Source organism: Pseudomonas sp. GOM7, from assembly GCF_026723825.1.
GTDB lineage: Bacteria > Pseudomonadota > Gammaproteobacteria > Pseudomonadales > Pseudomonadaceae > Aquipseudomonas.
On sequence record NZ_CP113519.1, the window covers coordinates 682,059 to 739,729 of the forward strand.

Genomic DNA, 57,671 nt, shown 5'->3' on the forward strand with positions numbered 1-57,671 from the left:
ATACCAACAGTGTGAGCTGGGATCTGGTGGAGGTGGAGTCGCCGGAACTGGCCCGTGGCTGTGATGAGGGGCTGTTCGAGGAACTCGACCCGGCGCAATTCGGCGATGAGGCCAACTTCATCGAAGGCGCCATCCAGCCCTGTGGCGTCGGCTTCTTCGTCTGGTCAACGGTGCTGGCCTACAATGCCGACAAGCTGAGCACAGCGCCGACCAGCTGGGCCGATTTCTGGAATGTGAAGAAATTCCCGGGCAAGCGCGGCCTGCGCAAGGGGGCCAAGTACACCCTGGAATTCGCCCTGATGGCCGACGGCGTGCCGGTCAAGGATGTGTACAAGGTGCTGGCTACGAAAGAAGGCCAGGATCGCGCGTTCAAGAAACTCGACGAACTGAAACCCAACATCCAGTGGTGGGAAGCCGGCGCCCAGCCGCCGCAGTACCTCGCATCCGGTGACGTGGTGATGAGCTCGGCCTACAACGGCCGTATCGCTGCCGTGCAGGACGAGAGCAACCTGCAGGTGGTGTGGAACGGTGGCATCTACGACTTCGACTCCTGGGCCATCCCCCGTGGCGCCAAGAACGCCGAAGTGGCCAAGGAGTTCATCGCCTTCGCGGTCAAGCCTGAGGCGCAGAAAGCCTACTCCGAGAATATCGCCTACGGCCCGGCCAACAAGCAGGCCATCGACCTGCTGGCGCCGGAGCGTCTGAGCCTGATGCCGACCACGCCGGAAAACATCGCCAACCAGGTGGCCATCGACGTGACCTTCTGGGCTGACTATGGCGAGCAATTGGAGCAACGTTTCAACGCCTGGGCCGCGCGTTAAGAACCTATTCACGACCTGCTGCGCGTCGGCGCTGCTGCGTTAAAAACACGTTCGGAATGCTCATTTACAGCTCGTAAACTCCGCTTCCTCACATGTTTTTGCCTTGCATCGCTCTAGCTCGCCAGCTCGTGAACAGGTTCTGCGACTCGATCCGGCCCCGCCCGCCGGCGGGGCCGTCTGAATTTTCTTCTTGCTTGCGGAGTTGTCCATGGCCGCCGTACTGCCTGCCAACGATCTGCCCGGGCCGAACCTGAAGCAGCGTCTGGCCCGTGCCGAGCGTTTCAATCGTCTGAAATCCAAGGCGCTGATTCTGCCGCTATTGCTGTTCCTTCTGCTGACCTTCCTGCTGCCCATCGGCGCTCTGTTGCTGCGCAGCGTGGACAACCCGGAAGTGGTCGGCAGCCTGCCGCGTACCGTCGAGGCGATTGCTACCTGGGATGGTCGTGGCCTGCCGGAGGAGCCGGTGTACCGGGCGATTGCCCAGGATCTGGCCGAGGCGCGGCGCAATCAGGAGCTGGGCGATCTGTCCAAGCGCCTGAACATGGAGCAGGCCGGCTTTCGCAGCCTGGTCAGCAGCACCGCACGCAAGCTCCCGTTGCGCGAGCAACCGGCGTCCTACCAGGAGGCCTTCCTCGACCTGGACGAGCGCTGGGGCGACCCTGCCTACTGGCAGGTGATCCGCCGCAATGCCTCGTCGGTCACCCCCTATTACCTGCTGGCCGCGCTCGATCACCGCATCGACGATCTTGGCGAGCTGGCCAAAGCCACTCCGGATCAGGCCATCTACCTGGACATCTTCGCCCGCACCTTCTGGATGAGCCTGGTGATCACCGCCATCTGCCTGGTGCTGGCCTATCCGCTGGCCTACCTGTTGGCGAACCTGCCGACCCGTTCCGGCAACCTGCTGATGATCCTGGTGCTGCTGCCGTTCTGGACCTCGATCCTGGTGCGGGTGGCGGCCTGGATCGTGCTGCTGCAGTCGGGCGGGCTGATCAACAGCGCGCTGATCTCGCTGGGCATCATCGAGCAGCCGCTGCAACTGGTGTTCAACCGCAGTGGCGTGTACGTGGCAATGGTGCACATCATGCTGCCGTTCATGATTCTGCCGATCTACAGCGTGATGAAAGGCATCTCGCCCAGCTACATGCGTGCGGCGGTGTCGCTCGGTTGCCACCCGTTCGCCAGCTTCTGGCGGGTTTACTTCCCGCAGACCCTGGCCGGTGTCGGCGCGGGTTGCCTGCTGGTGTTCATCCTGTCCATCGGCTACTACATCACCCCGGCGCTGCTGGGCAGCCCGAACGACCAGATGATCAGCTACTTCGTCGCCTTCTACACCAACACCACCATCAACTGGGGCATGGCCACGGCGCTCGGCGGCCTGCTGCTGGCCGCGACCCTGGTGCTCTACGTGGTGTATAGCTGGCTGGTTGGCGCCAGCAAGCTGAGGCTTGGCTAAAAAACGGCCATAGAACACGCCTGCGTAGCAGGCCATCTAATGACCCTCTCCCGCTTGCGGGAGAGGGTGCCCGAAGGGCGGGAGAGGGTGTTTGTTTCGGCACCACCGCCTCTCGGTAATCGAACCCGGGAGGGTGGCGCAGGAAGAGCGCCCTCTCCCCCAACCCCTCTCCCGCAAGCGGGAGAGGGGAGCTTATGACCCTCCCTCATTTATGGGAGAGGGTGCCCGAAGGGCGGGAGAGGGTGCTTGTTTCGGCACCACTTCTTCTCGGTAACCGAACTCGGGAGGATGGAGCTTAACAGCGCCCTCTCCCCCAGCCCCTCTCCCATGAATGAGAGAGGGGAGCTAAAAGCCATATGGAGTCACAGCCATGCTCAGCCCCTACATGTCACCCGTCGAGCGCCTCTGGTACTACGGCCTGCGCATTCTCTGCGGCCTGGTCCTGCTGTTTCTGATCCTGCCGGTACTGGTGATCGTGCCGCTGTCGTTCAACTCCGGCACCTTTCTGGTCTACCCGCTGCAGGGTTTCTCGCTACGCTGGTACGAAGACTTCTTCATGTCCGCCGACTGGATGCGCTCGCTGAAGAACAGCCTGATCATCGCTCCGGCGGCCACCCTGCTGGCCATGGGCTTCGGCACCCTGGCGGCCATCGGCCTGACCCGTGGCGAGTTTCGTGGCAAGGCGCTGGTGATGAGCCTGCTGATCTCGCCGATGATCGTCCCGGTGGTGATCATCGGTGTCGCCAGCTACCTGTTCTTCGCCCCGCTGGGCCTGGGTAACAGCTACCTGTCGCTGATCCTGGTGCATGCCGTGCTTGGCGTGCCGTTCGTGATCATCACCGTGTCGGCCACGCTGCAGGGCTTCAACCACAACCTGGTGCGCGCCGCCGCCAGCCTCGGCGCCTCGCCCTTGACCGCCTTCCGCCGTGTGACCCTGCCGCTGATTGCGCCGGGGGTGATTTCCGGTGCGCTGTTCGCCTTCGCCACCTCGTTCGATGAAGTGGTGGTGACGCTGTTCCTCGCCGGCCCCGAACAGGCGACCCTGCCGCGGCAGATGTTCAGCGGTATCCGCGAGAACCTCTCGCCGACCATCGCTGCCGCCGCCACACTGCTGATCGGCTTCTCCATCCTGCTGCTGCTGACCCTGGAGTGGCTGCGCGGGCGTAGCGAGAAACTGCGGACTTCAATGCCAGAATAATTCGCGCCCATTGCATGAAAAAGGCCTCGCCGGGCAACCGGCGGGGCCTTTTGCTATGAGGCGAATTGGCGCGCCTGATCCAGTGGCGCTGCCAGATAGCCATTCAACCGTTACAATGCGCGCCACCGTGACCCAAGCCCTTAGAGGTGCGCCATGCAACCCTTCGCCATCGCTCCGTCGATCCTTTCCGCCGACTTCGCCCGCCTGGGTGAGGAAGTGGACAACGTACTCGCCGCCGGGGCGGACATCGTGCATTTCGATGTCATGGACAACCACTACGTGCCCAATCTGACCATCGGCCCGATGGTCTGCTCGGCGCTGCGCAAGTACGGCATCACCGCGCCCATCGACGCGCACCTGATGGTCAAGCCGGTGGATCGCATCATTGGCGACTTTATCGAAGCTGGCGCCTCGTACATCACCTTCCACCCGGAAGCCTCCGAGCACATCGACCGTTCGCTGCAGCTAATCAAGGCCGGTGGCGCCAAGGCGGGGCTGGTGTTCAACCCGGCCACCCCGCTGGACGTGCTCAAGTACGTGATGGACAAGGTCGACATGATCCTCTTGATGAGCGTCAACCCGGGCTTCGGTGGGCAGAAGTTCATCCCCGGTACCCTCGACAAGCTGCGTGAAGCCCGTGCGCTGATCGACGCCAGCGGTCGCGAGATCCGTCTGGAGATCGATGGCGGCGTCAACGTGCAGAACATCCGCGAGATCGCCGAGGCGGGTGCCGACACCTTCGTCGCCGGCTCGGCGATCTTCAACCAGCCGGACTACAAGGCAGTGATCGACGCCATGCGTGCCGAACTGGCCCTGGTGCGTGGATGAAACCGCTGCGCGCGCTGTGCGGCGGTGAGCTGCCGCGCCTGGTGATGTTCGACCTGGACGGCACGCTGATCGACTCGGTGCCTGACCTGGCCGCAGCGGTCGACCGCATGTTGGTCGAGTTGGGCCGCGAGCCGGCCGGCGTAGAACAGGTTCGCGAATGGGTCGGCAATGGCGCCCGCGTGCTGGTGCGCCGCGCCCTGGCCGGTGGTCTGGATCATTCTGTGGTGGGCGAGGCCGAGACGGAGCAGGCCCTGGCGCGCTTTCTCGATATCTATGCCGACTGCCATAACCTGACCGCGCTCTACCCGGGCGTGCACGAGCTGCTCGAAGCGCTGAGTACCGCTGCCGTAGAACTCGCAGTGGTGACCAACAAGCCGGAGCGTTTCGTCGCACCGTTGCTGGAGCAGGTCGGCCTGGGCGGTTACTTCCGCTGGATCATTGGCGGCGACACCCTGCCGCAACAGAAGCCTGACCCGGCCGCGTTGCTGCAGGTGATGCGCCTGGCCGAGGTAAGCCCGGCGCAGTCGTTGTTTGTCGGTGACTCGCGCAATGATGTGCTGGCCGCACGCGCTGCTGGCGTACCCTGCGTAGCGGTGAGCTATGGCTACAACCATGGCCGCCCGGTGGCCGAAGAGGAGCCGCAGTTGGTGGTCGATAGCCTGGCCGAGCTGATTTGAACAACGGCAAGTTGCAAGCCACAAGCTTCAAGACAGAGCAACAACGATACGCAGGGTTTGACTCGCTCAGGGGTTAGGCCCTCACACTGACTTGGCTTGCGGCTTGCGGCTTGCGGCTTGCGGCTTGCGGCTTGCGGCTTGCGGCTTGCGGCTTGCGGCTCATAGCTGCTACCTTGGCCGCTCTTCAACTCCCGCCTGTCGAGATCGCATCGTGGTGGTCACCTGCAAACTCTGGATGAAAGTGATCAAGGCCTTGGCCCGTTGGCGCTGGCGCGCCTGATTTCGTCCTGCCGCTGTGCGCGGCCCGTTTGCATCTGACCGATTTCTCACGCCACGAGGCTGATCATGAACCACGAAGAATTTCTGCGCTTGGCCGCCGAAGGCTACAACCGCATTCCGCTGGCCTGCGAAACCCTGGTGGATTTCGACACGCCGCTGTCCATCTACCTGAAACTGGCCGACGCGCCCAACTCCTATCTGCTCGAATCCGTGCAGGGCGGTGAGAAATGGGGGCGTTACTCGATCATCGGCCTGCCGGCGCGCACCGTGCTGCGCGTGCATGGTCATGATGTCGTGGTCAGCACCGATGGCGTCGAGGTGGAGCGCCACCAATGTACCGATCCGCTGGAGTTCGTCGAGCAGTTCAAGGCGCGCTACAAGGTGCCCAGCATCGCCGGTCTGCCACGCTTCAACGGCGGCCTGGTGGGTTACTTCGGCTACGACAGCGTGCGCTACGTCGAGCAGAAGCTGGCTCGCTGCCCCAACCCCGATCCGCTGGGCACGCCGGATATCCTGCTGATGGTTTCAGACGCCGTGGTGGTGTTCGACAACCTGGCCGGCAAGATGCACGGCATCGTCCTGGCTGACCCGAGCGAGGCGGATGCCTTCGAGCAGGGCCATGCGCGCCTGCGCGAGATCCTGCACAAGCTGCGTCAGCCGATCACCCCGCGCCTGGGCGTGGATCTGGCCGCGCCGCTGGGCGACGAGCCGGCGTTCCGCTCCAGCTACAGCAAGAGTGACTACGAGGCCGCCGTCAGCGCCATCAAGGACTACATCCTGGCTGGCGACTGCATGCAGGTGGTGATTTCCCAGCGCATGACGATCGAGTTCAAGGCAGCGCCCATCGACCTGTACCGCGCGTTGCGCTGCATCAACCCGACTCCGTACATGTACTTCTTCAACTTCGGCGACTTCCATGTAGTCGGCAGCTCGCCCGAAGTGCTGGTGCGCGTCGAGGACGGTCTGGTCACCGTGCGCCCCATTGCCGGCACGCGTCCGCGTGGTGCCACCGAAGAGGCCGATCTGGCCCTGGAAGAGGATCTGCTGGCCGATGCCAAGGAGATCGCCGAGCACCTGATGCTGATCGATCTGGGCCGCAACGACACCGGCCGCGTCTCGGAAATCGGTTCGGTGAAGCTGACCGAGAAAATGGTCATCGAGCGCTATTCCAACGTCATGCACATCGTTTCCAACGTCACTGGCGAGCTGAAGCAGGGCCTGACCTCGATGGATGCCCTGCGCGCCATCCTGCCGGCCGGCACCCTGTCCGGTGCGCCGAAGATCCGCGCCATGGAAATCATCGACGAGCTGGAACCGGTCAAACGCGGCGTCTACGGCGGTGCGGTCGGTTACTACGCCTGGAACGGCAATATGGACACCGCCATTGCGATTCGTACCGCAGTGATCAAGGATGGCGAGCTGCACGTGCAGGCCGGCGCCGGCATCGTCGCCGACTCGGTGCCCGCGCTGGAATGGGAGGAGACCCTCAACAAGCGCCGCGCCATGTTCAAGGCCGTGGCCCTGGCGGAGCAGGGCTCGCGCTGACCGGAGCGCTTAGCGAAAAGGGCAGCTTAGGCTGCCCTTTTCGTTTTCGCTTCCTGGGTATTGCCTCGCTCCACCCAGGCTACAGTCGCGTAGGGTGGACGACGCTTTATCCGTCCACCATGAGGTTGGCAAGGCGGTGGATGAAAAGAGCGTCGGCTACGCGCCCCGATCCGCCTGCTGCCTCAGCTCTCCAGCTTGGCCAATGCCGTCCCGGCATCCAGATAAGCCCCGGCCTGCTCGCGAATGCGCAAAGTACCGTCCGCGGGGGCGGTGACCTGGGTTTCCATCTTCATGGCTTCCATCACCGCGATCACCTCGCCGGCTTTGACCTGCGCGCCATCCTCGACCAGCCAGGCGTGCAGGTTGCCGGAAATCGGCGCCGTTACCTGGCCTTCTTCAGCAGCAGGCGCTGCGGTTTGGGGCGCCACCTGAGCGCTGCCGCCCAGCGGCGCCAGGCCTTGCAGCAGGGCGCTGGGCAGGCCCAGTTCATGGCGCTTGCCGTCGATCTCGATAAAGGTGCGCAGCACCGCGTCTCCGACCACCGGCAAGGTGCGCGGCGCCAGGGTGATCTGCTCGGCGAAGTCGGTCTCGATCCAGCGGGTGTGCACGGCGAAACGCTCCGGGCCGGTGAAGTCGGCGTGGTCCATCACTGCGCGATGGAAGGGCAGCACCGAGGCGATGCCGTCGATCTGGAATTCGGCCAGGGCGCGGCGCGCGCGGGCGATGGCCTGCTCGCGGGTGGCACCGGTGACGATCAGCTTGGCCATCATCGAGTCGAAGGTGCCGGGCACGCTGGAGCCGCTTTCCACGCCGCTGTCCAGGCGCACGCCGGGGCCGCTCGGTGCGCGGAATTCGCTGATCTTGCCGGGGGTGGGCAGAAAGCCCTTTCCGGCATCCTCGGCGTTGATGCGGAACTCGAAGCTGTGGCCGCGCGGCGTCGGCGTTGCGCTGAACGACAGCGGCAGGCCGTCGGCGACACGTAGCTGCTCGATCACCAGATCGACGCCGGCGGTTTCTTCGGTTACCGGGTGCTCCACCTGCAGGCGGGTGTTCACTTCCAGGAACGACAGGGTGCCGTCGGCGCTGAGCAAGTATTCCACGGTGCCGGCGCCGACATAGCCGGCCTTGGCACAGATGGCGTGGGCGGACTGGTGGATGCGCTGGCGCTGCTCATCGCTGATGAAGGGCGCCGGCGCTTCTTCCACCAGCTTCTGGTTGCGGCGCTGCAGCGAGCAGTCGCGGGTGCCGACCACCACCACGTTGCCGTGGCTATCAGCGATTACCTGGGCTTCGATATGGCGCGGGCGGTCGAGGAACTGCTCGACGAAGCACTCGCCGCGGCCGAAGGCAGCTTCGGCTTCACGCACCGCCGAGGCGTACAGCTCGGCCACTTCGTCCATGCGCCAGGCCACTTTCATGCCGCGCCCGCCGCCACCGAAGGCGGCCTTGATGGCGATCGGCAGGCCGTGCTGCTCGGCGAAGGCCAGCACTTCGGCGGCGCTCTGCACCGGGCCGGGGGTGCCGGCCACCAGGGGCGCGCCGACCTGCTGGGCGAGCTTGCGGGCTTCGACCTTGTCGCCGAGCACGTCGATGGTCTCCGGGTTCGGGCCGATCCAGATCAGCCCGGCGCCTTGCACGGCGCGGGCGAAATCGGCGCGTTCGGAGAGAAAGCCGTAACCGGGGTGCACGGCATCGGCGCCGGCGCGCTTGGCGATGGCCAGCAGTTTGTCGATGTTCAGGTAGGTGTCGGCGGGGCGCTCGCCGTCCAGGGCGTAGGCTTCGTCGGCGTGGCGCACGTGCAGGGCGTCGATATCGGCATTGGCGTACACGGCCACGGAGGCCACGCCGTGGTCGCGGCAGGCGCGGGCGATGCGCACGGCGATTTCACCGCGGTTGGCGATCAGGACTTTTTTCATGGTTGGTTCTTCGCATCGGCAGTAGGAAGGGAGGCGTCGGGTTCGAGCTCGACGAACGCCTCGATGGGGTTGAAGCGGATCTGCGCATTGATGGGGATTTGCCCGGCCAGATCCAGGTGGTGGCTGGCCACGGCGGCGATCACCGGGTAGCCGCCGGTCAGCGGGTGGTCGGCGAGGAACAGCACCGGCTGGCCGCTGGCGGGCACCTGAATGGCGCCCAGGGAGGTGCCTTCGCTGGGCAGCTCGTCATGGTTGCAGCGCTCCAGGGGCACCTCGCCCTCCAGGCGAATGCCGACCCGGTTGGACTGCGGGGTGACGCGCCACAGCTGGCTGCTCAGGCGCTCGATGGCCGCCGCGGTGAACCAGTCGCTGCGCGGACCCATCACCACATCCAGGGTGATCACATCCTTGGCAGTGGGCAGCTCGAACGCCGGGGCTTCACTCGTCGACACGCTGGTGCCGACGCTGATTGCCTCGAAACCCAGCCGGTCGCCGGCCTTGAGCGGCGGCGGGCCGACCTGGGCCAGGCTGTCGTAGGACAGGCTGCCCAGCACTGGCACCACCTGAAAGCCGCCGCGAATCGCCAGGTAGCTGCGCAGCCCGGCCAGGGGCGCGCCGAGGCTGACGCGGTCGCCGTCGTCCAGTTCGATGGGCTGATAGGTGCCCGGCTGCCACTGCAGGCCGCTGGCGGTGGTCACGCTGACTGGTGTCTGCGCACCAGTGACGGCGATGAGCGTGCGGCCATGGCAGACGAAGCTCAGTCCGCCGAGTACCACTTCCAGGCAGGCGCTGGCCGAGTCGTTGCCCACCACGCGATTGGCGGCGCGCAGGGCACCGCGATCCAGTGCGCCGGACATCGACACGCCCTGGTCGGTATGGCCGGCGCGACCGAGGTCCTGCAGCACCGTTTGCAGGCCGGGGCTGAGGATTTCCAGGTGGGCACCGGCAGGTGGCTCGCTGGCCGTCGCTCGTTCATGGTCTGGCAGGCCACCGGCCGGCAGCGGGCCGGCATCCTGAAAACGCACCTTGTAGCCGGGGCGCAGCAGGGCTGGTTCGTCACGCCCCAGATCCCACATCTGCAAGGGCGTCACGCCGATGATCTGCCAGCCACCGGGGCTGGCCTTGGGGTAGATGCCGCTGAAGTTGCCGGCCAGGGCCACGGCGCCGGCTGGAATGCGCGTGCGCGGGGTCTGCCGACGTGGCACCTGGAAGTCGGCGCCGCCGGTCAGGTAGCCGAAGCCGGGGGCGAAGCCGCAGAAGGCCACTTCATAATCGGCGCCGGTGTGGCGGCGTACCACCTCCTCACGGCTGATGCCGAGCAGCCCGGCCACCTCGTCGAGGTCCTCGCCGTTGTAGTGCACGGGAATTTCCACGCGGCGGCTGTCGCGGGTGCTGCGCTGGCTCAGGTCGCGGCGGGCCAGATCATCGATCAATGCCTGGCGGTCGATGGCGCTGGGCCGGTACTGGATCAGCAGGGTACGCGCGGCCGGGACGATTTCCTCGACGCCGACGATGGGCTCGGCCTGCAACGCGTCGAACAGTGCCAGGGTTTCATCGAGATCCTGCAGTTCGACGAGCAACGTATCGAGGTTGGCTGGGAGAAAACGCACTGCAAGCTCCTATACGTGGTACGCGTTGTCAGGCACGTCGGTGATAAACATATGGCCGGGCGAATGGGTGATCGCGAAGGGCACGCCGGAGGCCATGACCGCCGCCTGGGGCGTTACCCCGCAGGCCCAGAACACCGGCACTTCGCCGGGCTCGATGCGCACCGCGTCGCCGAAATCCGGCTTTTGCAGGTCTTTGATGCCTAGCCGATCCGGCTCGCCGATATGCACCGGGGCGCCGTGCACCGAGGGGTAGCGCCCGGAAATACCGGCGGCCTCGGCGACACGATCGGCCGGGATCGGCCGCATCGACACCACCATCTCGCCATGCAGGCGACCCGCCGGGCGGCAGGCGCGGTTGGTTCGGTACATCGGCACGTTGCAGCCGTCGGTGATATGTCGCACGTCGATACCGGCCTCCTGCAGACCGGTCTCGAAGGTGAAGCTGCAGCCGATCAGAAAGGTCACCATGTCGGTGTGTTCGGCCCAGGCAGCGGTGGCGTCGCTGACTTCCTCGACCAGCTTGCCGTCACGCCAGATGCGGTACAGGGGCAGATCGGTGCGCAGGTCGGTGCCTTCGGCCAATACCGTGTGCGGGCTGCCGGCGTCGCTCACGTCGAGCACCGGGCAGGCCTTGGGGTTGCGTTGGGCGTAGAGCAGAAAGTCGTAGGCCCAGTCGTGGGGCAGGGCGATCAGGTTGGCCTGGGTCATGCCCGGCGCGATACCGGCCGTGGGCGCGACGCGACCGTTGCGGTACTCGGCGCGGGCCTGGCGGGCGGCGACAATGGCGGCCTGCTGGGCGCGTTGGATTGCATTCATCGGGCAGCTCCGGCGAAGGTTTGCAGGGATACGCCCGATCGCTCCAACAACTGGCGCACCTCGCGGGCCATCTGGATGGCGCCGGGGCTGTCGCCGTGCACGCAGATGGAGTCGGCTTCGACGCGGGTGACGCTGCCGTCGATGGCTTCGACCTCGCCGCTCTGCACCAGGCGCAGCATGCGCTGGGCCACTTGTTCGGCGTCGTGCAGCACGGCGCCTGGCTCGCGGCGCGATACCAGGGTGCCTTGCGGCGTATAGGCACGGTCGGCGAAGGCTTCGGCGATGCAGCTCAGGCCTTCGCTACGGGCCAGCTCGATCAGCGGTGAGCCGGCCAGGGCGACCAGCACCAGGCGCGCATCCACGGCGCGAATCGCCTCGATCACTGCCAGGGCTTGGCGCCTGTCGTGGGCGATGGTGTTGTACAGCGCGCCGTGGGGTTTGACGTAGCGCACCGAAGTGCCGGCGGCGGTGGCCAGGGCCTGCAGGGCGCCGATCTGGTAGATCACGTCGGCGCTCAGCTCGTCGCTGGCGATGTCCATGTTGCGGCGACCGAAACCGACCAGGTCCGGGTAGGCGACGTGGGCGCCGATGGTCACGCCCTTGGCCGCAGCGGCCTTGAGGGTACGCAGGATGCCGGCCGGGTCACCGGCGTGGAAGCCGCAGGCGACGTTGGCGCTGGTGACGATGTCGAGCATCGCGGCATCGTCGCCCATGGACCATTGGCCGAAGCTTTCGCCCAGGTCGCTGTTGAGGTCGATGGAAGGCATGTCGTTCTCTCCTTACAGGTTCACGAAGGCCAGGATCGGGCCGACCGATTTGGCCGCCATGTACCAGGTCAGCGCGCAGGTGATGGCGCCGAGGGCCAGCAACCAGCGCGGGTAGTGGTAGCCGCCCATCAGGTCGCTGCGGCGCCAGCCCACGTACACGAAAATGCTCAGGCCGATGGGCAGGATCAGGCCGTTGAAGCCGCCAGCGAACAACAGCAGGGCCGCCGGCGCGGTGCCCAGGGCCAGGTAGATGCTCAACGAGACGGCGATGAAGGCCACGGTGGCGCGGTTGCGGCCGCGCTCGCTGATGCCCGGCATGAAGGCGGTGATGAACGACATCGAGGTGTAGGCCGCGCCGATCACGCTGGTGATGGCAGCGGCCCAGAGCACCAGGCCGAAGGTGCGCAGGCCGAGCTCGCCGGCAGCGGCCTGGAAGGCCTGGGCGGCCGGGTTGGCGCCTTTGCCGGAGGTGTCGATGACCACGCCGCTGGCGGCCACGCCGAGAATCGCCAGGAACAGGATGTAGCGCATCACGCCGGTTACCGCGATGCCGCTGAGTGCCGCCTTGGTGACTTCCTTCACGTGCTCTTCGCCGACCAGGCCGCGATCCAATAGGCGGTGCGCGCCGGCATAGGTGATGTAGCCGCCTACGGTGCCGCCGACGATGGTGGTGATGGTGGCGAAGTTGATCTCATCCGGCCACACGGTCTGGCGCAGTGCCTCGCCCAGGGGCGGGTTGGAGGCGACGGCGACGAACAGGGTGAGCAGAATCATCAGCAGGCCGAGCACCACGATCAGCCGGTCGACGGCGATACCGGCCCGCTTGGACAGGAAGATGCCGATGGCCACCAGGGCGCTGAGGGCCCCGCCCCATTTCGGATCCAGGCCCATCAGCGCATTGAGGCCCAGGCCGGCGCCAGCGATGTTGCCGACGTTGAACACCAGCCCGCCGAAGATCACCAGCACTGCGAGCAGGTAGCCGCTGCCGGGAATCGCCGCGTTGGCGATGTCCGAGGCGCGCATGCGGGTCAGGGTGACGATGCGCCAGACGTTCAGTTGCACCACGAAGTCGATGAGGATCGAGGCGAGGATGCCGAAGGCGAAGGCCGCACCCATGGTCGCCGTGAAGGTGGCGGTCTGGGTGATGAAGCCGGGGCCGATGGCCGAGGTCGCCATCAGGAAGATGGCCGCGATCAGCGATGAGCGGCGTGAGCGGGCGAAGTCGCGGGTGGTCTGGCTCTGCATGTGAGCGCTCCTGGGCATTGGAGGATCGTGTGCAGAATGCAACGCAAGCAGCATGCCACTTTCCCTTCAGGATGGCTGTATTGTTGATTCTATCTATATAAATTGTTCAACAATAATTAATTTATGGCTCATCAATCTGCACCATTTTGTTACCCTGATACCCATATGTGTTCCATCGAAGTGCATGAGGTGACACCTGCAACGCTTGCCTGCACGAACGGACTCATAGACCATCAGCGGGCCTTGCAGCCCTGCCAGGTGCGACCACCGAGATGCCGCTAACCGCAATGGATGGATCGATGAGCCAAGACCTGCCTGAAAACCCGCGCACCCTCGGCGAAACCGTGACCGCCGAGATTCGTCGCAAGCTGGTCGAGGGGGAACTGGTGCCCGGCCAGCGCCTGTCGGAGGCCGCTCTGAGCGAGAGCCTGGATATCTCGCGCAACACCTTACGTGAGGCCTTTCGCGTATTGACCCAGGAAGGCCTGCTCAAGCACGAGCCCAATCGCGGCGTCTTCGTCGCGGTGCCGGACATGGCCTCGATCATCGACATCTACCGGGTTCGCCGCTTCATCGAGTGCCAGGCGCTGGCCCAGGCCTATCCCAAGCACCCCGCCGTGCGCCGCATGGCCGAGGCGGTGGCCGCCGCCAGGCGCTGCCGTGACGCTCAGGACTGGAGCGGGGCGGGTACGGCGAATATGGCCTTCCATGCCGGTATCGTCGAGCTGGCCGACAGCGAACGCCTCAACACCTTCTATGCTCACCTGTCCGCCGAGTTGCGCCTGGCCTTCGGTCTGCTCAAGGATGCCGAGTTCCTGCATTCGCCCTACATCGACATGAACGCGTCGATTCTCGAACGTCTCGAAGCCGGGCAAACGCAGGAGGCGGCGCAGGCGCTGGACGCCTATCTGGTGCAATCCGAACGTACCGTGCTGGCGGCCTATGCGCGCCGCTTGCGTTGATCCGCTGCTCACGGTTGCGCATGGCCATTAGCTGGGCTACTGTGCGGCAATCGTGATGCGAGATACCCCTGTGACCTTCAGCAGCACCCTCCTGATGCGCCTGATCAAGGCCCTGGCCCGTTGGCGCTGGCGCGCCTGACCTCTCCCTTGCCGGCTCGGCCGGTGCGTTTCGTTCGCCCCCGCGCCTTGCGCCTCATCGAGCTCTGCTCAGGCGTGAAGCGTCCATTGCTCTGGGGCGTGACTACCAAGGCAGTACATCTAGAGGCAACGCATATCATGCTGCTGATGATCGACAACTATGATTCCTTTACCTACAACGTGGTGCAGTATCTGGGCGAGCTGGGTGCCGATGTCCACGTCATTCGCAACGACGAGCTGAGCATCGCCGAGATCGAGGCCTTGCAGCCCGAGCGCATCGTCGTCTCGCCCGGCCCCTGCACGCCGACCGAGGCGGGCGTGTCCATCGAGGCCATCCTGCATTTCGCCGGCAAGCTGCCGATCCTCGGCGTCTGCCTGGGCCATCAGAGCATCGGCCAGGCCTATGGCGGCGACGTGGTGCGCGCGCGGCAGGTGATGCATGGCAAGACCAGCCCGGTATTCCACGCCAATCAGGGCGTGTTCGCCGGCCTGGCGATGCCGGTAACCGTGACCCGCTATCATTCCTTGGTGGTCAAGCGCGAAACCCTGCCGGACTGCCTGGAGGTCACCGCCTGGACTCAGCACGAGGACGGCTCCATCGACGAGATCATGGGCTTGCGTCACAAGACCCTGAATGTCGAGGGCGTGCAGTTTCACCCCGAATCCATCCTCACCGAGCAGGGCCACGAACTGTTCGCCAACTTCCTCAAGCAGACCGGAGGCGTGCGCGCATGAACATCAAGGAAGCTCTCAACCGGATCGTCGCCCAGCTCGATCTGAGCACCGAGGAAATGCAGGCGGTGATGCGCGAGATCATGACCGGTCAGTGCACCGACGCGCAGATCGGCGCCTTCCTCATGGGCATGCGCATGAAGAGCGAGACCATCGACGAGATCGTCGGGGCCGCCAGCGTCATGCGCGAGCTGGCCGCGCCAGTGGTGATCAATGCCGAACGCCTGGTCGACACCTGTGGCACCGGTGGCGACGGCATGAACATCTTCAACGTCTCCACCGCCGCTGCTTTCGTGGTCGCGGCGGCTGGCGGCAAGGTGGCCAAACACGGCAACCGTGCGGTCTCCGGCAAGAGTGGCAGTGCCGATCTGCTGGAAGCGGCCGGCGTCTACCTGGGGCTCAAGCCCGAGCAGGTGGCGCGCTGCGTCGAAAGCGTTGGCGTCGGTTTCATGTTCGCCCCGTCCCATCACGGCGCGATGAAGCATGCCATCGGCCCGCGCCGCGAGCTGGCGCTGCGTACCCTGTTCAACATGCTCGGCCCTATGACCAACCCGGCCGGTGCCAGGCATCAGGTGATCGGCGTGTTCAGCCAGGCGTTGTGCCGGCCCATGGCCGAAGTGCTGCAGCGTCTGGGCAGCGAGCACGTTCTGGTGGTGCACGCCCAGGATGGCCTGGACGAGATCAGCCTGGCCGCGCCTACCTTCGTCGCCGAACTCAAGGATGGCCAGGTCAGCGAATACCGCATCCAGCCCGAGGATTTCGGCATCAAGAGCCAGAGCCTGATCGGTTTGACCGTCGACAACGCCGCGCAATCGCTGGAACTGATTCGTGACGCCCTGGGTCGACGTAAGACCGACAATGGCCAGAAAGCCGCCGACATGATCGTGCTCAATGCCGGTGCCGCGCTCTACGCTGCCGATCATGCCAGCACCTTGCGCGAAGGCATCCAGTTGGCCCACGATGCCCTGCACACCGGGCTGGCGCGGGAGAAGCTGGAAGAGCTGGTGTCCTTTACTGCGGTATTCAAACAGGAGAACGAAGGGTGAGCGTGCCAACCGTACTGGAGAAGATCGTCGCCCGTAAGTTCGAGGAAGTAGCGGCGCGCCGTGCCCAGGTCAGCCTGGCCGAACTCGAGGCCGTGGCCCGTGCCGCCGATGCGCCGCGTGGCTTCGCCCGCGCCTTGCAGGCACAGGCAGCACGCAAGCAGCCGGCGGTGATCGCCGAGGTCAAGAAGGCCTCGCCGAGCAAGGGCGTGCTGCGCGCCGATTTCGTGCCGGCCGATATCGCCCGCAGCTACGAGGCGGGTGGGGCTACCTGCCTGTCGGTACTGACCGATATCGATTTCTTCCAGGGCGCCGACCAGTACCTGCAGCAAGCCCGCGCCGCCTGCGCGCTGCCGGTGATCCGCAAGGACTTCATGGTTGATCCCTACCAGATCGTCGAAGCCCGCGCCCTGGGTGCCGACTGCGTGCTGCTGATCGTTTCCTGCCTGGATGACGTGCGCATGGCCGAGCTGGCCGCGGTGGCCAGGGACAATGGGCTGGACGTGCTGGTGGAGGTGCATGACGGCGATGAACTGGAACGTGCGCTGAAGACACTCGATACCCCCTTGGTGGGCATCAACAACCGTAACCTGCACACCTTCGAGGTCAGCCTGGAAACCACCCTCGACCTGCTGCCGCGTATCCCCCGTGATCGCCTGGTGGTGACCGAGAGTGGCATTCTCAACCGCGCAGATGTCGAGCTGATGGAGATCAACGAGGTCTATGCCTTCCTGGTTGGCGAAGCCTTCATGCGTGCGGCGGATCCCGGAGCGGAGCTGCAACGCCTGTTCTTTCCCGAGCGAGGTCGGCCAGCGGTAATTGGCACCGACCCCGAATAGCACGCATAAAAAAGCCGGTTAGATAACCGGCTTTTTCGTTTTGTGTTGTGATCAGCGGGTGCCGAACACCACCATGGTCTTGCCCTTGACGTGCACCAGGCCCTGCTCTTCCAGGGACTTGAGTACGCGACCGACCATCTCGCGCGAGCAGCCGACGATGCGGCCGATCTCCTGACGGGTGATCTTGATCTGCATACCGTCCGGATGGGTCATGGCGTCCGGCTGCTTGCACAGGTCGAGCAGGGTGTGCGCAACACGGCCGGTGACGTCGAGAAAGGCCAGGTCGCCGACCTTGCGCGTCGTATTGCGCAGGCGCTCGGCCATCTGGCTGCCCAGGGCGAAGAGGATGTCAGGATCCTGCTGGGTCAGCTCGCGGAACTTGGCGTAGCTGATCTCCGCTACTTCGCACTCGGTCTTGGCGCGCACCCAGGCGCTGCGTTCCTTCTCCGAGCCTTCCTTCTCGAACAGCCCCATCTCGCCGAAGAAATCCCCGGCATTGAGGTAGGCGATGATCATTTCCCGGCCGTCATCGTCCTCAATGAGGATGGTGACCGAGCCTTTGACGATGAAGAACAGCGTTTCGCAGCGATCACCTGCATAGATGATGGTGCTTTTTGCCGTGTAACGACGGCGATGACAATGCGCAAGCAGCTTGTCGAGGTGCTTTATCTTAGGTGTGAGTGTGATAGCGACCATGCCCCGAGTCCCGATATGAAAAGTGTAGGCCTTTGTCCAGCAGGCGATTTCTTATTGGTTATCCGACCAGTGTGCCAGCATTCCGGCGCCAGCTTAACAGACATACGATGAGTGAGGTTTTTTTTGTGACCTGGCTAACACAGCGTAGTGGAACTTTGACGCGAGGGTCAGGCACGGCGTGCTGCAGGCTTGTGCTAACCTGCGTGCCTTTGCAAAGCAACGGAGCCTGGAGAGATGAAAGCGCGCGTGCAGTGGGCGGGTGAAGCCCTGTTCCTCGGTGAGTCCGGCAGTGGCCATGCCGTGGTCATGGATGGCCCGCCCGAGGCAGGTGGCCGCAACCTGGGCGTTCGCCCGATGGAAATGGTGCTGATAGGCCTGGGTGGCTGCAGCAACTTCGATGTGGTCAGCATCCTGCGCAAGGGCCGGCAGCCGGTGGAGAGCTGCGAGGTGTTCCTCGATGCCGAGCGCGCGAGCGAAGAGCCCAAGGTGTTCACCAAGATCCACCTGCATTTTGTGGTCAAGGGCCGTGGGCTGAAAGAGGCTCAGGTCAAGCGTGCGGTCGAACTGTCAGCGGAGAAGTACTGCTCTGCCTCGATCATGCTCGGTCGCGGCGGCGTGGCTATCAGCCATGACTATGAAATAGTCGAGCTGGGATAGAAGCAGCCACAAGCTTCAGGCTGCAAGCTGCAAGCTGCAAGCTGCAAGCGAGAGCCCAGTCCGCCCTGAGCATTAAACTCTGTAGGTGGACTTGGTCATCACCTTCGACAGCAGGGTCATACCGAACTTCACCGGGGCCGGGAAGCGCAAGCCGCCGGCGGCCAGGGCGCTGTTGGCATGCTGTTGCTCGTCGACACGCATCTGCTCGAGGATGGCGCGCGACTTGGCATCGTGCTCGGGGAGCTGTTCGAGGTGTTCGTCCAGGTGCTTGCACACCTGATCCTCGGTGGCGGCGACGAAGCCCAGACTGACCCTGTCACTGACCAGGCCAGCCACAGCGCCGACGCCGAAAGACAGGCCGTAGAACAGTGGGTTGAGCACACTGGGCTGGCTGCCCAGTTCCCGAATGCGTTGTTCGCACCAGGCCAGGTGGTCGATTTCCTCGTCGGCGGCATGCTCCATGGCTTTGCGCACCTCTGGCAGCTTGGCCGTCAGGGCCTGGCCCTGATAGAGGGCCTGGGCGCAGACCTCGCCGGTATGGTTGATACGCATCAGGCCAGCGATATGGCGCGCCTCGTCGCTGCTCAGCTCGGCTTCGTGCTGCACGATGGCTGGTGAGGGGCGCCCCGAGGCGCCGCTGAATGGCAGCAGTGTGCGCAGGGCCGCATCGGCTTGCAGCAGCAGGCGGTCGACGGGTGAATACTGGCGTTCGCTGGCCATGGGGGACCTCCGACTGGAACGAGATCCCTAGTCTACTGCAAAGTACCGGGCACGTCGCCGCTGCGGGCCGGGCTGGCGATGTTGGACGGCTCCGAACCCTTGCGTCGGGCCATGACTGCGGCGACGATCCATGACAACGGGCAGGTGCGAAGATCGGCTCGCTCATTTCCACAAGGAGCAGGTGTTGAAGAACGATATTCACGATCTGGGGTTGGTGCTCGACTCCAAGGTCAAGCTGATCGTCATCGAGTCCTGGGACGAGGCGCGGGTGCTGGAGACCCTGACCGGTCTGGCGGTCAAGCGCGGGCTCGGCCTGCACACCTGGTCGGTCACCGAAGGGCTGCAGCGCCTGGGCTTCGGTAGTGATCCAGTGGATCAGTCGCCGACCCTGGAGCCTGAGGCGGCATTGCGCATGATCAAGGCCGACCCGCAGCCGAACCTCTACGTGATGTGCGACCTGCATCCCTTCCTCGACGACAACCCGCGCCTGGTGCGCCTGCTCAAGGAAATCGCCATGAGCGAGGCCGCGTACAAACCGACCCTGGTGCTGGTGTCCCATGCGTTCAAGTTGCCGCCCGAGGTACAGCGTTACGCGGCACGTTTCAGCCTGGCGCTGCCGACCGAGGACGAGCTGCTGGGCATCGTGCGCGACGAGGCGGCACGCTGGAGCGAGGGCAACCGAGGTTCGCGGGTGCGCACCGACAACCGCACCCTGCAACAGGTGGTGAAGAACCTGCGCGGCCTCAGCCATGCCGAGGCGCGGGCGTTGGCACGCAACGTGATCTGTGACGACGGGGCAATCACCCAGGAAGACATTCCCGAGCTGAACAAGACCAAGTTCCAGCTACTGGATCTGGACGGTGTGCTCAGCTTCGAGTACGACACCGCGCGTTTCGCCGATGTCGGCGGCCTGGTCAATCTCAAGCGCTGGCTCGGCGAGCGGCAGGCCGGCTTTCTCGAAGGCAAGGGCATCGATGCGCCGAAAGGCGTGCTGCTGGTCGGTGTGCAGGGCGGTGGCAAGAGCCTGGCGGCCAAGGCGGTGGCCGGGCTCTGGGGGCTGCCGCTGCTGCGTCTGGATTTTGCTTGCCTGTACAACAAGTTCTTCGGCGAGACCGAACGCAACCTGCGCGAAGCCCTGCACCTGGCTGAGCAGATGGCGCCCTGCGTGCTGTGGATGGACGAGGTGGAGAAGGGCCTGGCCAGTGGCGACCATGACGGCGGCGTGAGCCAACGCGTGCTCGGCACTTTGCTGACCTGGATGGCCGAGCGCAAGGCGCCGGTATTCGTCGTCGCCACGGCCAATGCCATCGACCGCCTGCCCCCCGAGCTGGTGCGCAAGGGGCGCTTCGATGAGCTGTTCTTCGTCGACCTGCCGACGGCCGAGGTGCGCGCGGAGATCTTCCGTATCCACCTGCAGCGACGCGAACTGGAACCTGAGCGCTTTGATCTGGCTCGGTTGGCCGAGGCCAGCGACGGTTTTTCCGGGGCAGAGATCGAGCAGGCGGTGGTCAGCGCCCTGTATGCCGGGCAGGCGCAGCAGCGCACTGTCGATCAGGAGTTGCTGCTGCATACCTTGCAGGCCACCTCGCCCTTGTCCGTGGTCATGGCCGAGCGGCTCGCCAGCCTGCGCAACTGGGCAGCCGGGCGCACGGTCAATGCCGGCTGAAGCAGGCCTTAGCGCTGGGTGTAGGGGCGTGTGATGCGCCCGCTCAGTTTGCGTACCAGCCAGCGGGGTGCCAGGCGGGGCAGGGTGGCGAGCAGGCGGTTACGCCAGTTGGGAACGATGATGGCGCGGTTGCGCTCCAGGCCGCGCACGGCTATCAGCGCCACCTCTTCGGCATTCATCATCAGTTTGCCCTTATCCAGGCGGGAAACGTTCATCTGCGCACTACGAAAGAAGGCAGTACGCGTCGGTCCCGGGCACAGCACCGAGACGCGCACGCCATAGTGGCGCAGTTCCTCGCGCAGGCCTTCGCTGAAGTGCAGCACATAGGCCTTGCTGGCGTAATAGCTGCTCATCCAGGGGCCGGGCTGGAAGGCGGCGACGGAGGCGACGTTGAGAATCTGTCCGCCGCCCTGCAGCGCCATGCGTTTGCCCAGGGCATGGCACAGGCGGGTCAGGGCCAGCACGTTGACCTCAAGCTGCTCCAACTCGCGCATCCAGTCCTGTTCCAGGAAGGGGCCGGCACAGCCGAGCCCAGCGCTGTTGACCAGCAGGTCGATGCGCCAGTCGCCTTCTTCCAGCTCCAACAGCAGTCCGGAAATCTGCAGGGGCTCGCTCAGGTCGCAGAGCCGAAAACGCACCTCGACGCCGAAGCGCAGGGCCAGCTCGCTGGCGATGCTCTCCAGGGCATCGCGCCGTCGCGCCACCAGAATGAGGTTGCGCCCGCGACGCGCCAGGGCCTCGGCCAGTGCCAGGCCGAGGCCGCTGGAGGCGCCGGTGATCAGCGCGTAGCTGGGCATGAATAAAAATCGCTGTGTCGCGTCATCGCTGCAGGAGTTGTTGTTCGGTATAGCCCATGTACTGCGGAAGAGCGATGGCAGCGGCGATGCCGATAACAGGTAGCAGAAGTGTCAGCCAGGCCAGGATGACCACTGCGTTGCTGTTGGGCGGCGGCGGCGGGCCGTAACGGTTGGCACCCTGGGAGCCAGGGATGATCAGCATGAGCAGGGAAAAGACACCGCCGACGACTGGAACGAAGTTGACCAGCCACAACCAGCCTGACCAGCCAATATCGTGTAGCCGTTGCACGCCGATGCAGACGCCGATGACCGCCATGCCAAGCACTGCCACAGCTACCAGTAGCATGCTCAGCGTACTCGACAGCGTTCCGATGCCTACGGACAACAGCAGTACTGGGAATGCGCATAGCATCATGGCCATGCTCCAGCCCAGGTAGCGCACTCGACCAATGCGACCTGCCACATTCACTACCTTGAGCTCACCGAATTGTGGCAGGTTTTCGGCTACGTCTGCCCGTGGTGGGGCATAGGGTGAGCTGGCTTCCTGCACGGGAGTGACCGTGGTTGCCGCCAGTTGTGCCTGGCGGGCCATGTATTTCTCGATGATGATGCCGCAGGCCGAGCATTCGGCAGCCTTGGTTTGCTCATGGCCGCATTTGGGGCAGGTCATGCGGGCCTGGCTGGCCGTGTCGGGAGCGGGTTCCTCTGGGTGATCCTCGGTCTGTACCAGGCTCAGGCCGATGGCCTGGTCCAGTTCCTTGCGTACTTTGGCGCCAGCCTTTTGCAGCGCATCGAGGTATTGATCCGCCTGCTGCTCGGGCAAATCCTTCTTCAGGGTCACCACTGCGCCGCTGAACAGGGCATCGATGCGTGCTCGGTCGCTCTTGAACAGGCGAGCGAGGTTGTCCTTGACCGTTTCCAGTGTCGCATTCGGCATCAGTTGGCCGTCGAACAGGATCTTGTAGCGAGGTGGATTCATGCGGGCTTCCTTGTCTGCTCATGAGGTGGCAGGTAATGCAGCGTAGAGCGCCTGCAGGCCACTGTACAAGCGGCCTGCAGCACAATTGGCAGCTTTTCTGCGCCTCGCCTCAACGTATCCAGCGCTGCCCCAGGGCGGCAGCCTGCTGCAAAGCCGTGCGGTACTCATGATCCAGGCGGGTGACGAGCTCGGCGACGCTGGGCAGATCCTCGATACCGCCAGCTCCCTGGCCGGCCGACCATACGGTTTTCCAGGCCTTGGCTTCATCGTTGACCGGCTTGAGCTTCTCGCCGTAGTTGATGGCACCCTTGTCCTGCAGGCGGGCCAGGTCATAGCCGGCCTGTTCCAGGCTCTGGCGCATGAAACTGGCCGGTACGCCGGACACCGCCGGGGTATGCACGATGTCGGCAGCCCGTGCCTGCAACAGCATCTGTTTGTAGGCAGCAGGCGCATCGCTCTGCTCAGTGGCGATGAAGCGTGTGCCCATATAGGCCAGGTCGGCCCCAAGCATCTGCGCTGCAAGGATTTCATGGCCGTGATTCAGGCAACCTGCCAGTAGCAGAGTCTTGTCGAAGAACTGGCGGATTTCCGCGACCAGGGCGAATGGGCTCCAGGTGCCGGCATGGCCGCCAGCCCCGGCGGCCACGGCAATCAAGCCATCGACCCCAGCCTCGGCGGCTTTCTCGGCATGACGCCGGGTGGTCACGTCGTGGAAGACCAGGCCGCCATAGCCGTGCACGGCGTCGACCACTTCCTTCACCGCACCCAGGCTGGTGATGACGATGGGCACCTGGCGCTCCACGCAGATCGTCAGATCCGCCTGCAGGCGTGGGTTGCTGCCGTGCACGATCAGGTTCACCGCATAGGGGGCAGCGTCTGCCGTTAGCTGCGTATCGAGCTCCTCCAGCCAGGCGCGAAAGCCAGAGCTCTCACGCTGATTGAGCGCCGGGAAGCTGCCGACGATGCCGCTGTTGCAGCAGGCTGCGACCAGGGCCGGGTTGGACACCAGGAACATGGGCGCCGCCACCAGGGGCAGGCGCAGGCGTTGTTCGAGCGACGCAGGCAGAGACATGGCGAATTCCTCAGAATGGACGGACGACGACCAGAATGACGATACCTAGCAGCGCCAGCACCGGCGCCTCGTTGAACCAGCGATAGAACACATGGCTGCGACTGTTCTCGCCACGGGCGAAGCGCTTGAGTTGTGCGCCGCACATGTGATGGTAGGCCAGTAGGGCGACCACCAGTGTCAGCTTGGCGTGCATCCAGCCCTGGCTGAAGTAATAGCTCGGGTTGAGGCTGATCAGCCAGATACCCAGCGCCAGGGTGAGAATCATCGAGGGCAGCATGATCCCGCGATAGAGCTTGCGCTCCATGACGCAGAAGCGCTCCTGGCTGACGGCGTCCGTGCTCATCGCATGGTAGACGAACAGGCGCGGCAGGTAGAACAGGCCGGCGAACCAGCAGACCACCGCGATGATGTGAAAGGCCTTGAGCCACAGATAGAGCATGGTCGTTCCTCGGTCAGCAAATCTCCCGGATAGTAGAGCCTGTCACGCTATTGCGTCACCATCGGGTTTGGCGCTTGGCCGATGGCGCTTTATCATCGGCGACTTTCCACTCATGTCAGGCAGGAGGCGGCTGATGATCAGTGCCCAGATCGACGATGAACGGCCGGCATGCCAGGCCGCCCGATTGCGAGGCACCACTGGCTGCATCTGGCCTTCGCTCGGGCCATCAGCCCGAGCGCCGCGGGTGTCATTTGCATGAGCTGGGAGATCAAGTTCAGTGATCCACGACATGAGCGTCGTCGACGTATCCTCCTGACCTTGTTGCTCCTCGCCGTGCCTCTGGCCTTTGCGCTGGGGTGGGGTACGTTGTCCTATCTGCGACCCGTTACCGATGCCCATGAGTTGCAGGTGCTCATCAGCGAGAAGGATCAGGAGCTGGAATTCCTGCGCCAGCGCCTTGCCGTGGTCGGCAGCAGCGAGAAGGTTGCCCAGCAGGCCATCGAGCAGAACCGGCGCACCATCAAGCTGCTCGAGGAGCAAATCTTCAAATTGCAGCAGGACGTGGCCTTCTACAAGGGCGTCCTGGCTCCGGGTAGTCGGCGTGAGGGTTTGCGCATCCGGGCCTTCGAGCTGCAGGCCACCGAAGATCCGCAGCGCTTTCGCTACAAGCTGCTGTTGAGCCGTGTCGGCACGGCCGAGGAGCCGTTGGAGGGGACACTGAGCATCACGCTTCAGGGCAAGCTGGGCGGCAAGGACAAGAACCTGTCATTGGCCTCGGTGAGCGACGAGTTCAGTGGCAACAAGACCCCCTTTTCCTTCAAGCATTTTCAGTCTCTACCTGATGCCGGTCGTTTTGCCGAGTTGCAATTGCCACAGGGCTTCTTGCCCGCTCAGGTCAAGGTCGAGGCTCAGGTTCAGGGGCACAAGCCCCTGGTTCGTACATTCAAATGGTTAGACAAAGAGTGAACCGCCATGTGGAAGAAAGAAAAACCCAAGCCTGATTTGCAGAGCTTCAGCGGCAAGACCAGCCTTATCGCGGTAGGTGCAGAGCTGGTGGGGGATATGCGCTTCCAGGGGGCGGTGCAGGTCGATGGCCGGGTCACCGGCAATCTGCTGGCCTCGGAAGGCCTGGTGCGCATCAGCGTCGGCGGCGTGGTTGAAGGTGAGGTGCGAGCCCCCCATATCGTGGTCGAGGGCGAGGTGTTGGGCGATGTCTACGCTTCGACCCATCTCGAGCTGGGAGCCCGGGCGCGTGTAAGGGGCAATCTGCATTATGCGTTGATGGAAATGGCCATGGGCGCGCAGATCGCCGGACGTCTGTGCCCGATCAAGGGCGAGGACGAGCGTCCTCTGGAGTTGCCGGAAACCCTGGATGACAGGGCGTAATAGTTGACCAAAATTCTAGGGCAAGCGGATAATGCTGCCTTAACGCAGTATGGCGCGTTGCGCCGGGAGTCATAGCATGAGCGTCGAAAGCTTCACCCCCGCCCCCTTGCATTTCACCCAGGGGGCGGCCAGCAAGGTGAAGACCCTGGTCGATGAAGAGGGCAATCCGCGTCTGAAGCTGCGCGTGTTCGTCACGGGTGGCGGTTGCTCGGGCTTCCAGTATGGTTTCACCTTCGATGAGGATGTCGCCGAGGATGACACCATCGTCGAGCGCGAGGGCGTGAGTCTGGTCGTCGATGCCATGAGCTTCCAGTATCTGGTGGGCTCCGAGGTCGATTATCAGGAAGGCCTGGAGGGTTCGCGTTTCGTCATCAAGAACCCCAACGCCACCACCACCTGTGGCTGTGGGTCGTCCTTCTCGATCTGATACGGGTCATTGATTCGTTAGCGCCGTGCCCCGTGCACGGCGTTTTTGTTTTCAGGCTGGATAGATGGCGCCGAGCACCCGTAGCCCTCGTGCGCCGGTGACGCTTGGACGGTTGGCGGCTATGCCCTGCAGGGTGCAATGAGCCAGCCAGGCGAAGGCCATGGCTTCGATCCAGTCCGGGTCGATGCCACGGCTGGCGGTCGAAACCACCTCGGTGCCAGGCAGCAAGGCTGCCAAGCGCTGCATGAGGTGCCGGTTGTGCGCGCCTCCGCCACAGACCAGCAGGCTGTCAGTGCGCATTTGCGCTCTGTGCAATGACTCGCAGATGCTGCGCGCGCTCAATTCCACCAGGGTGGCCTGTACATCCTGTTCAGGCAGGTCGCGATGCTTCGCCAGGTGAGTCTGTAGCCAATTCAGGTTGAACAGCTCGCGCCCGGTACTCTTGGGGCCTTGGGTGGCGAAGAAGGGATCGGCCAGCAGACTGTCGAGCAGCGCTTGCTGCAGCGTGCCGCCCGCGCCCCAGGCGCCGTCGCGGTCGTACTGCTCGCCCAGGCAATGCTGAATCCAGGCATCGAGCAGCACGTTACCTGGCCCGCAGTCGAAACCATGAACCTCCTTGCCGGGTTCGAGCAGGCTCAGGTTGCTGAAGCCGCCGACATTGAGCACCGCAATGTGCTGCTGCGTCGAACCGAAGAGCGCTTCATGGAAGGCCGGCACCAGCGGCGCGCCCTGGCCACCGGCCGCCACATCGCGCCGACGAAAGTCTGCCACCACGCTGATGCCGGTACGTTCGGCGAGCAGGGCGGGGTTGCCGATCTGGATGGTGAAGCCACGCGTAGGTTCATGGCGAACGGTCTGGCCGTGGCTGCCGATGGCGCGAATGCTTGATGCTGACAGCCCCTGACGTGCTAGCAGAGTGTTGATGCAATCTGCGGCCAGCTCGGCCCAGTGTTGTTCGGCGATGGCCGCACGGGCCAGCTCGTCTGCGCCAGGGCTGCACAGTGCCAGCAGTTCGTGACGCAGAGCATCAGGCAGGGGGCGATACAGTGTGGCGAGCAGGCGCGGTGCTTCAGTCTGCTCGATCAGCGCGATGTCCAGGCCATCCAGGCTGGTGCCGGACATCACGCCAATATAGAGATGGACCATGGATTACTGCTTGTTGGCAGCCAGCATGGTGGCCTTTTCCTGATCCATGCGTGCCATCAGCGGCTTGCTTTGCTGCATGAAACGCGCTTTCTCGTTGGCGGCGATGGGGTCGGCCATCGGCAGCTTCTGGCTCAGCGGGTCGACATGCACGCCGTTGACCTGGAACTCGTAATGCAGGTGTGGGCCGGTAGACAGACCGGTGGTGCCGATATAGCCGATGATTTGGCCTTGCTTGACGTTCACCCCATTGCGCACGCCTTTGGCGAAGCCCTGCATGTGCGCATAGAGGGTGCGGTAGCGTTGGCCATGCTGGAGGATCACGGTGTTGCCGTAGCCACCGTTGCGTCCTGCCAGTATCACCTTGCCGTCTCCTGCAGCCTTGATCGGCGTGCCGCGCGGCGCGGCATAGTCGACACCCTTGTGGGCGCGGATCTTGTTCAGGATCGGGTGCTTGCGGCCGGTGGAGAAGCGTGAGCTGATGCGTGCGAAATCCACGGGCGTGCGGATGAAGGCCTTGCGCATGCTCTCGCCATTGGCGCTGTAGTAGCTGGTGTTGCCCTTGCGATCGGTATAGCGCACAGCAGTATAGGTCTTGCCGCGGTTGGTGAAACGAGCGGAAAGGATATTACCGGTGCCGACATGCTTGCCGTTGACCACCTTGTCTTCGTAGATCACCTCGAATTCGTCGCCATCGCGGATGTCCATGGCGAAGTCGATGTCGTAACCGAAGATATTGGCCAGATCCATGGTCAGCCCATGGGATAGGCCAGCACGCTTGGCGGAGAGGAACAGCGAGCTGTTGATCACGCCATGGCTGTAGGCGTTGACGATCTCGGGCTTGGCCAGATCGCGCTTGAAGTCGTATCCCGCCTCGTTGCGGCTCAGGCTTATGGTTTCCAGTTCGCTGAGTTTACTTTGCAGATTCTTCAGCTTGCCTTCTTCGTCCAGCTCGAACTGCAGCACCTGGCCGACCTTGAGGCGGCTGAACTGCTTGGCTTCCTTGTTGCTGTCGAGCGCCTCGTGCAGATCATTGGCGCTCAGGCCCACCTTGGCGAACACAGTCGATAGCGTATCGCCGTTGCTGACGGTGATGCTTTTATGAGTGGGGTCGTCGGGTGGAAGTGCTGCAGTGGCGGGGGCGATTTCATCAGCGTCTTCTTCTGCGCTGAGCTCGGTGTCATCCGAATTGCCTTCGATCTGGGCGAATGGCGAGTCGTTCGGGCTGTCAGCCTGCCCCGCTCGGAGGTCATCCTTTTCCTCGATCACCATCTCGGCATCATTGCCCAGATCCAGATTGAGAAAGGTTTTCTGCGCTTCGACTTCGCGCGAGGGAAACACCAGCAGAGCCAGGCTCAGCAGCGCGGCTACACCACTCGCAGCCAGAATATGGCTCTTTGGGTAGGGCGGGGCTTTGGGAGAATTTTGCGTCATGGCGTGAGGCGTTTTCTTGATATGTGCATTAACTGTCTAAAATATAACCAAAACCCTGGATGGGCAACCCTTGACATTGCAGGTGTGTGATACAGATGTGGGTGTGTGTTGCCGTCGCAGCCGTGCGCGGAGCGGCAACAGGCCCAGGGCGGGGGCAAAACTTGTAATTAGTTTGCGATCTTGTATGGTTGGTTCCCTTTCAATTTCCAGTGGTTGCGGGTTCTGTCATGAAGTCGGTCGAAGAGCAGCTAGCGCTGATCAAGCGCGGTGCGGAAGAGGTTCTGGTTGAGGCTGAGCTGATAGAAAAGCTCAAGCGTGGTCAGCCACTGCGGATCAAGGCGGGGTTCGATCCAACTGCGCCGGATCTGCACCTCGGCCATACCGTTCTTATTAATAAGCTGCGTCAGTTCCAGGAGCTGGGGCATCAGGTGGTTTTCCTCATTGGCGACTTCACCGGGATGATTGGCGACCCCAGCGGCAAGAGTGCGACGCGTCCGCCGCTGACCCGTGAGCAGGTGCTAGAGAATGCCGAGACCTACAAGCAGCAGGTCTTCAAGATTCTCGACCCGGCCAAGACCGAAGTAGCTTTCAACTCCACCTGGATGGATCAACTCAAGCCTGCCGATTTCATTCGTCTTGCTTCGCAATACACTGTGGCGCGCATGCTCGAGCGCGACGATTTCGACAAGCGTTACACCAGCAATCAGCCGATCGCCATTCATGAGTTCCTCTACCCCTTGGTACAAGGCTATGACTCCGTGGCGCTCAAGGCCGATGTCGAGTTGGGTGGCACCGATCAGAAGTTCAACCTGCTGATGGGGCGTGAGCTGCAACGCGCCTATGGCCAGGAGTCGCAGTGCATCGTCACCATGCCGTTGTTGGAGGGGCTGGACGGCGTGAAGAAGATGTCCAAGTCACTGGGCAATTATGTGGGCATTCAGGAAGCGCCGGGGGTGATGTACAACAAGCTGGTGTCCATGCCTGATGCGCTGATGTGGCGCTACTTCGAGCTGCTCAGCTTCCGCTCCATGGAAGAAATCGAGCAGTTCAAGCGTGATGTCGAGCAGGGGGCCAATCCGCGTGACATCAAGATCAAGCTGGCTGAAGAGATCGTCGCGCGGTTCCATGGTGAGGAGGCGGCGGCCAATGCGCACCGCTCCGCTGGCAATCGCATGAAGGATGGCGAGCTGCCGGAAGATCTTCCGGAGGTCGAGCTGGCTGCGGCTGAAGATATGCCGATCTCATCCGTCCTTAATAAAGCAGGCCTGGTTAAGAATGCTGCCGTGGCTCGCGATCTGCTAGGTTCGGGAGGCGTGCGCGTCGATGGTGAGGTGGTTGACCGCGCTTTCCTGTTCAAGGTGGGTTCGACCCATGTCTGTCAGGCCGGCAAGAAGGCCTTTGCGCGCATCACGCTCAAGGCCGAGTAATAAAACTGCAAAATAAGCTTGACGCGCATTCTGCTGGCGGTAGAATGCGCGCCACTTCAGCGCTGAAGTGCTTCAAAAACTGCTTGTTAATCAATAAGTTAAGTTAAATGAAGGGCTTGCAAAGCTGGATCTGGCGTGTAGAATGCGCGCCGGTCGACAGGGCGGTGGTTGAGTCTTGTTGGTGGTTCGGTCGAATGGATCGAAAGCGGTTTGAAAGAGGTGGTTGACAGCGGTTTTGAACGCTGTAGAATGCGCCTCCCGCTGGAGAGAAGAAGTTCTGATCGAAGGCGCAAGTGGTTGAGTAGAAAGGAAAAATTCTTTTGAAAACGACTTGACAGGAAGAAGGGCTGCTGTAGAATGCGCGGCCTGGTTGAGGCGAGAGGCTTAACCAACTGTTCTTTAACAACTGAATCAAGCAATTCGTGTGGGTGCTTGTGAGGTAAGCCTGATAGTCGACAGATTATCAGCATCACAAAGCAACACTCGTGAATTCGAGAGTTACTCTTTTAAGTAAGAGATTTGCGATTGCTGAGCCAAGTTTAGGGTTTTCTCAAAACCCAAGCAGTATTGAACTGAAGAGTTTGATCATGGCTCAGATTGAACGCTGGCGGCAGGCCTAACACATGCAAGTCGAGCGGATGAGAGGAGCTTGCTCCTTGATTTAGCGGCGGACGGGTGAGTAATGCCTAGGAATCTGCCTGGTAGTGGGGGATAACGTTCCGAAAGGAACGCTAATACCGCATACGTCCTACGGGAGAAAGCAGGGGACCTTCGGGCCTTGCGCTATCAGATGAGCCTAGGTCGGATTAGCTAGTTGGTGAGGTAATGGCTCACCAAGGCGACGATCCGTAACTGGTCTGAGAGGATGATCAGTCACACTGGAACTGAGACACGGTCCAGACTCCTACGGGAGGCAGCAGTGGGGAATATTGGACAATGGGCGAAAGCCTGATCCAGCCATGCCGCGTGTGTGAAGAAGGTCTTCGGATTGTAAAGCACTTTAAGTTGGGAGGAAGGGTTGTACGTTAATACCGTGCAATTTTGACGTTACCGACAGAATAAGCACCGGCTAACTTCGTGCCAGCAGCCGCGGTAATACGAAGGGTGCAAGCGTTAATCGGAATTACTGGGCGTAAAGCGCGCGTAGGTGGTTCGTTAAGTTGGATGTGAAAGCCCCGGGCTCAACCTGGGAACTGCATCCAAAACTGGCGAGCTAGAGTACGGTAGAGGGTGGTGGAATTTCCTGTGTAGCGGTGAAATGCGTAGATATAGGAAGGAACACCAGTGGCGAAGGCGACCACCTGGACTGATACTGACACTGAGGTGCGAAAGCGTGGGGAGCAAACAGGATTAGATACCCTGGTAGTCCACGCCGTAAACGATGTCAACTAGCCGTTGGAATCCTTGAGATTTTAGTGGCGCAGCTAACGCATTAAGTTGACCGCCTGGGGAGTACGGCCGCAAGGTTAAAACTCAAATGAATTGACGGGGGCCCGCACAAGCGGTGGAGCATGTGGTTTAATTCGAAGCAACGCGAAGAACCTTACCTGGCCTTGACATGCTGAGAACTTTCCAGAGATGGATTGGTGCCTTCGGGAACTCAGACACAGGTGCTGCATGGCTGTCGTCAGCTCGTGTCGTGAGATGTTGGGTTAAGTCCCGTAACGAGCGCAACCCTTGTCCTTAGTTACCAGCACGTTATGGTGGGCACTCTAAGGAGACTGCCGGTGACAAACCGGAGGAAGGTGGGGATGACGTCAAGTCATCATGGCCCTTACGGCCAGGGCTACACACGTGCTACAATGGTCGGTACAAAGGGTTGCCAAGCCGCGAGGTGGAGCTAATCCCATAAAACCGATCGTAGTCCGGATCGCAGTCTGCAACTCGACTGCGTGAAGTCGGAATCGCTAGTAATCGTGAATCAGAATGTCACGGTGAATACGTTCCCGGGCCTTGTACACACCGCCCGTCACACCATGGGAGTGGGTTGCTCCAGAAGTAGCTAGTCTAACCTTCGGGGGGACGGTTACCACGGAGTGATTCATGACTGGGGTGAAGTCGTAACAAGGTAGCCGTAGGGGAACCTGCGGCTGGATCACCTCCTTAATCGAAGACATCAGCTTCTTCATAAGTTCCCACACGAATTGCTTGATTCATAGTCGAAGACGATGCTGTAACGCGACCCTGTTATAGGTCTGTAGCTCAGTTGGTTAGAGCGCACCCCTGATAAGGGTGAGGTCGGCAGTTCAAATCTGCCCAGACCTACCAATTGCTTGGTGCAGAAGATTACGGGGCCATAGCTCAGCTGGGAGAGCGCCTGCTTTGCACGCAGGAGGTCAGCGGTTCGATCCCGCTTGGCTCCACCACTCTCGCGCGTTGCGGTAGAAGGAAAGAGTTCAGAAATGAGCACTTCAGGGTAGACCTGGTGAGTGCTGATTTCTGGTCTTTTGACCGGTAGAAACATCGTTCTTTAAAAATTTGGATATGTGATAGAAGTGACTGATTGATTGCTTTCACTGGCAATTGATCTGGTCAAGGTAAAATTTGTAGTTCTCAAGACGCAAATTTTCGGCGAATGTCGTCTTCACGATTGAGACAGTAACCAGATTGCTTGGGGTTATATGGTCAAGTGAAGAAGCGCATACGGTGGATGCCTTGGCAGTCAGAGGCGATGAAAGACGTGGTAGCCTGCGAAAAGCTTTGGGGAGTCGGCAAACAGACTGTGATCCAGAGATGTCTGAATGGGGGAACCCACCTAGGATAACCTAGGTATCTTGTACTGAATCCATAGGTGCAAGAGGCGAACCAGGGGAACTGAAACATCTAAGTACCCTGAGGAAAAGAAATCAACCGAGATTCCCTAAGTAGTGGCGAGCGAACGGGGACTAGCCCTTAAGTTGATTTGAGTGTAGTGGAAGGCTCTGGAAAGTGCCGCCGTAGTGGGTGATAGCCCCGTACACGAAACGCTCTTATCAATGAAATCGAGTAGGACGGGGCACGAGAAACCTTGTCTGAACATGGGGGGACCATCCTCCAAGGCTAAATACTACTGACTGACCGATAGTGAACCAGTACCGTGAGGGAAAGGCGAAAAGAACCCCGGAGAGGGGAGTGAAATAGAACCTGAAACCGTATGCGTACAAGCAGTGGGAGCCTACTTTGTTGGGTGACTGCGTACCTTTTGTATAATGGGTCAGCGACTTATATTCAGTGGCGAGCTTAACCGAATAGGGGAGGCGTAGCGAAAGCGAGTCTTAATAGGGCGCTTTAGTCGCTGGGTATAGACCCGAAACCGGGCGATCTATCCATGGGCAGGTTGAAGGTTAGGTAACACTGACTGGAGGACCGAACCGACTACCGTTGAAAAGTTAGCGGATGACCTGTGGATCGGAGTGAAAGGCTAATCAAGCTCGGAGATAGCTGGTTCTCCTCGAAAGCTATTTAGGTAGCGCCTCGTGTATCACTGCTGGGGGTAGAGCACTGTTTCGGCTAGGGGGTCATCCCGACTTACCAAACCGATGCAAACTCCGAATACCAGCAAGTGTCAGCACGGGAGACACACGGCGGGTGCTAACGTCCGTCGTGAAAAGGGAAACAACCCAGACCGTCAGCTAAGGTCCCAAAGTTATGGTTAAGTGGGAAACGATGTGGGAAGGCTTAGACAGCTAGGAGGTTGGCTTAGAAGCAGCCATCCTTTAAAGAAAGCGTAATAGCTCACTAGTCGAGTCGGCCTGCGCGGAAGATGTAACGGGGCTCAAACCATACACCGAAGCTACGGGTTCATCCTTTGGATGAGCGGTAGAGGAGCGTTCTGTAAGCCTGTGAAGGTGAGTTGAGAAGCTTGCTGGAGGTATCAGAAGTGCGAATGCTGACATGAGTAACGACAATGCGAGTGAAAAACTCGCACGCCGAAAGACCAAGGTTTCCTGCGCAACGTTAATCGACGCAGGGTGAGTCGGCCCCTAAGGCGAGGCAGAAATGCGTAGTCGATGGGAAACGGGTTAATATTCCCGTACTTCTAGTTACTGCGATGGAGGGACGGAGAAGGCTAGGCCAGCACGGCGTTGGTTGTCCGTGTTTAAGGCGGTAGGCTGGTTTCTTAGGTAAATCCGGGAGATCAAGGCCGAGAGCTGATGACGAGCGTTCTTTTAGAATGCGAAGTGGTTGATGCCATGCTTCCAGGAAAAGCTTCTAAGCTTCAGGTAACTAGGAACCGTACCCCAAACCGACACAGGTGGTTAGGTAGAGAATACCAAGGCGCTTGAGAGAACTCGGGTGAAGGAACTAGGCAAAATGGCACCGTAACTTCGGGAGAAGGTGCGCCGGTGAGGGTGAAGCATTTACTGCGTAAGCCCATGCCGGTCGAAGATACCAGGCCGCTGCGACTGTTTATTAAAAACACAGCACTCTGCAAACACGAAAGTGGACGTATAGGGTGTGACGCCTGCCCGGTGCCGGAAGGTTAATTGATGGGGTTAGCGCAAGCGAAGCTCTTGATCGAAGCCCCGGTAAACGGCGGCCGTAACTATAACGGTCCTAAGGTAGCGAAATTCCTTGTCGGGTAAGTTCCGACCTGCACGAATGGCGTAACGATGGCGGCGCTGTCTCCACCCGAGACTCAGTGAAATTGAAATCGCTGTGAAGATGCAGTGTATCCGCGGCTAGACGGAAAGACCCCGTGAACCTTTACTATAGCTTTGCACTGGACTTTGAGCTTGCTTGTGTAGGATAGGTGGGAGGCTTTGAAGTGGGGACGCCAGTTCTCATGGAGCCATCCTTGAAATACCACCCTGGCAACCTTGAGGTTCTAACTCTGGCCCGTCATCCGGGTCGAGGACAGTGTATGGTGGGTAGTTTGACTGGGGCGGTCTCCTCCCAAAGAGTAACGGAGGAGTACGAAGGTGCGCTCAGACCGGTCGGAAATCGGTCGTAGAGTATAAAGGCAAAAGCGCGCTTGACTGCGAGACAGACACGTCGAGCAGGTACGAAAGTAGGTCTTAGTGATCCGGTGGTTCTGTATGGAAGGGCCATCGCTCAACGGATAAAAGGTACTCCGGGGATAACAGGCTGATACCGCCCAAGAGTTCATATCGACGGCGGTGTTTGGCACCTCGATGTCGGCTCATCACATCCTGGGGCTGAAGCCGGTCCCAAGGGTATGGCTGTTCGCCATTTAAAGTGGTACGCGAGCTGGGTTTAGAACGTCGTGAGACAGTTCGGTCCCTATCTGCCGTGGACGTTTGAGATTTGAGAGGGGCTGACCTTAGTACGAGAGGACCGGGTTGGACGAACCTCTGGTGTTCCGGTTGTCACGCCAGTGGCACTGCCGGGTAGCTATGTTCGGAAGAGATAACCGCTGAAAGCATCTAAGCGGGAAACTTGCCTCAAGATGAGATCTCACTGGAGCCTCGAGCTCCCTAAAGGGCCGTCGGAGACTACGACGTTGATAGGTTGGGTGTGTAAGCGCTGTGAGGCGTTGAGCTAACCAATACTAATTGCCCGTGAGGCTTGACCATATAACACCCAAACAATCTGCCCTCGTGCAGAGGGTGTCGATGGTGAAGTCGACAGAAAGCCGAAAATTTGCAAGAACTACAAAGCTTCTATCACGTATCCAGGGGATAGCGTCTAACGACGAGATCCCAACCGAATTGCTTGACGACCATAGAGCGTTGGAACCACCTGATCCCATCCCGAACTCAGTAGTGAAACGACGCATCGCCGATGGTAGTGTGGTGCTTCACCATGTGAGAGTAGGTCATCGTCAAGCTCCTATACGAACGCCCTGATCAGGTAACTGGTCAGGGCGTTCTTCTATGTGCGCGAAAAATGGCAGGTGGCGGTGAGAGTCCCGGAGTGCCGGCCAGATCATCGTCAAGCTCCTATACGAAACCCCAGATCGCCAACGCGCTCTGGGGTTTCTTCTTTGCGTCGGGAAAAGCCGAAGCCTGGCGTAGGGGGCGCTGTGCGCACCGATGCTCCGGGGGCATGGGCCATGTGCGCGTAGCGCACCCTACACAGATGCTGCGTAGTAAAAGCTGCCCGTTACTTTGGTTGGGCATGTCGCTGTAGTGCCAAGGGCGGTTTTCTATGCAACGCCCGGAGGCATCGCTATCATGCCAACCTTGTTCAAGGTGGGGCCTTTCATGCAGGCATTGTTGAAGCTTATCCAAGACGGGCGCTTTCATTCTGGGGAAGCCCTGGGCGCTGCTCTGGGTGTCAGCCGTAGTGCTATCTGGAAGCAACTGCAAGGGTTGCAGGCCGAGTTCGGTCTTGAGGTGTTCCGCGTTCCTGGCAAGGGTTACCGGCTTGCGCAGCCGTTGCAGCTTCTGGATGTCGAGGCTATCACCCGGCGTGCCGGGCAACTGCATTGGCCTGTCCAGGTGGTGGCGGCAGTCGACTCTACCAATGCCGAGGTCATGCGCTCGCTTGCCCGCCAGGTGCCGGCGCCTTTCGCCGTGTTCGCCGAGCGTCAGACGGCGGGGCGTGGTAGGCGTGGGCGGGCCTGGGTAAGCCCCTTTGCAGAGAATCTGTATTGCAGTCTGGCGGTGCGGGTCGATGGCGGTATGCGCCAGGTGGAGGCGCTGAGTCTCAGTATCGGCCTGGCCGTCGCTCGTGCGTTGCAGTGCTTCGGTCTGAATGATGTCGGCCTCAAATGGCCGAATGACATATTGCTGGGTGGCCGCAAGATCTCCGGGATTCTGCTGGAGCTCGTTGGCGACCCCGCGGATATCTGTCATGTGATCATTGGTATCGGCATCAACGTGAACATGCTTGCGGAAAAGGCGGAGGCCATCGAGCAGCCCTGGACGTCCATGCGCCAGGTGCTGGGGCGGCCGGTCGATCGCAACGAGCTGGCGGGTGAGCTGCTGGTACAGCTTGCAGCCTACCTAGCCAGGCATTGGCAGGCTGGATTCGCAGGTGTGCGCCACGAGTGGGAGAGCTTGCATGCCTGGCAGGGAAAAGAAGCGGCTTTGATTGCGGGTGAGCGGGTGACCATGGGTAGGATTCTCGGGGTCGATGATTCGGGTGCCATCCACCTGGATATCGACGGCAAGGTGTCTGCGTTCAGCGGTGGAGAATTGAGCTTGAGGTTGCGCGATGATTCTTGAGCTCGACTGTGGTAACAGTTTCATCAAGTGGCGCATTCTCAGTTGGCCCGAGCAAGCCGTGCTTCATGTAGGGATCGTCGATTCTCTGGAGCATTTGTTCACCGAGTTGGACGCTGTGGCTAGGGTGAGCATTAGCCATTGCCGTCTGGTCAGTGTGCGCAGCGATGCAGAGACGGTCGCGCTGGTCACGCAGTTGCGTATCCGCTTTGCCGTCGAGCCGGTCTGTGCCGTGCCTGCTCGGCGCCAGGGAGAAGTGATCAATGGCTACGATGACCATGCTCGTCTCGGGCTCGATCGCTGGCTGGCGGTGCTCGGGGGCTACCATCTTGGGCAACGCGCCTGCCTCATCATCGATCTGGGCACGGCAGTGACCGCTGACCTGGTGGCCTGCGATGGTCGGCACCTGGGGGGATTCATCTGCCCCGGTGTGCCGCTGATGCGTGAGCAGTTGAGCACCCATACCCGGCGTATCCGTTACGATCGGGAGTCGGCTGCCTTGGCCTTGTCGACGCTGGACCCGGGGCGTTCCACGGCGCAGGCGGTGGAGCGGGGGTGCGTACTGATGCTGCGCGGTTTCGTGCGGGAGCAGTATCAGGAGGCGCTGCGGCATTTCCCTCAAGGGGTGGAGGTGTTTCTCACTGGGGGCGATGTCGACCTGGTCAGGGATGTGATTCCCGGTGCGCAGGTGGTTCCTGATCTGGTTTTCGTAGGGCTGGCGATTGCCTGCCCTTTGGTGTGAGGCCTGGCATGCGTTGGATTCTCCTTTTGCTGATTCTCTTGAATGCCTTTTATTACATCTGGCATCAGCAGCAGGCCCCTCTGCGGGCCAAGGAGGTCGCGCCGGTCGAGCCTTACCAGGGCGAGCGCAAGGATATTCGCCTGCTCAGTGAGGGTGGCTCTGCGCCCCGCTCCGTGGCTGGCAAGATGGAGCCCAAGGGGGTGGAGTCTGAGGAGGCTTCTGTCTGCCTCTATCTGGGTAGTTTCGAGCGTGAAGCCCAAGCTCGGGAAGTGGAGCAGCGCTTGCTGTCGCTGGATATCAAGGTGCAGGTGCGTTCGGTGGATGCCGCAGCGGGCGTCGAGTTCTGGGTCTATCTGGAGCCTCTGGCGTCACGCCAGGCTTCGCTGCGACAGTTGCGTGAATTGCAGGCGCGCAATGTCGATAGCTACATCATTACTCAGGGGGATCTGGCCAATGGCATTTCCCTGGGCATCTTCCCGCGCAAGGATTCGGCAGAGGCGGTGATACAGCGCTTACGTGATGCCGGCTATGAGCCTAAGATTCGTGAGCTGCCCCGTGCGCATCGCAGTTTCTGGGTGCAGGTGGCGCCTGAGAGTCGGCGATTGGCCGATGAAGTCTTGCTTGGGCGCCTGGCTGGAGATTTTGCTGGTTTGCAGCATCAATTAATGCCTTGTGAAGGCGTTGCAATGCCCCAATAGTTTGCATAGAATGGCGCCCGCTTCGCAGGGTGGTCAAAGTTGGTTCCCGACGAAGATGCTGTCAACGTAGCTAACCTCAAGATTTTAAATGAGAAAAAGCTTGACAGTAGGGTGGCAGATCTAGAAAATGCCGCCTCACTTTGGAGGGGTTCCCGAGCGGCCAAAGGGATCAGACTGTAAATCTGACGTCATCGACTTCGAAGGTTCGAATCCTTCCCCCTCCACCAGATTCGGCGTGAGCTGCAAGCTCCGCGGGCATAGTTCAGTGGTAGAACCTCAGCCTTCCAAGCTGATGATGCGGGTTCGATTCCCGCTGCCCGCTCCAGTTTGTGTTTCGTGCAAAAGAGTTTGGCTCATGTAGCTCAGTTGGTAGAGCACACCCTTGGTAAGGGTGAGGTCAGCGGTTCAAGTCCGCTCATGAGCTCCATCTAATAAAGGCAGATATGAAAGTATCTGCCTTTGTTTTAAGTGGCATATATGGCTTGCTCAATTCTTCGCTAGGAGACGGTCAAGATGGCTAAAGAGAAATTTGAACGTAACAAACCGCACGTCAACGTCGGCACCATCGGTCACGTTGACCACGGTAAGACCACTCTGACCGCTGCTCTGACCCGTGTCTGCTCCGAAGTTTTCGGTTCGGCCAAGGTTGACTTCGACAAGATCGACAGCGCTCCGGAAGAGAAAGCTCGTGGTATCACCATCAACACCGCGCACGTAGAGTACGACTCCAACATTCGTCACTACGCGCACGTTGACTGCCCGGGTCACGCCGACTACGTGAAGAACATGATCACCGGTGCTGCCCAGATGGACGGCGCGATCCTGGTCTGCTCGGCTGCCGACGGCCCCATGCCGCAAACCCGTGAGCACATCCTGCTGTCCCGTCAGGTAGGCGTACCGTACATCGTCGTGTTCCTGAACAAGGCTGATATGGTTGACGACGCTGAGCTGCTGGAACTGGTCGAGATGGAAGTTCGCGACCTGCTGAGCACCTATGACTTCCCGGGTGACGACACTCCGATCATCATCGGTTCCGCGCTGATGGCGCTGAATGGCGAAGACGACAACGAGCTGGGCACCACTGCGGTCAAGAAGCTGGTCGAGACTCTGGATACCTACATCCCTGAGCCGGTTCGTGCCATCGACAAGCCGTTCCTGATGCCGATCGAAGACGTGTTCTCGATCTCCGGCCGCGGCACCGTGGTAACTGGTCGTGTCGAGCGCGGTATCGTCAAGGTTCAGGAAGAGATCGAGATCGTCGGTCTGCGTCCGACCACCAAGACCACCTGCACCGGCGTGGAAATGTTCCGCAAGCTGCTGGACGAAGGTCGTGCTGGCGAGAACTGCGGCGTGCTGCTGCGCGGCACCAAGCGTGATGAAGTCGAGCGTGGTCAGGTACTGGCCAAGCCGGGCACCATCAAGCCGCACACCAAGTTCGAGGCTGAGGTTTACGTGCTGTCCAAGGAAGAAGGTGGTCGTCACACCCCGTTCTTCAAGGGCTACCGTCCGCAGTTCTACTTCCGTACCACTGACGTGACCGGTTCGTGCGAACTGCCGGAAGGCGTTGAGATGGTAATGCCGGGCGACAACATCAAGATGGTTGTCACCCTGATCAAGCCGATCGCCATGGAAGACGGCCTGCGCTTCGCGATTCGCGAAGGTGGTCGCACCGTTGGTGCCGGCGTGGTTGCCAAGATCGTCGAATAATCGGTTGATCTGTCACTCTCAGGCCGGCATAATGGTCGGCCTGATTCATCTAGGTCAGTAGCTCAATTGGCAGAGCGGCGGTCTCCAAAACCGCAGGTTGGGGGTTCGATTCCCTCCTGACCTGCCATTTTCTAACGAATTTGGCGCGTCTTTCACAGGATCCTCTCGAATGAATGGTAAGGCTGAAGCCCAAGACTCTCGCTTTGATCTGGTCAAGTGGCTGGTTGTCGCTGCCCTGGTTGTAGTGGGTGTGGTCGGTAATCAGTACTTTGCCGCCGAGCCGATCCTTTATCGCGTTCTTGGTGTGCTGGTGCTCGCTGTCGTGGCTGCTTTCGTGGCCTTTCAGACCGCTCGTGGCCAGGCCTTCGCGGTATTGCTGAAAGAAGCTCGCGTCGAGATTCGCAAGGTCGTATGGCCAACCCGCCAGGAAACCACGCAGACCACGCTGATCGTGGTGGCCGTGGTGCTGGTGATGGCGCTGCTGCTGTGGGGGCTCGATTCCCTGCTCGGTTGGCTTGTTTCCCTGATTGTAGGTTAAGGGTGTCCCGTGGCTAAGCGTTGGTACGTCGTGCATGCTTACTCGGGTTACGAGAAGCATGTCATGCGCTCGCTGATCGAGCGCGTCAAGCTGGCTGGCATGGAAGATGACTTTGGCGAGATTCTCGTGCCCACTGAAGAAGTGGTCGAGATGCGCAACGGTCAGAAGCGCAAGAGTGAGCGCAAGTTCTTCCCTGGCTATGTGCTGGTACAGATGGAAATGAACGAGGCGACTTGGCACCTGATCAAGGATACGCCCCGCGTCATGGGCTTCATTGGTGGTACGGCCGACAAGCCGGCGCCGATCACCGAGAAGGAAGCCGAAGCCATTCTCCGTCGTGTTGCCGACAGTGGCGACAAGCCCAAGCCGAAGACCTTGTTCGAGCCGGGCGAGATGGTTCGTGTCATCGATGGCCCGTTCGCTGACTTCGGTGGCGTGGTCGAAGAAGTCAATTACGAGAAGAGCCGTATCCAGGTTGCTGTGACCATTTTCGGTCGCTCCACCCCGGTCGAGCTGGAGTTCAGTCAGGTCGAGAAGGCATAACTGACATAAGCATCCCTCACCCCGCAGCCTCAGGCTGCGGGGTTTTGTCGTCATTGGGATAAATGCGTAAGTAACCGGGGAGCCTTTCGAGGCGTTTGAACCCGACATTGGAGTAGCTAATGGCTAAGAAGATTCAGGCTTATATCAAGCTGCAAGTTAAAGCCGGTCAGGCAAACCCGTCGCCACCCGTGGGCCCGGCTCTGGGTCAGCACGGCGTGAACATCATGGAATTCTGCAAGGCGTTCAACGCCAAGACCCAGGGCATGGAGCCTGGTCTGCCGACTCCTGTGATCATCACCGTTTACAGTGACCGCAGCTTCACCTTTGAAACCAAGAGCACCCCGGCTTCCGTGCTGCTGAAAAAAGCGGCCGGCATCCAGAGTGGCTCCAGCCGTCCCAACACCCAGAAAGTCGGCACCGTTACCCGTGCTCAGCTAGAAGAGATCGCCAAGACCAAGCAGGCCGATCTGACCGCCGCTGACATGGATGCGGCCGTGCGTACCATCGCCGGTTCCGCTCGTAGCATGGGCCTGAACGTGGAGGGTGTGTAAATGGCTAAGTTGACCAAGCGCCAGAAGGCCATCGCCGCCAAGGTTGAAGCTGGCAAGGCTTATTCCTTTGAAGATGCAGCCAAACTGCTGGCCGAGCTGTCGGCCGTCAAGTTCACCGAGTCCTTCGACATCGCCGTGAACCTGGGCGTCGACCCGCGTAAATCCGACCAGGTCGTACGTGGTGCTACCGTTCTGCCGAACGGCACTGGCAAGACCGTACGCGTTGCCGTGTTCACCCAGGGCCCAGGCGCTGAAGCTGCTCTGGCTGCCGGTGCCGACAAGGTCGGTATGGACGATCTGGCTGCCGAAATGAAGGCTGGTGATCTGAACTACGACGTGGTCATCGCTTCTCCGGACGCCATGCGCGTCGTCGGTCAGCTGGGCCAGGTACTGGGTCCGCGCGGCCTGATGCCGAACCCGAAAGTCGGCACCGTGACTCCGGACGTCGCCACCGCTGTGAAGAACGCCAAGGCGGGTCAGGTGCGTTTCCGTACCGACAAGAACGGCATCATCCACACCTCCGTTGGCAAGGTTGGCTTTGAAGCCGCCGCGCTGAAGCAGAACGTGGAAGCCCTGCTGTCCGACCTCAAGCGTCTGAAGCCGTCCACTTCCAAAGGTATCTACGTCAAGCGCGTGACCCTGAGCACCACCATGGGTCCGGGTCTGATCATCGATCAGGCTTCGCTCGAGGCGTAATGTAATACGGGCTGGCGGCGACTGCGGCCGTCAGCCTTGCAAGATTGGGGTCCCTGCCTGGCGGGGGCTATCCAAGACCGTAGGTGGCGCAAGCTTTAAACCCAAGAGAGCGATCTCGCGGGGCCTACGCAGATGGTGCTCCCGATTCATACCGAATCAGACACCAAAACGCCGTCGGGCTTCGGCCTGACGAAACGGTAAAAACCAGGAGTAAACCCGTGGCAATTAAACTCGAAGACAAGAAGGCCATCGTCGCTGAAGTCAACGAGGCTGCCAAAGCCGGTCTGTCCGCTGTCGTGGCTGATGCCCGTGGCGTGACCGTCGGCGCAATGACCGGACTCCGTAAAGAGGCCCGCGAAGCAGGTGTGTACGTGAAAGTCGTGCGTAACACCCTGCTCAAGCGCGCCGTTGAAGGCACTCAGTTCGACGTGCTCAACGACGTGTTCAAAGGCCCGACCCTGATCGCTTTCTCCAACGAACACCCGGGCGCTGCTGCTCGTCTGTTCAAAGAGTTCGCCAAGGGTCAGGACAAGTTCGAGATCAAGGCAGCTGCGTTCGAGGGCAAGTACCTCGCAGCCAACCAGATCGACGTACTGGCAAGCCTGCCGACCCGCGACGAGGGCATCGCCCAGCTGATGAGCGTTATCCAAGGCGCCACCAGCAAGCTCGCTCGCACTCTGGCAGCCATTCGCGACCAGAAAGAAGCTGCTGCTGCCTAAGGCGGCCTGAGCCCTTTCGAAATCAAACGTTTAATTTGATGGTCGCCTAGGCCGTCACCCCAATACAGGAATTGATAGTCATGTCTCTGACTAACGAGCAAATCATCGAAGCCATCGGCCAGAAATCCGTCATGGAAATCGTCGAGCTGATCAAAGCGATGGAAGAAACCTTCGGCGTTACCGCTGCTGCTGCCGTCGCCGCTGGCCCGGCTACTGCCGCTGCCGCTGTCGAAGAGCAAACCGAGTTCAACGTTGTTCTGGCTGAAGCCGGCGACAAGAAAGTGAACGTGATCAAGGCCGTTCGCGAGCTGACCGGTCTGGGCCTGAAAGAAGCCAAGGAGAAGGTCGACACCGCTCCTCAGGTCATCGCTGAAGGTCTGAGCAAAGAAGCTGCCGAAGACGCCAAGAAGAAGCTGGAAGAAGCTGGCGCCAAGGTCGAACTCAAGTAAGTTCGCACCTTGCGTCTACAGCCCGAGCGACTCGCACAAGGCTGATGGCTGGTGGCTTTTGCCACCGGCCTTTTTCCGTTCTAGGTTGGCTGTTCATCAGCCGACCTGGAGCCGAAAAGAACCCGCCCGAGGGGCGGCTGCAAACCGAGGGTTTGCACGATTTTCTGGTCATCGCCGCCGGCGCTGGCCAAACAAGCAGGTGACCAAGCTGGGGAACGCTGATGGCTTACTCATACACTGAGAAAAAACGTATCCGCAAGGACTTTAGCAAGTTGCCGGATGTCATGGATGTGCCTTACCTCCTGGCCATCCAGCTGGATTCGTACCGCGAATTCCTGCAGCAAGGGGTGAGCAAGGAACAGTTCCGTGACATCGGCCTGCATGCGGCCTTCAAATCGGTATTCCCGATCATCAGCTACTCCGGCAACGCCGCCCTGGAGTACGTCGGCTATCGCCTGGGCGAGCCGGCGTTCGACGTCAAGGAATGCGTCCTGCGTGGCGTGACCTTCGCCGTGCCGCTGCGCGTGAAAGTGCGCCTGATCATTTTCGACAAAGAATCGTCGAACAAAGCGATCAAGGACATCAAAGAGCAGGAAGTGTACATGGGCGAAATTCCGCTCATGACCGAGAACGGTACCTTCGTCATCAACGGTACCGAGCGCGTGATCGTGTCCCAGCTACACCGTTCGCCGGGTGTATTCTTCGACCATGACCGTGGCAAGACCCACAGCTCGGGCAAGCTGCTGTACTCCGCGCGCATCATTCCTTACCGTGGCTCCTGGCTGGACTTCGAGTTCGACCCGAAGGACGCCGTGTTCGTGCGTATCGACCGTCGCCGCAAGCTGCCGGCGTCCGTCCTGCTGCGCGCGCTGGGCTACAGCACCGAAGAGGTGCTCGATGCCTTCTATGACACCAACGTCTACCACGTTAAGAGCGAAGGCCTGAGCCTGGAGCTGGTGCCGCAGCGTCTGCGTGGTGAAATCGCCGTGCAGGACATCAAGGATGCCAGCGGCAAGGTGATCGTCGAGCAGGGCCGTCGTATCACGGCTCGCCACATCAACCAGCTAGACAAGGCTGGCATCAAGGAGCTGGACGTCCCGATCGAGTACGTCATTGGTCGTACCACGGCCAAGGCCATCGTGCACCCGGCTACCGGCGAGATCATCGCCGAGTGCAACACCGAGCTGACCGCCGACCTGCTGGCCAAGATGGCCAAGGCCAACGTGGTGCGCTTCGAGACGCTGTACACCAACGACATCGACTGCGGCCCGTTCATCAGCGATACCCTGAAGATCGACAGCACCACCAACCAACTGGAAGCGCTGGTCGAGATCTACCGCATGATGCGTCCTGGCGAGCCGCCAACCAAGGATGCCGCCGAGACCCTGTTCAACAACCTGTTCTTCAGCTCCGAGCGTTACGACCTGTCCGCCGTGGGCCGCATGAAGTTCAACCGTCGTATCGGTCGCACCGAGATCGAAGGGCCGGGCGTTCTGTCGCGTGAAGACATCGTTGCCGTGCTCAAGACCCTGGTCGACATCCGTAACGGCAAGGGCATCGTCGACGACATCGACCACCTGGGTAACCGTCGCGTGCGTTGCGTCGGCGAGATGGCCGAGAACCAGTTCCGCGTTGGCCTGGTACGTGTTGAGCGTGCGGTCAAGGAACGTCTGTCGATGGCCGAAAGCGAAGGCCTGATGCCGCAGGATCTGATCAACGCCAAGCCGGTTGCGGCGGCGGTGAAGGAGTTCTTCGGTTCCAGCCAGCTTTCGCAGTTCATGGACCAGAACAACCCGCTCTCCGAGATCACCCACAAGCGCCGCGTTTCCGCGCTCGGCCCAGGTGGTCTGACCCGTGAGCGCGCCGGCTTCGAGGTTCGCGACGTACACCCGACCCATTACGGTCGCGTGTGCCCGATCGAAACCCCTGAAGGTCCGAACATCGGTCTGATCAACTCCCTGGCGGCCTACGCCCGCACCAACCAGTACGGCTTCCTGGAAAGCCCGTACCGTGTGGTCAAGGCTGGCAAGGTCACCGACGAGATCGTGTTCCTGTCCGCCATCGAAGAGGCCGATCACGTGATCGCCCAGGCGTCCGCCACCCTGAACGACAAGGGTGAGCTGGTCGACGAGCTGGTGGCCGTGCGTCACCTGAACGAATTCACCGTGAAGGCGCCGGAAGACGTCACCCTGATGGACGTATCGCCCAAGCAGGTAGTCTCGGTTGCCGCCTCGCTGATTCCGTTCCTCGAGCACGACGACGCCAACCGTGCACTGATGGGCTCGAACATGCAGCGTCAGGCCGTGCCGACCCTGCGTGCTGACAAGCCGCTGGTGGGTACCGGCATGGAGCGCAACGTTGCCCGTGACTCCGGTGTCTGCGTCGTGGCTCGTCGTGGTGGTGTGATCGACTCGGTCGACGCCAGCCGCATCGTGGTGCGCGTCAATGACGACGAAGTCGAGACTGGCGAAGCCGGTGTCGATATCTACAACCTGACCAAGTACACCCGCTCCAACCAGAACACCTGCATCAACCAGCGCCCGCTGGTGAACAAGGGTGATCAGGTGGCGCGTGGCGACATCATGGCCGACGGCCCCTCCACCGACATGGGTGAACTGGCCCTGGGTCAGAACATGCGCGTCGCGTTCATGCCTTGGAACGGCTTCAACTTCGAGGACTCCATCTGCCTGTCCGAGCGCGTGGTGCAGGAAGATCGCTTCACCACCATCCACATTCAGGAACTGACCTGTGTGGCGCGTGACACCAAGCTCGGCCCAGAGGAAATCTCCTCGGATATCCCGAACGTGGGTGAAGCGGCTCTGAACAAGCTGGACGAAGCCGGTATCGTCTACGTCGGCGCCGAAGTTGGCCCGGGCGACATCCTGGTGGGCAAGGTCACCCCGAAAGGCGAGACTCAGCTAACCCCGGAAGAAAAACTGCTGCGTGCGATCTTCGGTGAAAAGGCGTCCGACGTTAAGGACACCTCCCTGCGTGTGCCGACCGGCACCAAGGGCACCGTCATCGACGTGCAGGTCTTCACCCGTGACGGCGTGGAGCGCGACAGCCGTGCCCTGGCCATCGAGAAACAGCAACTGGACGAGATCCGCAAGGATCTGAACGAAGAGTTCCGTATCGTCGAAGGCGCCACCTTCGAGCGTCTGCGTTCCGCTCTGGTGGGCGCCACTGCCGAAGGCGGCGCTGGCCTGAAGAAAGGCACTGTGATCACCGACGAGATCCTCGATGGTCTCGAGCGTGGTCAGTGGTTCAAGCTGCGCATGGCCGACGATGCCCTGAACGAGCAGTTGGAGAAGGCCCAGGCCTACATCTCCGACCGTCGTCAGATGCTCGACGACAAGTTCGAGGACAAGAAGCGCAAGCTGCAGCAGGGCGATGACCTGGCGCCGGGCGTGCTGAAGATCGTCAAGGTCTACCTGGCCATCCGCCGTCGCATCCAGCCGGGTGACAAGATGGCCGGTCGTCACGGTAACAAGGGTGTGGTCTCGGTGATCATGCCGGTCGAAGACATGCCGCACGACGCCAACGGTACGCCGGTGGACATCGTGCTGAACCCGCTGGGCGTACCTTCGCGTATGAACGTCGGTCAGATCCTCGAAACCCACCTGGGCCTGGCGGCCAAGGGCCTGGGCGAGAAGATCAACCGCATGCTCGAAGAGCAGCGCAAGGTCGCCGAACTGCGCAAGTTCCTCACCGAGATCTACAACGAGATTGGTGGTCGCCAGGAAAACCTCGAAGAGTTCTCCGATAACGAGATCCTCGAGCTGGCGAAGAACCTCAAGGGTGGCGTGCCGATGGCGACTGCCGTGTTCGACGGTGCCAAGGAAACCGAGATCAAGGCCATGCTCAAGCTGGCCGATCTGCCGGAGAGCGGCCAGATGCGTCTGTTCGACGGCCGTACCGGCAACCAGTTCGAGCGTCCGACCACCGTCGGTTACATGTACATGCTCAAACTGAACCACCTGGTGGACGACAAGATGCACGCGCGTTCCACTGGTTCCTACAGCCTGGTTACCCAGCAGCCGCTGGGTGGTAAGGCGCAGTTCGGTGGTCAGCGTTTCGGGGAGATGGAGGTCTGGGCGCTGGAAGCCTACGGTGCCGCCTACACCCTGCAGGAAATGCTGACCGTGAAGTCGGACGACGTGAACGGCCGTACCAAGATGTACAAGAACATCGTGGATGGCGATCACCGCATGGAGCCGGGCATGCCCGAGTCCTTCAACGTGTTGATCAAAGAGATCCGTTCGCTCGGCATCGACATCGATCTGGAAACCGAATAACACGACGTGAATCGGTAGCGGGGTGAAGCCCCCGCTACCTGCTCCGCCAGGAGGAAAGGCCTTGAAAGACCTACTGAATTTGCTGAAAAACCAGGGTCAAGTCGAAGAGTTCGACGCCATCCGTATCGGCTTGGCCTCGCCCGAGATGATCCGTTCGTGGTCGTTCGGTGAAGTTAAGAAGCCGGAAACCATCAACTACCGTACCTTCAAGCCCGAGCGCGATGGTCTGTTCTGCGCCAAGATCTTTGGCCCGGTCAAGGACTACGAGTGCCTGTGCGGCAAGTACAAGCGCCTCAAGCACCGTGGCGTGATCTGCGAGAAGTGCGGCGTTGAAGTAGCCCTGGCCAAGGTTCGTCGTGAGCGCATGGCGCACATTGAACTGGCCTCGCCGGTCGCCCACATCTGGTTCCTCAAGTCGCTGCCGAGCCGTATCGGCCTGCTGATGGACATGACCCTGCGTGACATCGAGCGCGTGCTCTACTTCGAGAGCTACGTGGTGATCGATCCGGGCATGACCACCCTGGAAAAAGGCCAGCTACTGAACGACGAGCAGTACTTCGAGGCCCTCGAAGAGTTCGGTGACGACTTCGACGCGCGCATGGGCGCCGAGGCCGTTCGCGAGCTGCTGCACGCCATCGATCTGGATCACGAGATCAGCCGCCTGCGTGAAGAGATTCCGCAGACCAACTCGGAAACCAAGATCAAGAAGCTGTCCAAGCGCCTGAAGCTGATGGAAGCCTTCAAGGACTCCGGCAACCTGCCGGAGTGGATGGTGCTGACCGTTCTGCCGGTGCTGCCGCCGGATCTGCGTCCGCTGGTACCGCTGGACGGTGGCCGCTTCGCGACCTCGGATCTGAACGATCTGTATCGCCGCGTGATCAACCGTAACAACCGTCTCAAGCGCCTGCTCGATCTGTCGGCGCCGGACATCATCGTGCGCAACGAAAAGCGCATGCTGCAGGAAGCGGTCGACGCCCTGCTCGACAACGGCCGTCGCGGTCGCGCCATTACCGGCAGCAACAAGCGTCCGCTGAAGTCGCTGGCCGACATGATCAAGGGTAAGCAAGGTCGCTTCCGTCAGAACCTGCTCGGTAAGCGCGTGGACTACTCTGGTCGTTCCGTGATCACCGTGGGCCCGACCCTGCGCCTGCACCAGTGTGGTCTGCCGAAGAAGATGGCCCTGGAGCTGTTCAAGCCGTTCATTTTCGGCAAGCTGGAAGCCCGTGGCCTGGCCACCACCATCAAGGCGGCCAAGAAGATGGTCGAGCGTGAACTGCCCGAGGTCTGGGACGTTCTCGCCGAAGTCATCCGCGAACACCCCGTGCTGCTCAACCGCGCACCGACCCTGCACCGTCTGGGTATCCAGGCGTTCGAGCCGGTACTGATCGAAGGTAAAGCGATCCAGCTACACCCGCTGGTCTGCGCCGCGTACAACGCCGACTTCGACGGTGACCAGATGGCCGTGCACGTGCCGCTGACCCTGGAAGCCCAGCTCGAAGCACGCGCGCTGATGATGTCCACCAACAACATCCTCTCGCCCGCCAACGGCGAGCCGATCATCGTGCCGTCGCAGGACGTGGTACTGGGTCTGTACTACATGACCCGTGAAGCGGTGAACGCCAAGGGTGAAGGCCGCGTCTTCGCCGACCTGCAGGAAGTCGACCGCGTGTTCCGCGCCGGCGAAGCGTCCCTGCACGCCCGCGTGAAAGTGCGTATCAACGAGACCGTCAAGCAGAAGGACGGCAGCCTGGTGAAGAACACCCGTATCGTCGACACCACCGTCGGCCGCGCGCTGCTGTTCCAGATCGTGCCGGCTGGCCTGTCCTATGACGTGGTCAACCAGTCGATGAAGAAGAAGGCGATCTCCAAGCTGATCAACCAGTGCTACCGCACCGTGGGTCTGAAGGACACCGTCATCTTCGCCGACCAGTTGATGTACACCGGTTTCGCCTACTCCACCATCTCCGGTGTATCGATCGGCGTGAATGACTTCGTCATCCCGGCCGAGAAGGCGCGCATCATCGATGCCGCCACCGAAGAAGTGAAGGAAATCGAATCGCAGTACGCCTCCGGCCTGGTAACCCAGGGCGAGAAGTACAACAAGGTGATCGACCTCTGGTCGAAGGCCAACGACGAAGTGTCCAAGGCGATGATGGCCAACCTCTCGAAAGAGCCGGTGGTCGATCGCGAAGGCAAGACCGTCGAGCAGGAGTCCTTCAACTCCATGTACATGATGGCTGACTCCGGTGCGCGGGGTTCCGCTGCCCAGATTCGTCAGCTAGCCGGTATGCGTGGTCTGATGGCCAAGCCGGACGGCTCCATCATCGAAACGCCGATCACCGCGAACTTCCGCGAAGGTCTGTCGGTACTGCAGTACTTCATCTCCACTCACGGTGCGCGTAAAGGTCTGGCGGATACCGCACTGAAGACCGCGAACTCCGGTTACCTGACTCGTCGTCTGGTCGATGTGGCCCAGGACCTGGTGGTGACCGAGATCGATTGCGGCACCGAGCAGGGTCTGTTGATGACCCCGCACATCGAAGGTGGTGACGTGGTCGAGCCGCTCGGTGAGCGCGTGCTGGGCCGTGTCATCGCCCGTGACGTGCCCAAGCCTGGCAGCGATGAGATCATCGTGCCGGCCGGTACCCTGATCGACGAGAAGTGGGTCGAGTTCATCGAGCTGAACAGCGTCGACGAAGTGGTGGTGCGTTCGCCGATCACCTGCGAAACCCGCTACGGTATCTGCTCCAAGTGCTACGGTCGCGACCTGGCCCGTGGTCACCAGGTGAACATCGGTGAAGCGGTCGGCGTCATCGCTGCCCAGTCCATCGGTGAGCCGGGTACCCAGCTGACCATGCGTACCTTCCACATCGGTGGTGCCGCCAGCCGTACCTCAGCTGCCGACAGCGTGCAGGTGAAGAACGGTGGCGTGGTGCGCCTGCACAACCTCAAGCACGTCGAACGTACCGACGGCGCCCTGGTGGCCGTCTCGCGTTCCGGTGAGCTGGCCATCGCCGACGAATTCGGCCGTGAGCGTGAACGCTACAAGCTGCCTTACGGTGCCGTGATTTCGGTGAAGGAAGGCGACAAGGTCGATGCTGGCGCCATCGTCGCCAAGTGGGATCCGCACACCCACCCGATCGTGACCGAAATGAAGGGTATCGTGACCTTCGTCGGCATGGAGGAGGGCATCACCATCAAGCGTCAGACCGACGAACTGACCGGTCTGACCAACATCGAGGTGATGGATCCGAAGGATCGTCCGGCTTCCGGCAAGGACATCCGTCCGGCGATCAAGATGGTCGACGCCAATGGCAAGGAGCTGCTGCTGCCGGGTACCGACGTTCCCGCTCAGTACTTCCTGCCAGCCAACGCTCTGGTCGGTGTGGCCGACGGTGCGCAGATCGCAGTGGGTGACGTTATCGCCCGTATCCCGCAGGAAACCTCGAAGACCCGCGACATCACCGGTGGTCTGCCGCGCGTTGCCGACCTGTTCGAGGCGCGTCGTCCGAAGGAAGCGTCGATCCTGGCGGAGATCAGCGGCACCATCTCGTTCGGTAAAGAGACCAAGGGCAAGCGCCGTCTGGTCATCACCCCGACCGATGGCAGCGATCCGTATGAGGAGCTGATTCCGAAGTGGCGTCACCTGAACGTGTTTGAAGGCGAACAGGTGAACAAGGGCGAGGTGATCTCCGACGGTCCGAGCGACCCGCACGACATCCTGCGTCTGTTGGGCGTCAGCGCGCTGGCCAAGTACATCGTCAACGAGATCCAGGACGTTTACCGTCTGCAGGGCGTGAAGATCAACGACAAGCACATCGAGACCATCCTGCGTCAGATGCTGCGCAAGGTCGAGATCACCGAAGCCGGCGATTCGTCCTTCATCAAGGGCGATCAGATGGAACTCACCCAGGTGCTGGGCGAGAACGAGCGTCTGGCCGAAGAGGACAAGTTCGTCGCCAAGTACACCCGTGTACTGCTGGGTATCACCAAGGCGTCGCTGTCCACCGAGTCCTTCATCTCGGCGGCCTCCTTCCAGGAAACCACCCGCGTCCTTACCGAGGCGGCGGTTACCGGCAAGCGCGACTACCTGCGTGGTCTGAAAGAGAACGTGGTCGTGGGTCGTCTGATCCCGGCCGGTACCGGTCTGGCCTATCACAGCGAGCGCAAGCGCAAGCGTGATGCCGACAAGCCGGTACGTGTCAGCGCCAGTGAGGTGGAAGCCGCACTGACCGAAGCGCTGAACTCCAGCGGCAATTGAGTCGAAGCCTCGCTGATGCGTCAGCGGGGCTTTGCCTTGACTGGGGGCGTGCGTCTCTTTAGACTCATGCACCCCTAAATTTGGCAGGGCGTTTGGCTCTGCCATCTTTATTTGTGAGCGTCGAAAGACAACAGTGGAGCTAGTAGATGGCAACTATCAACCAGCTGGTACGTCAGCCGCGTAAGCGTATCGTCGAGAAATCCGACGTGCCTGCGCTGCAGAACTGCCCGCAGCGTCGTGGCGTGTGCACCCGCGTGTACACCACCACGCCGAAGAAACCTAACTCGGCACTGCGTAAAGTGTGCCGCGTGCGTCTGACCAACGGCTACGAAGTGTCTTCGTACATCGGCGGTGAAGGCCACAACCTGCAAGAGCACAGCGTCGTGCTGATCCGTGGCGGTCGTGTAAAAGACCTTCCGGGTGTGCGCTACCACACCGTGCGTGGTTCGCTGGATACCTCCGGCGTCAAAGACCGTAAGCAGGGTCGTTCTAAGTACGGTACCAAGCGTCCGAAGTAAGGCCGCTTGATCCTTTTTATCTAGTTGAGTCGATAAGAGTAAGGTCGGGCCGGCTGATGCTGTGAGTCCCGAGCTAACCTGAAGACCGTTTGAGGGCTTATCAATGCCAAGACGTCGTGTAGCAGCAAAGCGTGAGATCCTGGACGATCCGAAATACGGAAGCCAGATCCTCGCCAAATTCATGAACCACGTGATGGAAAGCGGCAAGAAGGCCGTGGCCGAGCGCATCGTTTACGGTGCTCTGGACACTGTCAAGGCGCGCAAGAACAGCGATCCCCTGGAGATCTTCGAGAAAGCTCTCGACGCCATCGCTCCGCTGGTCGAAGTCAAGTCCCGCCGTGTAGGCGGTGCTACCTACCAGGTTCCGGTCGAAGTTCGTCCGTCCCGTCGTAACGCTCTGGCCATGCGCTGGCTGGTGGACTTCGCGCGCAAGCGCGGTGAGAAGTCCATGGCTCTGCGCCTGGCTGGTGAGCTGCTGGATGCTGCTGAAGGCAAAGGCGCTGCTGTCAAGAAGCGTGAAGACGTGCACCGTATGGCCGAGGCCAACAAGGCTTTCTCGCACTACCGCTTCTAATTCCGGCTCCACTAACCTTGCGAGGGCTTTATGGCTCGTAATACAGCAATTAACCGCTACCGTAACATCGGTATCTGCGCGCACGTCGATGCGGGCAAGACCACCACTACCGAGCGGATCCTGTTCTACACAGGCCTGAGCCACAAGATGGGCGAGGTGCATGATGGCGCCGCGACCACCGACTGGATGGTTCAGGAGCAGGAGCGTGGTATCACCATTACTTCTGCTGCGATCACCACCTTCTGGGAAGGTTCGCGTCGCCAGTACGACAAGTACCGCGTAAACGTCATCGATACCCCCGGTCACGTCGACTTCACCATCGAAGTAGAGCGCTCCCTGCGCGTACTCGACGGCGCGGTCGTGGTGTTCTGCGGTACCTCGGGCGTTGAGCCGCAGTCCGAAACCGTATGGCGTCAGGCCAACAAGTACGGTGTTCCGCGTATCGTTTACGTGAACAAGATGGACCGTGCTGGTGCCAACTTCCTGCGTGTCGTCGGTCAGATCAAGAACCGTCTGGGTCACACCCCGGTTCCGATCCAGATCGCCATCGGTGCCGAGGATAACTTCGAGGGTCAGGTCGACCTGATCAAGATGAAGGCCATCTACTGGAACGATGACGACAAGGGTACTACCTACCGTGAGGAAGAGATTCCTGCCGAGCTGGTAGACCTGGCCAACGAATGGCGTTCCAACATGGTCGAGGCGGCTGCCGAGGCCAACGAAGAGCTGATGAACAAGTACCTCGAAGAGGGTGACCTCTCTGCCGAGGACATCAAGGCCGGTCTGCGCGCCCGTACTCTGGCGAGCGAGATCGTTCCGGCTGTCTGCGGTTCCTCGTTCAAGAACAAGGGTGTTCCTCTGGTTCTCGATGCCGTCATCGACTTCCTGCCGGCGCCGACCGAGATTCCTGCGATTCAGGGTATCCACCCGGATCACATCGATCTTGGCGACGAAGCACCGAAGGACGAGCGTCATGCTGACGACAACGAGCCGTTCTCGGCGCTGGCGTTCAAGATCGCGACCGACCCCTTCGTCGGTACCCTGACCTTCGTTCGCGTTTACTCGGGCGTTCTGGAGTCCGGCCAGTCGGTCATCAACTCCGTGAAAGGCAAGAAAGAGCGCGTTGGTCGTATGGTGCAGATGCACGCCAACCAGCGTGACGAGATCAAGGAAGTGCGCGCGGGCGACATCGCTGCTCTGATCGGCATGAAGGACGTCACCACTGGTGACACCCTGTGCGATCCGGACAAGCCGATCGTTCTCGAGCGTATGGACTTCCCGGAGCCCGTAATTCACGTGGCTGTCGAGCCGAAGACCAAGGCTGACCAGGAGAAGATGGGTATCGCGCTGGGCAAGCTGGCCCAGGAAGACCCGTCCTTCCGCGTCAAGACCGACGAAGAGTCCGGCCAGACCATCATCGGTGGTATGGGTGAGCTGCACCTGGACATCCTCGTTGACCGCATGAAGCGCGAGTTCGGCGTCGAGGCCAACATTGGCAAGCCGCAGGTGGCCTACCGCGAAACCATTTCCAAGGACAATGTCGAGATCGAAGGCAAGTTCGTTCGTCAGTCCGGTGGTCGTGGTCAGTTCGGTCATTGCTGGATCCGCTTCTCGACTCCGGACGTGGACGACAAGGGCAACATCACCGAAGGTCTGGTGTTCACCAACGAAGTCGTAGGTGGTGTGGTTCCGAAGGAATACATCCCGGCCATCCAGAAAGGTATCGAAGAGCAGATGAAGAACGGCGTCGTTGCCGGCTATCCGCTGATCGGCCTGAAGGCGACCGTGTTCGATGGTTCCTACCACGACGTCGACTCCAACGAGATGGCGTTCAAGATCGCTGCCTCCATGGCGACCAAGCAACTGGCCCAGAAGGGCGGTGGTAAGGTGCTCGAGCCGATCATGAAGGTGGAAGTGGTGACTCCCGAGGACTACATGGGTGACGTGATGGGTGACCTGAACCGTCGTCGTGGCCTGATCCAGGGTATGGAAGATTCGGTATCCGGTAAGGTTATCCGTGCCGAAGTTCCGCTGGGCGAGATGTTTGGTTACGCTACCGACGTCCGTTCCATGTCCCAGGGTCGCGCCAGCTACTCCATGGAATTCTCCAAATACGCCGAAGCTCCGTCGAACATCGTCGAAGCTCTGGTTAAAAAACAAGGCTAATCCCGCCCTTTAAGTAAGAGGTTTACTGTCGTGGCTAAGGAAAAATTCGAACGTAACAAACCGCACGTCAACGTCGGCACCATCGGTCACGTTGACCACGGTAAGACCACTCTGACCGCTGCTCTGACCCGCGTCTGCTCCGAAGTTTTCGGTTCGGCCAAGGTTGACTTCGACAAGATCGACAGCGCTCCGGAAGAGAAAGCTCGTGGTATCACCATCAACACCGCGCACGTAGAGTACGACTCCAACATTCGTCACTACGCGCACGTTGACTGCCCGGGTCACGCCGACTACGTGAAGAACATGATCACCGGTGCTGCCCAGATGGACGGCGCGATCCTGGTCTGCTCGGCTGCCGACGGCCCCATGCCGCAAACCCGTGAGCACATCCTGCTGTCCCGTCAGGTAGGCGTACCGTACATCGTCGTGTTCCTGAACAAGGCTGATATGGTTGACGACGCTGAGCTGCTGGAACTGGTCGAGATGGAAGTTCGCGACCTGCTGAGCACCTATGACTTCCCGGGTGACGACACTCCGATCATCATCGGTTCCGCGCTGATGGCGCTGAATGGCGAAGACGACAACGAGCTGGGCACCACTGCGGTCAAGAAGCTGGTCGAGACTCTGGATACCTACATCCCTGAGCCGGTTCGTGCCATCGACAAGCCGTTCCTGATGCCGATCGAAGACGTGTTCTCGATCTCCGGCCGCGGCACCGTGGTAACTGGTCGTGTCGAGCGCGGTATCGTCAAGGTTCAGGAAGAGATCGAGATCGTCGGTCTGCGTCCGACCACCAAGACCACCTGCACCGGCGTGGAAATGTTCCGCAAGCTGCTGGACGAAGGTCGTGCTGGCGAGAACTGCGGCGTGCTGCTGCGCGGCACCAAGCGTGATGAAGTCGAGCGTGGTCAGGTACTGGCCAAGCCGGGCACCATCAAGCCGCACACCAAGTTCGAGGCTGAGGTTTACGTGCTGTCCAAGGAAGAAGGTGGTCGTCACACCCCGTTCTTCAAGGGCTACCGTCCGCAGTTCTACTTCCGTACCACTGACGTGACCGGTTCGTGCGAACTGCCGGAAGGCGTTGAGATGGTAATGCCGGGCGACAACATCAAGATGGTTGTCACCCTGATCAAGCCGATCGCCATGGAAGACGGCCTGCGCTTCGCGATTCGCGAAGGTGGTCGTACCGTTGGTGCCGGCGTGGTTGCCAAGATCGTCGAATAATCTCCTCGATCCGCGGTAAGGAAAGGGCCCTTCGGGGCCCTTTTTTATTGAGCTGGTTAAAAGTTGACACCCCCAGGGGGCATCCGTACAATTGCGCCTCCCTCGAGCGGGCGTAGTCCGTCTGTGGGAATTAGCAGCTTGGAATCTGAGGTCAAAATGCAAAACCAACAAATCCGTATTCGGTTGAAGGCTTTTGACCATCGCCTGATCGATCAATCTACCCAGGAAATCGTGGAAACCGCGAAACGTACTGGTGCTCAGGTGCGTGGTCCGATTCCTCTGCCTACTCGTAAGGAGCGGTACACCGTTCTGATCTCTCCGCACGTCAACAAGGACGCGCGCGATCAGTACGAAATCCGCACTCATAAGCGTGTGCTGGACATCGTTCAGCCGACGGACAAAACCGTCGACGCGCTGATGAAGCTCGACCTTGCGGCAGGCGTGGAAGTGCAGATCAGCCTCGGCTAAAACCTGGCGGTTTTAGTCGTGTAACGCTCTGAAATGGGCGGCCATAGCGGGTGAAAGCCCCGTACACTCATGAGGTTTATAACATGACTATTGGTGTAGTCGGTCGTAAGTGCGGCATGACCCGCATTTTCACCGAAGAAGGTGTCTCCATTCCGGTCACGGTCATCGAGATCGAGCCGAATCGCGTCACCCAGTTCAAAAACGAGGAGTCCGATGGCTACCGCGCAGTGCAGGTCACTGTAGGTGAGCGCCGTGCCTCCCGTGTCAGCAAGGCTCAGGCCGGTCACTTCGCCAAGGCGAACGTCGCGGCAGGTCGTACCGTCATGGAGTTCCGTCTTGAAGAAGGCGACTACCAGGCTGGCGATCTGATCAACGCTGAAATATTCCAAGCTGGTCAACTGGTGGATGTCACTGGTCAGTCCAAAGGTAAAGGCTTCGCCGGTACCATCAAGCGTTGGAACTTCCGCGGCCAAGACAACACTCACGGCAACTCCGTGTCCCACCGTGTTCCGGGTTCCATTGGCCAGTGCCAGACCCCGGGTCGCGTATTCAAGGGCAAGAAGATGTCCGGTCACCTGGGTGCCGAGCGCGTTACCGTTCAGTCCCTGGAAGTCGTGCGCGTAGACGCCGAGCGTAACCTGCTGCTGGTCAAGGGTGCCGTTCCTGGCGCTACTGGCGGCGACGTTATCGTTCGTCCG

General features: G+C 61.0%; 47 protein-coding genes, 6 tRNA genes and 3 rRNA genes (2 of these 56 cut by a window edge). 43 read left to right on the plus strand and 13 right to left on the minus strand.

From position 1 onward, the window contains the following. The 6 genes from OU800_RS03020 to trpE all read left to right on the plus strand — a co-directional run. Positions 1 to 821, plus strand: partial view of an ABC transporter substrate-binding protein gene (locus OU800_RS03020; RefSeq protein ID WP_268181091.1) — the 3' portion only. It extends 211 nt beyond the left edge of the window; the window shows 821 of its 1,032 coding nt (coding positions 212-1,032); its start codon lies beyond the left edge, outside the window; it ends in the stop codon at positions 819 to 821. Positions 822 to 1,029: 208 nt separating this feature from the next. After that, positions 1,030 to 2,277 carry an ABC transporter permease gene (locus tag OU800_RS03025; RefSeq protein WP_268181092.1) on the plus strand — a complete coding sequence of 416 codons (1,248 nt, stop codon included), beginning with the start codon at positions 1,030 to 1,032 and terminating at the stop codon, positions 2,275 to 2,277. Positions 2,278 to 2,647: 370 nt separating this feature from the next. Further along, a complete protein-coding gene (locus OU800_RS03030; protein ID WP_268181094.1) occupies positions 2,648 to 3,475 on the plus strand; it encodes an ABC transporter permease in 828 nt (275 codons plus the stop codon). A gap of 153 nt (positions 3,476 to 3,628) precedes the next feature. After that, positions 3,629 to 4,303 (plus strand): ribulose-phosphate 3-epimerase, encoded by a 675-nt coding sequence (rpe, locus tag OU800_RS03035; RefSeq protein WP_192982911.1) that lies wholly within the window; start codon positions 3,629 to 3,631, stop codon positions 4,301 to 4,303. Beyond that, positions 4,300 to 4,980 (plus strand): phosphoglycolate phosphatase, encoded by a 681-nt coding sequence (locus OU800_RS03040; RefSeq protein WP_268181096.1) that lies wholly within the window; start codon positions 4,300 to 4,302, stop codon positions 4,978 to 4,980. Before rpe ends, OU800_RS03040 begins: the two co-directional genes overlap by 4 nt. Positions 4,981 to 5,325: 345 nt before the next feature. Beyond that, positions 5,326 to 6,804 (plus strand): anthranilate synthase component I, encoded by a 1,479-nt coding sequence (gene trpE, locus OU800_RS03050; protein WP_268181098.1) that lies wholly within the window; start codon positions 5,326 to 5,328, stop codon positions 6,802 to 6,804. Positions 6,805 to 6,986: 182 nt separating this feature from the next. On the opposite strand, the gene OU800_RS03055 is transcribed toward trpE, so the two are convergent. The 5 genes from OU800_RS03055 to OU800_RS03075 are packed head-to-tail and all read right to left on the minus strand — an operon-like array spanning position 6,987 to position 13,158. Continuing rightward, the gene (locus OU800_RS03055; protein ID WP_268181100.1) at positions 6,987 to 8,720 is read right to left on the minus strand and encodes an acetyl/propionyl/methylcrotonyl-CoA carboxylase subunit alpha; all 1,734 of its coding nucleotides are present in this window, start codon (positions 8,718 to 8,720) and stop codon (positions 6,987 to 6,989) included. Continuing rightward, positions 8,717 to 10,330 (minus strand): 5-oxoprolinase/urea amidolyase family protein, encoded by a 1,614-nt coding sequence (locus tag OU800_RS03060; protein ID WP_268181102.1) that lies wholly within the window; start codon positions 10,328 to 10,330, stop codon positions 8,717 to 8,719. Before OU800_RS03060 ends, OU800_RS03055 begins: the two co-directional genes overlap by 4 nt. A gap of 9 nt (positions 10,331 to 10,339) precedes the next feature. Continuing rightward, on the minus strand, positions 10,340 to 11,146 hold the full coding sequence (locus OU800_RS03065) for a putative hydro-lyase (RefSeq protein ID WP_268181104.1): 807 nt from the start codon (positions 11,144 to 11,146) through the stop codon (positions 10,340 to 10,342). Next, on the minus strand, positions 11,143 to 11,913 hold the full coding sequence (locus OU800_RS03070) for a LamB/YcsF family protein (RefSeq protein WP_268181106.1): 771 nt from the start codon (positions 11,911 to 11,913) through the stop codon (positions 11,143 to 11,145). The genes OU800_RS03065 and OU800_RS03070 overlap by 4 nt, the downstream gene beginning before the upstream one ends. Before the next feature lie 12 nt (positions 11,914 to 11,925). Next, positions 11,926 to 13,158, minus strand: a complete 1,233-nt coding sequence (locus OU800_RS03075) for an NRAMP family divalent metal transporter (protein ID WP_268181108.1) — start codon at positions 13,156 to 13,158, stop codon at positions 11,926 to 11,928. A 299-nt stretch (positions 13,159 to 13,457) separates the two neighbouring features. Here OU800_RS03075 and OU800_RS03080 point away from each other — a divergent pair, with 299 nt between their 5' ends. The 4 genes from OU800_RS03080 (at position 13,458) to trpC (ending at position 16,872) form a co-directional block, all read left to right on the plus strand. Continuing rightward, complete coding sequence (locus OU800_RS03080; RefSeq protein WP_268181109.1) at positions 13,458 to 14,120, plus strand: GntR family transcriptional regulator; 663 nt, start codon at positions 13,458 to 13,460, stop codon at positions 14,118 to 14,120. A gap of 276 nt (positions 14,121 to 14,396) precedes the next feature. Continuing rightward, entirely contained in the window at positions 14,397 to 14,993 is a 597-nt protein-coding gene (locus OU800_RS03085; RefSeq protein ID WP_268181111.1) for an aminodeoxychorismate/anthranilate synthase component II, read from the plus strand. Then, positions 14,990 to 16,036, plus strand: coding sequence for an anthranilate phosphoribosyltransferase (gene trpD, locus OU800_RS03090; protein WP_268181112.1), 1,047 nt, complete (start codon positions 14,990 to 14,992; stop codon positions 16,034 to 16,036). Before OU800_RS03085 ends, trpD begins: the two co-directional genes overlap by 4 nt. Then, positions 16,033 to 16,872: an indole-3-glycerol phosphate synthase TrpC gene (gene trpC / locus OU800_RS03095; protein WP_268181113.1), complete on the plus strand. Its 840-nt coding sequence runs from the start codon at positions 16,033 to 16,035 to the stop codon at positions 16,870 to 16,872. The genes trpD and trpC overlap by 4 nt, the downstream gene beginning before the upstream one ends. A 51-nt stretch (positions 16,873 to 16,923) precedes the next feature. On the opposite strand, the gene crp is transcribed toward trpC, so the two are convergent. Then, positions 16,924 to 17,568, minus strand: coding sequence for a cAMP-activated global transcriptional regulator CRP (crp, locus tag OU800_RS03100; protein ID WP_268181114.1), 645 nt, complete (start codon positions 17,566 to 17,568; stop codon positions 16,924 to 16,926). A 234-nt stretch (positions 17,569 to 17,802) separates the two neighbouring features. On the opposite strand from crp, the gene OU800_RS03105 reads away from it, so the two are divergent. Then, positions 17,803 to 18,225, plus strand: a complete 423-nt coding sequence (locus OU800_RS03105) for an OsmC family protein (protein ID WP_268181115.1) — start codon at positions 17,803 to 17,805, stop codon at positions 18,223 to 18,225. A gap of 72 nt (positions 18,226 to 18,297) precedes the next feature. On the opposite strand, the gene coq7 is transcribed toward OU800_RS03105, so the two are convergent. Then, complete coding sequence (coq7, locus tag OU800_RS03110; RefSeq protein WP_268181116.1) at positions 18,298 to 18,945, minus strand: 2-polyprenyl-3-methyl-6-methoxy-1,4-benzoquinone monooxygenase; 648 nt, start codon at positions 18,943 to 18,945, stop codon at positions 18,298 to 18,300. Between the two features lie 184 nt (positions 18,946 to 19,129). On the opposite strand from coq7, the gene OU800_RS03115 reads away from it, so the two are divergent. Further along, a complete protein-coding gene (locus OU800_RS03115; protein WP_268181118.1) occupies positions 19,130 to 20,611 on the plus strand; it encodes an AAA family ATPase in 1,482 nt (493 codons plus the stop codon). 8 nt (positions 20,612 to 20,619) lie between these two features. On the opposite strand, the gene OU800_RS03120 is transcribed toward OU800_RS03115, so the two are convergent. From OU800_RS03120 to hemJ, 4 genes are all read right to left on the minus strand, one after another. After that, on the minus strand, positions 20,620 to 21,408 hold the full coding sequence (locus OU800_RS03120) for an SDR family NAD(P)-dependent oxidoreductase (protein ID WP_268181120.1): 789 nt from the start codon (positions 21,406 to 21,408) through the stop codon (positions 20,620 to 20,622). A 22-nt stretch (positions 21,409 to 21,430) separates the two neighbouring features. Beyond that, positions 21,431 to 22,387: a DUF805 domain-containing protein gene (locus tag OU800_RS03125; RefSeq protein ID WP_268181122.1), complete on the minus strand. Its 957-nt coding sequence runs from the start codon at positions 22,385 to 22,387 to the stop codon at positions 21,431 to 21,433. A gap of 109 nt (positions 22,388 to 22,496) precedes the next feature. Then, positions 22,497 to 23,459 (minus strand): NAD(P)H-dependent flavin oxidoreductase, encoded by a 963-nt coding sequence (locus OU800_RS03130; RefSeq protein WP_268181124.1) that lies wholly within the window; start codon positions 23,457 to 23,459, stop codon positions 22,497 to 22,499. A 10-nt stretch (positions 23,460 to 23,469) separates the two neighbouring features. Continuing rightward, a complete protein-coding gene (gene hemJ, locus OU800_RS03135; protein WP_268181126.1) occupies positions 23,470 to 23,898 on the minus strand; it encodes a protoporphyrinogen oxidase HemJ in 429 nt (142 codons plus the stop codon). Between the two features lie 255 nt (positions 23,899 to 24,153). On the opposite strand from hemJ, the gene OU800_RS03140 reads away from it, so the two are divergent. From OU800_RS03140 to erpA, 3 genes are all read left to right on the plus strand, one after another. Further along, entirely contained in the window at positions 24,154 to 24,864 is a 711-nt protein-coding gene (locus OU800_RS03140) for a DUF6776 family protein (RefSeq protein WP_268181128.1), read from the plus strand. A 6-nt stretch (positions 24,865 to 24,870) separates the two neighbouring features. Beyond that, positions 24,871 to 25,284, plus strand: coding sequence for a bactofilin family protein (locus OU800_RS03145; RefSeq protein WP_268181130.1), 414 nt, complete (start codon positions 24,871 to 24,873; stop codon positions 25,282 to 25,284). Between the two features lie 76 nt (positions 25,285 to 25,360). Then, positions 25,361 to 25,711, plus strand: coding sequence for an iron-sulfur cluster insertion protein ErpA (gene erpA, locus OU800_RS03150; RefSeq protein WP_268181131.1), 351 nt, complete (start codon positions 25,361 to 25,363; stop codon positions 25,709 to 25,711). Positions 25,712 to 25,762: 51 nt separating this feature from the next. On the opposite strand, the gene OU800_RS03155 is transcribed toward erpA, so the two are convergent. Continuing rightward, entirely contained in the window at positions 25,763 to 26,857 is a 1,095-nt protein-coding gene (locus OU800_RS03155) for an anhydro-N-acetylmuramic acid kinase (protein ID WP_268181132.1), read from the minus strand. Positions 26,858 to 26,860: 3 nt separating this feature from the next. Continuing rightward, positions 26,861 to 28,288 carry a peptidoglycan DD-metalloendopeptidase family protein gene (locus tag OU800_RS03160; protein ID WP_268181133.1) on the minus strand — a complete coding sequence of 476 codons (1,428 nt, stop codon included), beginning with the start codon at positions 28,286 to 28,288 and terminating at the stop codon, positions 26,861 to 26,863. Between the two features lie 227 nt (positions 28,289 to 28,515). On the opposite strand from OU800_RS03160, the gene tyrS reads away from it, so the two are divergent. The 28 genes from tyrS to rplC form a co-directional block, all read left to right on the plus strand. Then, positions 28,516 to 29,715, plus strand: a complete 1,200-nt coding sequence (gene tyrS / locus OU800_RS03165; protein WP_268181135.1) for a tyrosine--tRNA ligase — start codon at positions 28,516 to 28,518, stop codon at positions 29,713 to 29,715. A 569-nt stretch (positions 29,716 to 30,284) separates the two neighbouring features. Next, positions 30,285 to 31,821: ribosomal RNA gene (locus OU800_RS03170) — 16S ribosomal RNA — on the plus strand. 85 nt (positions 31,822 to 31,906) lie between these two features. Next, positions 31,907 to 31,983, plus strand: a tRNA-Ile gene (locus OU800_RS03175). 22 nt (positions 31,984 to 32,005) lie between these two features. Then, a tRNA-Ala gene (locus OU800_RS03180) sits at positions 32,006 to 32,081 on the plus strand. A gap of 257 nt (positions 32,082 to 32,338) precedes the next feature. Further along, positions 32,339 to 35,231 (plus strand): 23S ribosomal RNA (locus tag OU800_RS03185). A 138-nt stretch (positions 35,232 to 35,369) separates the two neighbouring features. Continuing rightward, positions 35,370 to 35,485 (plus strand): 5S ribosomal RNA (gene rrf, locus OU800_RS03190). Together the 16S, 23S and 5S rRNA genes with 2 tRNA genes alongside form the textbook arrangement of a ribosomal RNA operon. A gap of 376 nt (positions 35,486 to 35,861) precedes the next feature. Next, positions 35,862 to 36,827 carry a bifunctional biotin--[acetyl-CoA-carboxylase] ligase/biotin operon repressor BirA gene (gene birA, locus OU800_RS03195; RefSeq protein ID WP_268184175.1) on the plus strand — a complete coding sequence of 322 codons (966 nt, stop codon included), beginning with the start codon at positions 35,862 to 35,864 and terminating at the stop codon, positions 36,825 to 36,827. Beyond that, positions 36,817 to 37,566: a type III pantothenate kinase gene (locus OU800_RS03200; RefSeq protein ID WP_268181137.1), complete on the plus strand. Its 750-nt coding sequence runs from the start codon at positions 36,817 to 36,819 to the stop codon at positions 37,564 to 37,566. The genes birA and OU800_RS03200 overlap by 11 nt, the downstream gene beginning before the upstream one ends. Before the next feature lie 8 nt (positions 37,567 to 37,574). Next, positions 37,575 to 38,264, plus strand: coding sequence for an SPOR domain-containing protein (locus OU800_RS03205; RefSeq protein WP_268181138.1), 690 nt, complete (start codon positions 37,575 to 37,577; stop codon positions 38,262 to 38,264). Between the two features lie 142 nt (positions 38,265 to 38,406). Then, positions 38,407 to 38,491 (plus strand) — tRNA-Tyr (locus OU800_RS03210). 24 nt (positions 38,492 to 38,515) lie between these two features. Continuing rightward, positions 38,516 to 38,589 (plus strand) — tRNA-Gly (locus OU800_RS03215). Positions 38,590 to 38,615: 26 nt separating this feature from the next. Continuing rightward, positions 38,616 to 38,691, plus strand: a tRNA-Thr gene (locus OU800_RS03220). A gap of 86 nt (positions 38,692 to 38,777) precedes the next feature. Then, a complete protein-coding gene (gene tuf, locus OU800_RS03225; protein ID WP_268181140.1) occupies positions 38,778 to 39,971 on the plus strand; it encodes an elongation factor Tu in 1,194 nt (397 codons plus the stop codon). Between the two features lie 51 nt (positions 39,972 to 40,022). Next, a tRNA-Trp gene (locus OU800_RS03230) sits at positions 40,023 to 40,098 on the plus strand. Between the two features lie 42 nt (positions 40,099 to 40,140). Further along, positions 40,141 to 40,509 (plus strand): preprotein translocase subunit SecE, encoded by a 369-nt coding sequence (gene secE / locus OU800_RS03235; protein WP_268181142.1) that lies wholly within the window; start codon positions 40,141 to 40,143, stop codon positions 40,507 to 40,509. A 9-nt stretch (positions 40,510 to 40,518) separates the two neighbouring features. Continuing rightward, positions 40,519 to 41,052 (plus strand): transcription termination/antitermination protein NusG, encoded by a 534-nt coding sequence (gene nusG, locus OU800_RS03240; protein ID WP_024309662.1) that lies wholly within the window; start codon positions 40,519 to 40,521, stop codon positions 41,050 to 41,052. A gap of 119 nt (positions 41,053 to 41,171) precedes the next feature. Continuing rightward, the gene (gene rplK, locus OU800_RS03245; protein WP_159973780.1) at positions 41,172 to 41,603 is read left to right on the plus strand and encodes a 50S ribosomal protein L11; all 432 of its coding nucleotides are present in this window, start codon (positions 41,172 to 41,174) and stop codon (positions 41,601 to 41,603) included. Continuing rightward, complete coding sequence (gene rplA / locus OU800_RS03250) at positions 41,604 to 42,299, plus strand: 50S ribosomal protein L1 (RefSeq protein WP_268181144.1); 696 nt, start codon at positions 41,604 to 41,606, stop codon at positions 42,297 to 42,299. A 218-nt stretch (positions 42,300 to 42,517) separates the two neighbouring features. Next, positions 42,518 to 43,018: a 50S ribosomal protein L10 gene (rplJ, locus tag OU800_RS03255; RefSeq protein ID WP_003463333.1), complete on the plus strand. Its 501-nt coding sequence runs from the start codon at positions 42,518 to 42,520 to the stop codon at positions 43,016 to 43,018. An 80-nt stretch (positions 43,019 to 43,098) separates the two neighbouring features. Beyond that, positions 43,099 to 43,467 carry a 50S ribosomal protein L7/L12 gene (gene rplL, locus OU800_RS03260; protein ID WP_268181146.1) on the plus strand — a complete coding sequence of 123 codons (369 nt, stop codon included), beginning with the start codon at positions 43,099 to 43,101 and terminating at the stop codon, positions 43,465 to 43,467. Between the two features lie 221 nt (positions 43,468 to 43,688). Then, positions 43,689 to 47,762 carry a DNA-directed RNA polymerase subunit beta gene (gene rpoB / locus OU800_RS03265; RefSeq protein ID WP_268181147.1) on the plus strand — a complete coding sequence of 1,358 codons (4,074 nt, stop codon included), beginning with the start codon at positions 43,689 to 43,691 and terminating at the stop codon, positions 47,760 to 47,762. A 61-nt stretch (positions 47,763 to 47,823) separates the two neighbouring features. Then, positions 47,824 to 52,023, plus strand: coding sequence for a DNA-directed RNA polymerase subunit beta' (rpoC, locus tag OU800_RS03270; RefSeq protein ID WP_268181149.1), 4,200 nt, complete (start codon positions 47,824 to 47,826; stop codon positions 52,021 to 52,023). Between the two features lie 146 nt (positions 52,024 to 52,169). Next, positions 52,170 to 52,541: a 30S ribosomal protein S12 gene (rpsL, locus tag OU800_RS03275; RefSeq protein ID WP_004373429.1), complete on the plus strand. Its 372-nt coding sequence runs from the start codon at positions 52,170 to 52,172 to the stop codon at positions 52,539 to 52,541. A 103-nt stretch (positions 52,542 to 52,644) separates the two neighbouring features. Next, positions 52,645 to 53,115: a 30S ribosomal protein S7 gene (gene rpsG / locus OU800_RS03280; RefSeq protein ID WP_009397350.1), complete on the plus strand. Its 471-nt coding sequence runs from the start codon at positions 52,645 to 52,647 to the stop codon at positions 53,113 to 53,115. A gap of 30 nt (positions 53,116 to 53,145) precedes the next feature. After that, positions 53,146 to 55,281 carry an elongation factor G gene (gene fusA / locus OU800_RS03285; RefSeq protein WP_268181151.1) on the plus strand — a complete coding sequence of 712 codons (2,136 nt, stop codon included), beginning with the start codon at positions 53,146 to 53,148 and terminating at the stop codon, positions 55,279 to 55,281. Between the two features lie 30 nt (positions 55,282 to 55,311). Further along, the gene (tuf, locus tag OU800_RS03290) at positions 55,312 to 56,505 is read left to right on the plus strand and encodes an elongation factor Tu (protein WP_268181140.1); all 1,194 of its coding nucleotides are present in this window, start codon (positions 55,312 to 55,314) and stop codon (positions 56,503 to 56,505) included. A 156-nt stretch (positions 56,506 to 56,661) separates the two neighbouring features. After that, positions 56,662 to 56,973: a 30S ribosomal protein S10 gene (gene rpsJ, locus OU800_RS03295; protein ID WP_003243886.1), complete on the plus strand. Its 312-nt coding sequence runs from the start codon at positions 56,662 to 56,664 to the stop codon at positions 56,971 to 56,973. Between the two features lie 83 nt (positions 56,974 to 57,056). After that, positions 57,057 to 57,671, plus strand: partial view of a 50S ribosomal protein L3 gene (gene rplC / locus OU800_RS03300; RefSeq protein ID WP_268181153.1) — the 5' portion only. It continues 15 nt past the right edge of the window; only the first 615 of its 630 coding nucleotides appear in the window; its start codon is at positions 57,057 to 57,059; its stop codon lies beyond the right edge, outside the window.

Coding starts and splice junctions, on each gene's coding strand:
- OU800_RS03025 (WP_268181092.1), top strand. CDS start 1,030: ATGGCCGCCGTACTGCCTGCCAACGATCTGCCCGGGCCGAACCTGAAG.
- OU800_RS03030 (WP_268181094.1), top strand. CDS start 2,648: ATGCTCAGCCCCTACATGTCACCCGTCGAGCGCCTCTGGTACTACGGC.
- rpe (WP_192982911.1), top strand. CDS start 3,629: ATGCAACCCTTCGCCATCGCTCCGTCGATCCTTTCCGCCGACTTCGCC.
- OU800_RS03040 (WP_268181096.1), top strand. CDS start 4,300: ATGAAACCGCTGCGCGCGCTGTGCGGCGGTGAGCTGCCGCGCCTGGTG.
- trpE (WP_268181098.1), top strand. CDS start 5,326: ATGAACCACGAAGAATTTCTGCGCTTGGCCGCCGAAGGCTACAACCGC.
- OU800_RS03055 (WP_268181100.1), bottom strand. CDS start 8,720: ATGAAAAAAGTCCTGATCGCCAACCGCGGTGAAATCGCCGTGCGCATC.
- OU800_RS03065 (WP_268181104.1), bottom strand. CDS start 11,146: ATGAATGCAATCCAACGCGCCCAGCAGGCCGCCATTGTCGCCGCCCGC.
- OU800_RS03070 (WP_268181106.1), bottom strand. CDS start 11,913: ATGCCTTCCATCGACCTCAACAGCGACCTGGGCGAAAGCTTCGGCCAA.
- OU800_RS03075 (WP_268181108.1), bottom strand. CDS start 13,158: ATGCAGAGCCAGACCACCCGCGACTTCGCCCGCTCACGCCGCTCATCG.
- OU800_RS03080 (WP_268181109.1), top strand. CDS start 13,458: ATGAGCCAAGACCTGCCTGAAAACCCGCGCACCCTCGGCGAAACCGTG.
- OU800_RS03085 (WP_268181111.1), top strand. CDS start 14,397: ATGCTGCTGATGATCGACAACTATGATTCCTTTACCTACAACGTGGTG.
- trpD (WP_268181112.1), top strand. CDS start 14,990: ATGAACATCAAGGAAGCTCTCAACCGGATCGTCGCCCAGCTCGATCTG.
- crp (WP_268181114.1), bottom strand. CDS start 17,568: ATGGTCGCTATCACACTCACACCTAAGATAAAGCACCTCGACAAGCTG.
- OU800_RS03105 (WP_268181115.1), top strand. CDS start 17,803: ATGAAAGCGCGCGTGCAGTGGGCGGGTGAAGCCCTGTTCCTCGGTGAG.
- coq7 (WP_268181116.1), bottom strand. CDS start 18,945: ATGGCCAGCGAACGCCAGTATTCACCCGTCGACCGCCTGCTGCTGCAA.
- OU800_RS03120 (WP_268181120.1), bottom strand. CDS start 21,408: ATGCCCAGCTACGCGCTGATCACCGGCGCCTCCAGCGGCCTCGGCCTG.
- OU800_RS03125 (WP_268181122.1), bottom strand. CDS start 22,387: ATGAATCCACCTCGCTACAAGATCCTGTTCGACGGCCAACTGATGCCG.
- OU800_RS03130 (WP_268181124.1), bottom strand. CDS start 23,459: ATGTCTCTGCCTGCGTCGCTCGAACAACGCCTGCGCCTGCCCCTGGTG.
- hemJ (WP_268181126.1), bottom strand. CDS start 23,898: ATGCTCTATCTGTGGCTCAAGGCCTTTCACATCATCGCGGTGGTCTGC.
- OU800_RS03140 (WP_268181128.1), top strand. CDS start 24,154: ATGAGCTGGGAGATCAAGTTCAGTGATCCACGACATGAGCGTCGTCGA.
- OU800_RS03145 (WP_268181130.1), top strand. CDS start 24,871: ATGTGGAAGAAAGAAAAACCCAAGCCTGATTTGCAGAGCTTCAGCGGC.
- erpA (WP_268181131.1), top strand. CDS start 25,361: ATGAGCGTCGAAAGCTTCACCCCCGCCCCCTTGCATTTCACCCAGGGG.
- OU800_RS03155 (WP_268181132.1), bottom strand. CDS start 26,857: ATGGTCCATCTCTATATTGGCGTGATGTCCGGCACCAGCCTGGATGGC.
- OU800_RS03160 (WP_268181133.1), bottom strand. CDS start 28,288: ATGACGCAAAATTCTCCCAAAGCCCCGCCCTACCCAAAGAGCCATATT.
- tyrS (WP_268181135.1), top strand. CDS start 28,516: ATGAAGTCGGTCGAAGAGCAGCTAGCGCTGATCAAGCGCGGTGCGGAA.
- birA (WP_268184175.1), top strand. CDS start 35,862: ATGCAGGCATTGTTGAAGCTTATCCAAGACGGGCGCTTTCATTCTGGG.
- OU800_RS03200 (WP_268181137.1), top strand. CDS start 36,817: ATGATTCTTGAGCTCGACTGTGGTAACAGTTTCATCAAGTGGCGCATT.
- OU800_RS03205 (WP_268181138.1), top strand. CDS start 37,575: ATGCGTTGGATTCTCCTTTTGCTGATTCTCTTGAATGCCTTTTATTAC.
- tuf (WP_268181140.1), top strand. CDS start 38,778: ATGGCTAAAGAGAAATTTGAACGTAACAAACCGCACGTCAACGTCGGC.
- secE (WP_268181142.1), top strand. CDS start 40,141: ATGAATGGTAAGGCTGAAGCCCAAGACTCTCGCTTTGATCTGGTCAAG.
- rplK (WP_159973780.1), top strand. CDS start 41,172: ATGGCTAAGAAGATTCAGGCTTATATCAAGCTGCAAGTTAAAGCCGGT.
- rplA (WP_268181144.1), top strand. CDS start 41,604: ATGGCTAAGTTGACCAAGCGCCAGAAGGCCATCGCCGCCAAGGTTGAA.
- rplL (WP_268181146.1), top strand. CDS start 43,099: ATGTCTCTGACTAACGAGCAAATCATCGAAGCCATCGGCCAGAAATCC.
- rpoB (WP_268181147.1), top strand. CDS start 43,689: ATGGCTTACTCATACACTGAGAAAAAACGTATCCGCAAGGACTTTAGC.
- rpsL (WP_004373429.1), top strand. CDS start 52,170: ATGGCAACTATCAACCAGCTGGTACGTCAGCCGCGTAAGCGTATCGTC.
- rpsG (WP_009397350.1), top strand. CDS start 52,645: ATGCCAAGACGTCGTGTAGCAGCAAAGCGTGAGATCCTGGACGATCCG.
- fusA (WP_268181151.1), top strand. CDS start 53,146: ATGGCTCGTAATACAGCAATTAACCGCTACCGTAACATCGGTATCTGC.
- rpsJ (WP_003243886.1), top strand. CDS start 56,662: ATGCAAAACCAACAAATCCGTATTCGGTTGAAGGCTTTTGACCATCGC.